The following is a 57671-nucleotide window of genomic DNA, read 5'->3' as shown; positions in this document are numbered from 1 at the left end:
CCGCTCAATAGCACTATAGCGCGCATGAAAATTATCCGAGATTTCCCCAGCCCAGAGTATCGAAATATCATCGGGCAGAAACGCATTAACGCCTCGCACCCAAGCATTCACGGGCCGGTGAACCAACGTATCAAAATGTATCACCTGATAAAACGCATGAACACCGGCATCTGTCCTTCCTGCCGTAATGACCCTGACATCTTCCTGCGCTATTGCAGACAAGGCACTTTCAACGACATCCTGAATTGCGCAAGACTCTAATTGACTTTGCCATCCACAATAGCGACTGCCATCATATTCCAAGACCAGTACTATTCGCACAACTAAAAGACAGCCATTACCAGTTGACCACGATTAATTATCTATCAGCCTTTTTGCTCATACCGCTACAGACTCTTCAGCATTTTCTTGGCAATCTTTTTCTGTTTCGCATCACCATCCCGGATGACTTCTTCCAGCATCTCTTTGGCGCCTTCCTTATCATCCATTTCTTGATAAGCCTTTGCCAAATCAAGTTTCGTTTCAACTTCCTGCCACTGTTCGCTATTCGTTTCCAAATCCGCCATCTCTTCAACCTGGTCGGTCTGATTGGATTCGTCAAGGTCCAAATTGATATCAGCCAAATCAATAGCCGGGGTCTCAGGCGAAGAATCGAGCTCTATCTCCTCAGATTGCTCAAATTCAATGGCATCGCTTATCGAATCAGATGCATCGCTCAATACGGAATCTTCTTTTTTGACCGAAGTTTCTTCGTCATCCAAATCTATACTTGCAGGATCAAAATCTAAAACAACTTCATCCTGATCCATTTCGGCTGCAACCCTTCCAGAAGTTCCGGAATCATCAGTCTCCGTCTCGTCAGCAGCAACTTCCAGAGGATAATCCAAGCTCTCGACGTCATGGCTCAACATGTCGATACCAGCATCATTGGATGATTGGGATAATTCCCGTTTTGTTTCTTTTTCATCGGATTCGGCATCGAGATCGAAATCGATTTGATTGGAAAAATCCATTTCTTGATCATTTGGAACGGAATCTACCGGCTGTTCAAGATTGTCTTCAGAATTCTCATCGATCAACGAAGAATCTATCGATTGCTCTTCCCGCTGCAATACCCTATCGGTTTCATCGTCAGTTGCTCCGGCTATCGATTTCGCTGCTTCATCATTTTCGATATTTTCCTCAAAATCCGGCTCATCATGACTAAACTCATCATCGCGATCAGTTGGTTCCGAATATGAATGGGTATTTTCGTAAGTCAGCTCTTCATCATTATCTTCAGAAGCGGCCGGATACCTATCATCATCAGCAGCAGTCGCTGCGGCAGCGGCTGATGCGCCTGTCATCGCAGCCATTCTGGAACGCATTGTGGAAGAAAAATCCTCTTTCCTGGACTCTTCTTCCTCGTCATCATCTTCTAATTGCTTTCTACGTCTTCGGATAATCAAAAATACGAGCAAAAGCACCAGAACCGATGCGCCCGCAATATATTCAAGATATTCGAATAATAACTCGATCAAACCCGGCCCTTGCTCATTTTCCGCTGGTAATGGCGCAGGACTCGCCACTATGGATGGTTCTTGCACTGGTTGTACGATTGGAACAGGTTCTGCTTCCGAAGGTGCCGCATGAACCTCTGGTTCAGCATTCGTTTCAACCGGCGAATCAATGATCGCAGGCGGCGGAGTTTCAGGTTTTAAATTACCGGCGGATAGCGATTCTGCGTTCACTTGAGCTTGCGCCAAAACCGAATCTTTCAACTCCAGCAAATGCTTAAGATTCGCAACACTCTTTTCAAGCATGGCCACGCGCTCGTTTGCTTCTTTTAAAGCCAGATTTCTTGCAATCGCGTCCTCTTCCATCATCCGCAAACGATCCACCAGGCTCGAATCAGCAACTTGACCATCGTTTTCCAACAATTGCGCACCGCTCGACAGCTTCAATACTTCTTTGGGAGTATCTGGAGCGGCGATCGATTTCTTATCGATGGTCGTTGTGATTTGCCCTTGATCCGATTGACTGATAGACGGAGACGAAGATGATTCTCTACTAACGGTTGCCAATTTTGCTTGATACTGACGCCAATCATTGGTCTGCATCTTGATTTCGGCACTTGCCGTTGTAGTATCGATCGCAGCAATTTCATTTTGATCAGGAATATTCAGAATTGCACCAGCCTTAAGCAAATTCATGTTGTTAGCAATGAAAGCTTCACGATTGGCGCGATGAAGCGCGACCAGCATCTGGTTAAGATTGACCCCTGGCGGTAATACACGGCGCGCTATGGACGACAGGGTATCTCCTCGACTTACCGGTCCATATGTTTTAGCGCCTTGCCTGTTGGAAGTATTGTCACGCGTTCTTGTCCGTGTATCGGACTTGCGATCCTCTTCGATTTCCGCCACGTTATCGGTTTCCAGTCGGGATGTCGTAATCTGCGGCGTGTGGCTCGCCGATGCAGCAGCGAAATTCTGTGTATTCGAATCAGCCGGATCGAGCAATACGGTATATTCCCGCAAAATCTTGCCGGAAGACCAGCTTAATTCGATGAGAACCATCAAAAATGGATCATTAACTGCTTGCGGAGAAGTTAACTTGACATAGGGACCGCCATTCACCCTCGATTCCACCGATACCTGAACGGTCGACAACACTGATTCATAGCTGATACCCGCTTGAGCAAATGCTTCCCGCGTCGCGACACTGGCTTTTAGAGTCGGGATTTCATCACTATTGGTAGTGACAATATCAATTTCAGCATTTAAAGGCTGCCCTAACGCTGAGTTAAGTATCAGCTTACCAAGTCCTGCGGCATAAATGGCAGCCGGTAACATCAGAATGATTACAAACAAGCTTACTCTAAAAGATGTTCTATACACTGAAGTACCCTCTCAAGTTTTCGAAAATAAATATCGGAAGGCTAGCATTGTGGCGTAATCATACAAGCCGGAATTATGCGTTAAATAATAGGCTAATTTCTTTTATGCAAACTCTAAAAATTATTTGGTATTCAAGAATTATCAAATGGCAACAGCAATTTAATGCTGAATCAGTATCCGCAACATTCTCCGCAACGGTTCGGCAGCACCCCACAACAATTGATCGCCAACCGTGAATACCGACAAATACTCACGACCCATCGCCAATTTACGCAACCGGCCGACGGGTATGGATAACGTGCCTGTTACCGCAGCGGGGGTTAAACTCGCAGTTGTTGCTTCACGTTCATTGGGTACCACCTGCACCCAGTCATTGGAGTGAGCGATAATACCTTCAATCTCATCCAAGGGAACATCCTGTTTCAGTTTAATCGTTAATGCTTGACTATGGCAGCGCATCGCACCGACCCGCACACAAATTCCATCGACAGGAATTTGCTGATCACCACTTCCAAGAATCTTGTTGGTTTCAGCTTGCCCTTTCCATTCTTCACGGCTTTGACCATTAGCAACTTCTTTATCAATCCAGGGTATCAAGCTTCCGGCTAACGGCACGCCGAAATTTTCTTTGGGAAAATTCTTGTCTCGCAAGGTACCGGCAACTTCGCGATCAATATCCAAAATACTGGATGAGGGATTTTCCAGCAAATCTTTAGCCACGCGATGCGCCTCTCCCATTTGCTGGAGCAACTCGCGCATGTTTTTCGCCCCGGCTCCGGAAGCTGCTTGGTACGTCATTGCGCTCATCCATTCCACCATGCCTTTTTCGAAGAGCCCGCCAACCGCCATCAGCATCAAACTGACCGTACAATTTCCGCCAATGTAATTTTTTACTCCGTCATGAAGCGCCTGCTCGATCACAGGTTTATTGACCGGATCCAAAATAATGACAGCGTCCTTTTCCATCCGCAAAGCCGAAGCCGCGTCGATCCAATAGCCTTGCCAACCTGCTTGACGCAATTGTTTAAATACTTGGTGAGTATAGTCGCCACCTTGGCAAGAAATAATGATATCCATCGCACTCAGTTGATCGATGTCAAATGCATCTTTCAGTGCGGGCACTTCCTTACCAATCTCGGGGCCCGTACCACCCTTCTGTGACGTTGTAAAAAATACGGGATCAATCAAGGAAAAATCCTCTTCTTCCCGCATTCTTTGCATTAATACCGAACCCACCATACCACGCCAACCGACAAAACCGACTTGTTTCATTGCAAATCTCTTATCCTAAAAAAGACAACTTAATAAATACAAAGCATCACATTAGCAATACTAGCCTACTTTGCTAATAGATAACAAATAATTAGCACACCTTTTTCATTTCAATTATTGAATTACCGCCAGAAAAACTCACATCGACTCCAATACCGCGTCACCCATCGCTTTTGTACCCACAGACCTCATTCCCGGCTCATCAATATCTTTTGTCCGATAGCCGGACGCCAGAACCTTCTTGATCGCATTTTCAATTCGCTGCGCAGCTTCTTCGTGATTGAATGTATAGCGCAACATCATTGCAACCGACAAGATGGTCGCCAATGGATTGGCTAAATCTTTTCCGGCAAGATCCGGCGCGGATCCATGAATCGGCTCATACAATCCCTTATTATTTTCATCGAGCGAAGCCGAAGGCAACATGCCGATCGACCCGGTCAACATGGAGGCTTCGTCAGACAGAATATCACCAAACATATTACCAGTGACGATCACATCAAATTGTTTGGGATTGCGCACCAGTTGCATGGCGGCATTGTCGACCAGCATATGCGATAAGGTCACTTGTGAATACTCCTTCGCCACTTCCGACACGACATCACGCCATAACTGTGTACATTCCAGTACGTTCATTTTATCCACCGAACACAATCGGCCTTGCCGTTTGGCCGCCGCCTGGAATGCGACATGTGCGATTCTTCTAATCTCCGATTCGCTATAAATCATCGTGTTAAAACCGACACGTTGCCCATCCCGCAGTTCAATACCCCGCGGTTCGCCAAAATAGATGTCTCCGGTCAGTTCACGCACAATCATGACATCGAGTCCGGCGACAACGTCATACTTCAAACTCGATGCATTGGCGAGTTCCGGATATAGGATCGCCGGACGTAAATTTGCAAACAGGTTGAGCGCCTTGCGGATTGCTAACAGCCCTCTCTCAGGACGCTGATGCCGCGGCAACGCATCGTATTGCGGACCACCCACAGCGCCTAGCAGCACTGCATCCGCTTCATTTGCCAAACGATGCGTCGCTTCAGGATAGGGTTCTCCGGTTGCATCTACGGCACAGCCGCCGATCAAACCATATTCCAACTCGATTTCAAGCCCGTCACTTTTAAGGCGATCCAGGATTCGTACCGCTTGCGCTACAATTTCAGGTCCGATCCCATCGCCAGCCAAAACTGCGATTTTCATCATATCTTAATTATTAGTCGTCATAACACTTATAAAAACAGCCAAGGCTGCTGTTCCCGCCGTTTCTGCTCAAATTGCTTTATTTTTTCAGCGTGCTCCAAGGTCAAGCCGATCTCATCCAATCCATTTAACAGGCAGTGCTTGCGAAACGGATCGATCTCAAACTGAAACGTTTCATTGCCGGACGTGGATACATGCTGTTTCTGCAAATCAATTGTCAGCCGATAACCGACGGTCGATTTAACTGCCTCAAACAGCCGGTCCAACACTGTCTCGTTCAAGATAATTGGCAACAAGCCTATCTTGAAGCAATTATTAAAGAAAATATCAGCAAAACTCGGCGCGATAATAACTCGAAACCCATAATCCTGCAGCGCCCAGGGCGCATGTTCGCGGCTCGACCCGCATCCGAAATTCGCCCGCGCCAGTAAAATCTGCGCACCCTGATAACGCGGCTGATTCAGCACGAAATCCGGATTAGGCTGACGCTTCGCCGGATCCATACCAGGTTCGCCATGATCGAAAAACCGCCATTCGTCAAACAAATTCTGGCCGAAACCGGAACGTTTGATCGATTTTAAAAATTGTTTAGGAATAATCGCGTCGGTATCGACATTGGCGCGATCCATCGGAGCAACCAAACCGGTCAACGTATGAAATTTTTCCATTGATCTTCTTATGAATAGAACAGGTTATTGTTTACTGCAGCTTGCGCACATCGACAAAGTGACCCGCCACAGCCGCAGCGGCTGCCATCGCCGGGCTCACCAAATGCGTCCGCCCGCCGGGGCCTTGCCGGCCCTCGAAATTTCGATTGGAAGTCGATGCACAGCGTTCGCCAGGCAAAAGCCGGTCGTCGTTCATGGCCAGACACATCGAACAACCGGGTTCCCGCCATTCAAAACCCGCAGCCTTGAAGATTTGATCCAAGCCTTCTTGTTCGGCTTGCTGCTTAACCAGGCCGGAACCAGGAACCACCAGCGCTTGCTTAATGTTTGCCGCAATTCGCTTGCCATTCACGATTTGTGCCGCAGCCCGCAAATCCTCGATGCGTGAATTGGTGCACGATCCAATAAAAACTTTATCAACCATAATTTGCTGAATCGGCGTATTGGCAACCAACCCCATATACTTGAGCGCTTGTTGCATATCATGACGTTTCACATCATCGCTGATCGACAGCGGATCAGGCACGGCGCCGTCGATGGTGGTTACCATCTCCGGAGATGTCCCCCAGGTTACTTGCGGTTTAATTTGCGCGGCGTCCAGCTTGACCGTCTTATCGAAATGAGCGCCTTCATCGCTCTGGAGCGTACGCCAATACTGGACGGCATTATTCCACAGCTCGCCTTGCGGCGCGAACGGCCGTCCTTTAATGTAATTGATGGTAGTATCGTCAACGGCCACCATTCCGGCGCGCGCGCCCGCCTCGATTGCCATATTACATAGCGTCATACGCCCTTCCATCGACAACGCACGGATCGCGCTGCCGCTGAACTCAATGGCATACCCGGTTCCACCGGCGGTGCCGATTTCTCCGATAATCGCCAACGCAATATCTTTTGCAGTCATTCCAAAACCCAAGACGCCTTCCACGGAAATACACATGGTTTTCGATTTTTTCATCAGCAAACACTGTGTCGCCAGCACGTGTTCAACCTCCGAAGTACCAATGCCGAACGCCAAGCAACCAAAAGCGCCATGCGTACTGGTGTGCGAATCTCCACACACGACGGTCATGCCGGGTAACGTTGCGCCTTGTTCCGGGCCGATCACATGAACAATACCCTGGCGCAGATCGTTCATCTTAAATTCGGTAATCCCCAAGTCATCGCAATTTTGATCCAGCGTTTCAACCTGCAAGCGGGAAACAGGATCGTGGATGCCTTGCGTGCGATCAGTCGTCGGTACATTGTGATCCGCCACAGCCAGAATCGAGTTAAGCCGCCAAGGTTTCCGCCCTGCCAATTTTAGACTTTCAAACGCCTGCGGGCTCGTCACTTCATGCACGAGATGGCGGTCGATATAAATCAATGCCATGCTATGCGGGTCGGCGGATTCGGTATGGACCACATGTTGGTTCCAAAGCTTGTCGTATAACGTTTGCATCGGGCAAAAATATAAAAACTGTAAAACGATAATTATCCCATAAAGTTTACTGATTCAACAAACTAAGCGATCTGTCCCTGCTTAATGATTAAATGAGTGCATCTTCCATGTAATTAATAGCATTCCCATCAGCGCCGTAGCAGCGCTGATAAAAAAAGTGATCTCCGCGCCCAGCCAATCCCAGGTATAACCGCTCGACACCGCTCCCAAGGCGCCACCCACGCCATAGGCGACACTGGTATAAAGCGCTTGTCCTTTCGCCTGGTTACGCCCTTTAAAGAAATAGTGGATCACCATCATAGCCGCTACGTGATGCGCGCCATATGTCGCTGCATGTAGCGCTTGCGCCAGAATTAACACGATCGGCCAATCAACCCAACTGCCTATCATCGCAAAACGAAGCACAGCGCAAGCAAAACTGAACATCAAAATATGCTTCAGGCGGAAATGCCGCATCAGCCAGGGCATAATGAAAAAAACCCCGATTTCACAGATTACGCCGATGGCCCATAACCACCCGACAAATCCTTTGTCATAGCCGTGCTCGACCAAATAAATCGAGAAGAAAGTGTAATAGGCACCGTGTGCAAATAACATCAACAAACTGGAAAATAAAAAAGCCATCACTTCAGGACGCCTGCAAATTTGCCGGATCGAATGAAATCCGCTGGCATGACTGATAATTTCCTTTTCCGGGATCTGATACGAAAAGAGTGCAATCCCCACCTTCAATCCCAGCACGATCCAAAGCAACCAAATGATTTCAACGATTTCCAGCAGATAACCAACGCCCACCACCGATACCACGAACCCAACCGAGCCCCAGGAACGAATCCGCCCGTATCGATCGGTGGAGTCCCCCAGATGCGACAGCGTAATGGCTTCCATCAAAGGCAGCGAAGCGCTCCAGAAGAAACTCATCAACAGCATAACGATAAAGATCCAGGTGAATGATTCCCCAAGGAAAAAACCACCATAGCTGATTAAACCGCTGACAGCGGCCAATTGAACCACGCGCACGCGTTTTCCGGTATGATCCGCCAACCATCCCCAGGCCGCTGGAGAAAATATCCGCGTTACCAATAATAGTGACATCAGCACACCGATTTGCAGCGCACTAAATTGCAACGATTGCAAATAAAGGCTCCAATACGGTGAAAATGCCCCGATAAAAGCGAAATAGAAAAAATAAAACCCGGATAAACGCCAATAGGGAAGTGTCGGCATAGTGTCAATAAAGACTGATTTAAGCGTAATTTAGATAAAATTCCCTGGCATGATGCCGGTTTTGAGAGCGCTGCCTGAAATTCGGGAAATCGAGCCAGCATTCTAGAACCCGTGGATTTTACAAGAATTCGAGATTCAAATGCGTGAATCTCAGAACCTACGAATCGCCGAACACCCCTGAAACACCACGGCTCACTTATACAACCGATTACTCAGCACTCCCCCAGCATTCACGCTGCATCCCGGCGTTAGTAGTTGACAATCCTTAAACCCTTCGATAGTCTCATCGCACAGATTGAATTTTGTATCCATACACGCTCGCCAACCTTGGATCAAATTGAAGAAACTTTGGTCAGGTACAAAAATTACCAGGTGCTGATGTCTCGCGATTAATTCCGTTGCAGCGTGAGTGATGGATACATTTCTTTCATTATTTCAACGATAACAACTCGTCAAACTACCAAGGAGAGAATGATGGAACTCAAAGGATCTAAAACTGAAGGAAATCTGAAAGCCGCGTTCGCCGGAGAATCTCAAGCCAACCGCCGGTATCTGTATTTCGCCGCAAAAGCTGATGTGGAAGGTCAAAATGATGTTGCTGCGGTTTTCCGTTCCACCGCAGAAGGCGAAACCGGTCATGCCCACGGTCATCTGGAATATTTGGAAAAATGCGGCGATCCGGCAACCGGCATGCCTTTTGGGGGATCTCGCGATAATCTGAAAACCGCGATTGCCGGTGAAACACACGAATACACCGACATGTACCCCGGTATGGCAAAAACCGCGCGCGATGAAGGTTTCGATGAAGTCGCCGACTGGTTCGAGACCCTCGCCAAGGCGGAACGCTCGCACGCCAATCGTTTCCAGCGCGCATTGGATGGCTTAGCCGATTAATCGCGTTCAATCACGTCCTGAAACACCGGGGTTTATTCAATTGCTGGATAAACCCCATCCAGTTACCCATTGTCTCGAATAAGCATATTGATCTATGGCCACTCGCGAAGGTAGTCTCGAAGCACCCACACGCCATCCCATCGACTGGAAAAACCCTGATTTTTATGATGAAACCAGCTTAAATCAGGAACTGGAACGGGTATTCGACGTCTGTCACGGTTGCCGTCGCTGTGTTAATTTGTGTACGGCTTTTCCGCGTTTATTTGATTTGATCGATGAAAGCACCACCGGCGAACTGGATGGTGTCGAAAAAAACCAATTTTGGGAAGTTGTTGATCGCTGCTACCTATGCGATATGTGTTTCATGACGAAGTGCCCCTACGTGCCGCCGCATGAGTGGAATATTGATTTTCCGCACCTCATGTTACGCGCCAAAGCGGTGAAATATAAACAACAGGGCGCCCGCTTCCGTGATGAATTGCTCTCCAGCACTGATTTAATGGGCAAGCTCGCGACCATCCCGGTGGTCGTGCAAACTGTCAACACGCTCACAAATACACCAGCCGCACGTAAATTGCTGGATAGCACGCTTGGAATTCATGCCGAGCGAAAATTGCCGGAATACACGACTACAAAATTCCGTTCGAACGCAAAACCCAACGACTCATTTCCGGTGCAAAACGGCGCCCGTACGCCCGGAAAGGTTGCCATTTATGCGACTTGTTACATTAATTACAACGAACCGGGTATTGGTCACGATTTGTTGCACATTCTGGAACACAATGAAATTCCGGTGCGCTTAGTAGAAAAAGAAGCTTGCTGCGGCATGCCAAAGCTGGAACTGGGAGATTTGGAAACAGTCGAGAAGCTAAAAAATCAAAATATTCCATATCTATTCCAGTTGGCTCAGGACGGTTACGCCATTCTGTCGGCAGTGCCATCCTGTACGCTGATGTATAAGCAGGAATTACCGCTGTTATTCCCGGATGATCCAGCGGTTCAAGCCGTTGCCGCCGCGACGTTCGATCCGTTCGAGTACTTGGCACTACGAAATCAGGATAATTTGCTCAAAATCGATTTCAAACGGTCCCTCGGCAAAATTTCCTACCATATTCCGTGCCATCAACGCGTCCAGAATTTTGGAAAAAAAACCAAAGATATCCTGCAATTAGTACCAGAAACCACCCTCAATGTCGTGGAACGCTGCTCCGGTCATGATGGCACTTGGGGCGTCAAAAGCGAACATTTTGCCGATTCGATGAAAATCGGCCGTCCGGTTTTCAAACAAATGGCAGCCGCCGAACCGGATTACATCAGCTCGGATTGCGCCATTGCAGCGCGTCATATCGCACAAGGCATCGGTGAAAACAAGGCGCAGAAGCTGCACCCGCTGACTCTGCTGCGTATGGCTTATGGCTCGGATACCGATTCGACGCCGGCATTGAACGCCGATCCGGCAGCAACCCAGTCAACACCCACGAAGGATCGATCGATGACGACCATTACCCCGGATAACCTATTGACACTGGAAGCTTATTCCAAAGTGCGCAACGATTTTCGCGCCAAAGTCATGATGCATAAAAAAACACGTAAAATTCATCTCGGCGATCACGTCACCTTGATATTTGAAGATGAACTGACCATTCGCTATCAGATTCAGGAAATGCTGCGCGTCGAGCGGATTTTCGAAGAAAAAGAGATTATCCACGAACTGGAAACCTATACGCCCTTGGTACCGGATGGACATAACTGGAAAGCAACGATGATGATCGAGTATCCGGACCCCGACGAACGTGCCATGCGATTGGCGACGATGATCGGTATCGAAGACAAAGTCTGGATCAAAGTGGCGAATCACCCGCCGGTTTATGCCATCGCCGATGAAGATCTGGAACGGGAAAACAGCGAAAAAACCGCTTCCGTTCATTTTTTGCGATTCGAACTGACTGTTGACATGATCCGCGCGCTCCAGCAAGGCGCGGTTCTGAGCATGGGAATCGATCACCCGGCTTATCAAGCGACGATTGACACCGTGGCTGCCGGGATTCGCGCATCGCTGCTAAATGACTTGACCGCCGAATGAAATTTTCCATTGTCGTTGCGACCGCTTGTGTGTTGGCGTTATCGGCCTGCGCCAAGCCCCCTTTTAAAGATGAGTTTGAGAGCGACAAGCCGTGGATTGAACAAGTAGCGCAATTACCCTCCTACCCGGGCATGAACAATCTACTGGAATTCAATGCCGGAGAAGCCAGTAGCAATCGTTATTTCGTCGATGCCACATCGATCAAAATCGGCGAAGACGGCGTCGTGCGATTTACATTAGTGATTAGATCATCAGCGGGCGTAAACAATGTCACCTTTGAAGGTATCCGCTGCACTACCAATGAAAGAAAATTATATGCGCTCGGCAGGGACGATAAAACCTGGGCGCAGCCTCGAATTGCAGAATGGCAGCAAATTAATCTGGTAAGGCAATTCTATGCGCAACGCGAACTATCCAGAAGCATCTTTTGCCCTTTCCGGCAAGCACCCGACAGCACCGAAGAAGCTATCCAAGCGCTGAAAGCAGGTGTGCACCCCAGTATTTATCGCTAAGAAGCTCCAGATAAAGGAGCAAGATAACCAAGGAAGACGGAACCGGGCGATCAAGCGCAGCTTACGAAAGACCAAGCGAACATTTAAATACTGACTTCAAAACGATAAACTGCACACAATACTCTCCCGAAGCTTTTCTAAGCCAATCCCTCCCCGGCTCTTCAAGCACCATTTCGCGCAGCAAATCGTTTATCCATAGGACCATTCGGCGTTTCCCTATTTTCCGTTGTCATCAACTCAAAATTCCCTATTGTATTTAGGGGAATTAAAGCTCACACTCCCGACAGGGATAATTGCCTTATCTGATTATCTCTACCAACAAAACTCGTCATCAATTAATCCGAATCATTAATAACTTAAGGAAAAGAACATGAATAAAAGTTTTCGCTTGACACTGCCATGCGCGGTGAGTCTGTTTCTCCTGGGTTTTAGCAGTTGGGTAAGCGCCGAAGCCCCCGCGGCTTTGAGCGAAGCTCGCGTAGTCGCGCAATATAATTACATCATCCATATTCTCGCCATGCTGTTGATTGGTTTTGGCTTTTTAATGGTATTCGTCCGCCGTTACGGATTTGGCGCGGTAACCGGAACCTACTTGGTTGTCGCCGTCGGCCTACCGCTTTATATCCTGCTTCGCGCCAATGGCATTTTCGGACATCAATTGTCGCCTCATACCCTCGATGCCTTGCTTTACGCGGAATTGTCCGTCGCCACCGCATTGATTGCGATGGGCGCGGTACTGGGACGTTTGCGCGTTTTTCAGTATGCCTTATTGGCGCTCCTGGTTGTGCCGCTCTATTTATTAAATGAGTGGCTGGTACTTGATGACGCCATCGGATACACCACGGGATTCCAGGATTCCGCGGGATCGATTGTCATTCATGCGTTTGGCGCGTATTTCGGACTTGCCATGTCGATCGTACTAACCACCGAATACCAACGCAGCAAACCGATTGAATCGGATCATACGTCCGATCGCTTCGCGATGCTCGGTTCCATGGTGCTGTGGTTATTCTGGCCGAGTTTTGCAACTGCATTGGTACCACTGGAAAACATGCCGCAAACCGTTGCCAATACCCTGCTAGCGCTTTCCGGCGCGACCATTGCCACCTATTTCCTAAGCTCCAAGCTGCACAACGGCAAAACATCCATGGTTGATATGGCGAATGCCGCACTGGCGGGCGGCGTCGCCATCGGCTCGGTATGCGATGTAGTTTCCCCCGGTGGCGCTTTCGGTATCGGTTTGTTGGCCGGAATCGTTTCCGTCCTGGGATATGTTTTCCTGCAACCCGCATTGGAATCCCGATTCAAGCTCGTAGATACTTGCGGGGTGCATAATCTGCATGGCATGCCAGGATTGCTGGGTGGAATGAGCGCTTTCTTAATTGTGCCGGATATTGCCATCGCGCAATTCAACGGCATAGCAATAACCCTGATTATCGCCATTACCGGCGGTCTGCTGGCCGGTTATATCATTAGAGCAACAGGTACAACGCGCGATCCCTATGAAGATAGCGTGGAATTCACGCATCTTGAGGGCCCCGAATCGGAAGATCTTCCACAGCGATTACAAGCCCGCGTGGAAGCTCTGGAAACACGCGGTTCAGCACCAAAACCGCAAGCTCCGGTTGAATCGCCGGACACAAGAGCATTGATTGCACAACTGGAATCCCGCATCATGATTTTGGAGAATACTGCATCCGCGACGCACAGTCAGCGCGTTGACAATAATCCTCAATCATCGCTTTAATTGCCTACAACTCAGCACCACGCAAAGCCGGGGTGCTGAGCGTTCGCGCTTCCCTGACTTCGTCTTGGCTAATCGATTACGGCTTAACAGCTTTAAATACCCTACTGCCCGGATAATGACTTTTTCCCCAAGTCACCAATGCCTGCAACACCGGTGCCAAATCCTCCCCTTTCTGAGTCAGCTTATATTCGTAGCGCACCGGATTCTGTTGATAAGCCTGCTGCACCACAAATCCATCCGCTTCCAATTTTTTCAACCGATCGGCCAAAATATTGGTGGCAATTTGCTCAGGTGACGCCAAGAATTCCTGATAGCGTTTTTTACCCAGTAACAGGTCACGAATAATCAGCAGCGTCCATTTATCGCCGAGCTGATCCAGCGCGCAAGCAATCGGGCAGCAGGATCGGTCAAACTTTGATTTATCGGGTTCGTCGGTCATCGGTCAACGCATCTCATAAAGTGATCGAATTTACTGTAAGCCATACACTTGCAATTCGCAAGTGTATGGGGTAGAGTAACTTGCATTAAGCAAGTAACTTACAAAAAGGATCTTAATCATGCTCAAACTCTATCAATTCAAACGCACCTGGAGTATTCCGAACTTAAGCCCGTTTTGCTGCAAAGTCGAAACCTACTTGCGCATGGCCGGAATTCCTTATGAACTCAAGCCGTCGCTGCCATTCGGCGCACCAAAAGGCAAGCTTCCTTATATCGAAGACAATGGTGCCGCCATCGCGGATTCGCGCTTTATCATCGATTATTTAAAAACCCATTACACCGATCTGGACCAGGGTTTAACCGCTACCGAACTGGCGACGTCAACCGCATTGCAACGTTTATTGGAAGAGCATTTATTTTGGGCGACGCTGTATTCACGCTGGCAATACACCGAAGAAAACTGGCAAATCAATAAACAAGCGATATTTGAACCATTACCGCCGATTATTCGCGACATCGCCGCCAACCGCACACGCAAAAAAATCCAGCGGCAGATTTACGGGCACGGCACCGGACGCCACCAGCCGGAAGAAATTTTCACACTCGGCAAACAGGATATCGACGCACTGACAGTATCGCTGGGCGATCAACCCTATTTCTTCGGTGATAAACCTACCACCCTCGATGCCTCGGCATTCGGCCTGCTGATCAACATCATCGGCTGCCCGATCGAATCACCGCTGAAAGAACACGGCCTTACCAAGCAAAATCTCGTTCAATATGTCGATAAAATCAAACAACGCTATTTTATAAGTGACATGAACCAATGAATCCCTATATTCCGGTTAAGAAAAAATTGACCTCATCAAGTAAAACCGGATAAATCAAGCTTATTCAATTGCAAGCAGCTTCCAGCGTCTCAATCGCTGCTTTCTCGAGCGGATCGACGGTTTTCTGAGAGGCGACAATGCGTTTTGCGCAATCGGTAATGTCACGCAATCGACTTATGTCACCAGCGGCTTTCATATCCGACACGATTCTTTTGAATTGGCGCGGATCAGGCATACCGAGTCTTTTGAGCAGGCGCTCAAGCTGTTCATCAGCCAGGACGATATCCGGACGGCGGCACTTCAGGTAATCGGCGATAATAGCGCGCTCCCTTTTGAGCATGCGCCGATCCGTGCAACAGATGAATCCCAAAAGATAAAGCCCCATCATTTCATTATCAATGGTATTCCATATTTCCTGAATGCCGATGTCATTAAAGTTGATCATGGCGGATTGTGCCAGGCAGTTCACGAATTGTCCGGTATCGAGGTCAACCGCGCGATTGATGCGGTAATAGAAAAAAGAGCGGCGGCTTGCATGCAGATGGCAATAAGCATCGACAACAAATTTTCCATTATTTTCATAAACGCGGCTGACGCTTATGTTGCGGTTGGTTGTTATACCATTCCGGTTGGTGTAGGTGATGTTGTAGTAACCGCATGCAGGTAGGATTTTTGCGCCGGCAAAGTCGAATTTTTCGATAAAATCGCTGCATTTGTAATCGGGTGTTATGACTTTAAAGGAGTTATGAAGGCAGGGCAAATGTGTATCCGAGTTTCCATAAAATGTTCTTTTAAGCGCTTTGGGTACTCTGATAAGCGCTTGATAGGTAAAAACAGCGATGACAATTATAAACGGAACCGCAACAAACATTTTCATAGTTATAAGTTAGGAGTTAATAACAAATCGCCTCGCTACGATAAACTTGAAGTATTTAATAATCATGACGATCCACATTATTCATTAGAAATAGAATTAAGTTTGTTGATTAAGGTCAACATTCCGGGAGATATGGCAGGAAATTGTTGTCGCTTCGACAGCTTGAAGTCATTCAATTATCCGCAGTTAAATTGCAACCATATCCTGCCCTGAAACACATAAGAAGATGTATTACTGAACGATGATCAACAATATTCTTGACACGATTTCGTCACGTATTACTTTTAAACAATGATAACCACTTCCGTATCCATCTCCAGAACTAGAGAGCTCCTTATCCGGTTATTGGCCACATCCGCATCATTGGCCGGATTTTGTGTTGCAGGAATCGGTTTGCTCCATAGTCAATCCAAAGCACATGAATTTGAAAGCTTCGGTGACGACATTCTTGCGTTAGCCGCCGTATTTTTTCTGCTGTGTACTTATCTTTCATTCTGGGCATTGCGCACTCAGCACAAAAGACGCTTATTCACTCTTGCTAAAATTATCGATACCCTGTTTCTCATCGGACTCACGCTGACAGTGATTAGCGGCGTAGGATTCGTTTATGCAATTTTGTAATTGAAGATCTGCTTAATGACGTTGATTTATCAGCCTGTCTGGCGCCGGTGCATCCATGCACACTTGCTTGTATAGACACATTAAGTGGGGGAGGATTACTATTTTAATTTGTCGACAGCCGGTTTTGATACACTGCGACGCCAGACTGATGATAACGTAGCAGCGCAAGAGCGGTTGACACGCACGAATGCGCTGCGGGCAATGCTGCTCCAGGTATTGGCTATCGGGCTACTCCCATCCGATCAGTAAAGCCAACCCGGCGAAATGCGAGAATGCCTGGTATGAAGAAAATATCGAAATTAAGCGCATCATGGTCCGTCGTATTTTTGCATGCAGGATGCACCATGCATTTTCGAACAGCCTGTAAATATTGTATAAAGTATCCTTGCCAAATTGACACAGGATCGATTCCTGAACGAAAGGACACACAATGATCGAGCTATTAGGATGGATCTGCCTGATCGTTTCGCTGACATTGATGATCTATCATCATTACATGCATTCAAACTACGACCGGGTTTATCAGTTTATTCGCAAAAAATATGGTCAACAGACTACCGACATAGAATTTCCATCGAAAGAAGACCACGCCAAGGATGCGCAAAAATTCACGTACTACACCATTTTTTTCGCGATCTTGCTGATCGTGCTGAATTTAGTTTCAAGATAATCTGCTGCAAATCAGCGAAAAAATTTTCGCGCGCAGGAGTGTGGTTGCTATTAATCATCGAGTAGCAATTGATTGGATTCAACCGGATTTTACGATACATTGCGGCACGCGATTATAAGCACCGTCAAATCGCCTCTCAGTATGTCAAAAGGATTGCGCACTTTTTATGGCCGCTAAAGAAGCCAAAGCACGAATCAAAATTAATAAACTGCTCGAAGAATCCGGCTGGCGTTTTTTTGATGATACCTGTGGCAAAGCCAATATTGCATTGGAATCCAACGTCAAGCTAACCCAAGTCAAATGCGATGACTTGGGAGAAAATTTTGAAACTTCCAGTCAGGGTTTTGTTGATTTCTTACTGCTGGATGAACACGGTCATCCCTTCGTTGTTCTCGAAGCAAAAGCCGAGGATAAAAATCCGCTGATCGGCAAAGAACAAGCACGCAGCTATGCTCAGTCGCAGCGTTGCCGCTTCGTGATTCTCTCTAATGGCAACCTGCATTATTTTTGGGATCTGGAGCAAGGCAATCCACATGTCATCACGCGCTTTCCCAGTCCGGATTCAATCAAAGGATGCCAGCGCTTCCAGCCGGATCCGCAGCGCCTGATGTCCGAAATAGTCTCAAAGGACTATATTACGCTGACGCAAATGCCGGGCTATGCGAATGAAGCGGGCTGGAAAAATGAAGGCGAACGGGCTGGTTTCATCGCCAAGAACCGGTTGCGGTTTCTGCGCGATTATCAAAAACGCGCTGTCCAGGCGCTACAAGATGCGGTGGCGGAAGGAAAGAGCCGCTTTCTGTTCGAGATGGCGACCGGTACCGGCAAAACGCTGACCGCCGCCGCAGTCATCAAGCTTTTCCTGCGTACCGGCAACGCGCACCGCGTGTTGTTTCTGGTGGACAGGCTGGAACTGGAAGATCAAGCCAACAAGGCATTCGTCGCCTATTTAAAGAACGATTACACCTCGGTCATATACAAAGAACGCCGGGATGAGTGGCGTAAAGCCGAGATCGTTGTCACTACCGTGCAATCCCTACTGTTTAACGGCAAATACCAGCGTCTATTTTCTCCGACGGACTTCGATCTGGTGATTTCCGACGAAGCACACCGCTCCATCGGCGGCAATGCCCGCGCGGTGTTCGAATATTTTGTCGGCTACAAGCTGGGACTGACCGCAACACCCAAGGATTATCTGAAACGATTCGACAGCAGCAAATCCAATACGCGCGATCCGCGCGAGTTGGAACGGCGTCTATTGCTCGATACCTACCGCACCTTCGGCTGCGAATCCGGAGAGCCGACTTTCCGCTACTCGCTGCTCGACGGCGTGCGCGAAGGATTTCTCATCAATCCGCTAGTCGTGGATGCGCGCAGCGACATTACCACCCAACTGTTGTCCGACAAAGGCTATGCCGCTGCCGTGGTGGACAACGATGGAAATGAAGCATCCGAAAATTTTTATCAAAAGGACTTCGAGAAAAAGTTTTTTTCCGAAGCCACCAATCGATTATTTTGTGAAACACTTATGCGCAATGCGCTGCGCGACCCCATCAGCGGCGAAATCGGCAAAAGCATCGTGTTTGCCGTCAGTCAGAATCATGCCGCCAAGCTGACGCAAATTCTCAACGAACTGGCCGATGCCTATTTCCCCGGCAAGTATCAATCCGACTTTGCCGTGCAAGTGACGTCGCTGATCCCCGAAGCGCAGCAATTTACCCTCAACTTCGCCAACAACAATTTGCTCGGTTCGGCTAATTTCGAGGAGAACTACCGCACCAGCAAAGCGCGCGTTTGCGTCACTGTCGGCATGATGACCACCGGCTACGATTGCCCGGATATTCTCAATCTGGCGATGATGCGCCCGATTTTCTCGCCGCAGGATTTCGTGCAGATCAAAGGGCGCGGCACACGCAAGCATGATTTCCTGGAACAGCTTTTCGATCCGGCACTGAAGCGACAACTTGGAACACGAGAAAAAACCCGCTTCAAGCTATTCGACTTCTTTGCGAATTGCGAATACTTTGAGGAAAAATTCGATTACGACGAAAAGCTGCAATTACCTCGGTTGCAGCAAAACGGCAGACAACCGGAAATATCGCCGCCACCGCCCCCGTCGCCACCGGGTTCGTTCCGATACGGCGGTGCGGATACCCTTACCGCGCTCGGGGAGCACCAAATCGGCGAGCACGGCATGAAAATCGACCGCATGTTTTTCAATAAATTCGAGGAACAAGCGCAAAGCGATAGCACGCTGAAAACCCTGGTTGAAAATGCGCAATGGGATCAAGCGGCCAATTACGTGCATCACCATTTATTCGACAAGCCAAAAGAATTCTTCTCGCTGGAAACCTTGCGCCGCGCGGCTGGCGTGGATCGGCACCTGGGTTTGCGGGAACTGCTGGAGAAAGTATTCGGTTTGATTCCCGGATTCAAATCGAAGGATGAATTATTGGAAGACGAATTTCAGAAACTCTTGCTCGATTTGTCACCGGAAGAACTGGAATTGCACGCGGATGCCATCGTCGCACTGAAGAGCTATTTCAAGGCGTATGCCACCGATGGCCATCTGCGCTACATCATCGAAAATGGCCGCCTGACTGAACTGAACGTAAACCCAAGTTTTAATATGGCTGATTTCACGGCTGTACCCGTGGCATGGCGCAACCGCATCCCGGAATACGTCAATCAATACCTTCCACTCGACCCATTCAAGTAACCCGATAACCCAATGCTGGATTCCGAAACCAAACGCCGCATCGATTCCTGTCGCGATATTTTAGTCGGCAAAGTGCCCGATCCCAAATCGCAGGTCGAGCAGATCACCATCGCGCTGATTTATAAGTTCATGGACGATATGGATGCCGAAGCCGAGGCACTGGGCGGCAAACGCAGCTTTTTCACCGGTGAATTTGCCAAATACGGCTGGTCCAACTTGATGGCACCGGGCATGGGCGGCTTCGATATGCTGAGCCTTTATTCCGAAGCCATCGGTAAAATGAACGAAAATCCGGGGGTACCCGCGCTGTTCCGCGATATTTTCAAGAACGCCTATTTGCCGTACCGCGATCCGGAAACGCTGCGCGGTTTTCTGAAGGAAATTAACGGTTTCACTTACGATCATTCCGAACGGCTGGGCGATGCCTTCGAATACCTGCTGTCGGTGCTGGGCAGCCAGGGCGATGCCGGGCAATTCCGCACGCCGCGTCACATCATCGACTTCATGGTGGAGCTCATCGATCCGAAAAAGGACGAATCGATTCTCGACCCGGCCTGCGGCACGGCAGGGTTTTTGATTTCGTCGTACAAACATATCCTCAAACACAATACGAAAGGCTACAAAGCGCAGCAAGACCGCGAAGCGTTTGACGAAACCGGCGTGTCGCTGGAAGCGCTGACGCTCGACAACCCGCTGCATTACAAGGGCGATTTGCTCACGCCGGATGATAAAAAGCGCCTCGCCGCCAATATCCGCGGCTACGATATTTCGCCGGACATGGTGCGTCTGTCGCTGGTGAATATGTATCTGCACGGCTTCGCCAGCCCGCATATCGACGAATACGACACCCTCACCAGCGATGAGAAATGGAACGAACTCGCCGACATTATCCTCGCCAATCCGCCGTTCATGTCGCCGAAAGGCGGCATCAAGCCGCATAAACGGTTTTCCGTAGCCGCGACACGCTCGGAAGTTTTGTTCGTCGACTACATCGCAGAACACCTGACGCCCAACGGTCGCGCCGCCGTGATCGTGCCCGAAGGCATCATTTTCCAGAGCGGCAATGCCTACAAACAACTGCGCGAAATGCTGGTGAAGCATTATCTGGTTGCGGTCATTTCGTTGCCCGCCGGAGTGTTCAATCCGTACAGTGGGGTAAAAACCTCGATCCTGGTCATGGACAAGCGACTGGCGAAAAAGACCGGCGCGATCCTGTTCGTCAAAATCGGCAGCGACGGCTACCACCTCGGTGCGCAACGCCGCCCGGTCGATCACAACGATTTACCGGCAGCGGTACACAATATCAAAGGCTGGTTGGAAAGCGTGCGTAATGGTGCGGTGTTGGATGCTGCGAATATCGCCAATTTGAGTCTCGTGGCTAAGGAAAGAATCGGCGAGAATGGTGAGTGGAATTTGAGTGGAGAACGGTATACAAACTCTCAGACTGCAACAACCATATTTGAAATGGTGAGCTTGACGAGCATTTGCGACATCAACCCAGAAACAATTGATCCGACCACTGTGTACGCAGGGAAGACATTTGAATATATCGATATTTCAGCGGTGGAAAATGAAACAGGAAAATTCGAGAGTGGAAATGTCATTCCGAGCGCGGAGGCACCAAGCCGTGCGCGAAGGAAAGTAAGATCAGGGGATGTGCTGATTTCTACAGTGAGACCAAATCTCAAAGCGTTTACTTTGTTAAAGAATCCATCAGCAACGGCTATCGCATCAACCGGCTTTGCGGTACTGCGAGTCAAGCCAAATTCTGCTTTACCTGAGTTTGTGCTTTTGATGTTGCGGAGCCAGTCATGTGTAGACCAAATGATTGGCATGATGGGTAAAGGAGCGTATCCAAGCATCAATCAGAAGGATGTGGAAAGTGTTAATTTCCCTCTCCCACCGCTGGAAGTGCAGAAGGAAATCGTGGCGGAGATCGAGGGGTATCAAAAAATCATCGACGGCGCCCGCCAAGTCGTCGAAAATTACCAGCCCCGTATCCCCATCAACCCCGACTGGCCGATGGTGGAATTAGGCACGCTTGCAAATATGAGTAGTGGCGGCACCCCATCGAAATCACAGTCTGAATATTGGCAAGGTGATATTCCTTGGGTATCTCCAAAAGATATGAAAACCGACCTTATAAAAGATACTGAAGATCATATTTCCCAGATCGCAATTACGAATAGTGCAACAAAGTTAGTCGATGCAGGTACAGTACTATGTGTTGTGCGCTCGGGCATCCTGCAACACACATTCCCAGTAGCAATTACTACACGTTCAATGTGTTTTAACCAAGACATAATAGCAATCAGCACCGATTCAACCCGACTTGATAGTAAATATCTGCTTTACATGTTCAAGACGATTGCACAACAAATTTTGTCTGAAGGCATAAAACCCGGTGTTACGGTACAAAGCGTCCATAGTGGATTCTTTAGATCTCTTAAGTTGCCACTGCCCGACCTCAACACCCAACGCACCATCGTCGCCAAAATCGAAGCCGAGCTGCGCCTGGTCAACGCCAACAAGGAATTGATCCGACTCTTCGAAGACAAAATCAAAGCCGTCATCAACCGTGTCTGGGGGGAAACCGCATGAGCAAAGACCTGACCAACTCACCCGTCGACCGGCAGAATATCCCGAGTAAGCTCTATACACTGCTTCCTGCTGTGCTGGATGAAGGATCGCGTATATGACAGTGCAGATTATTGAAGTGCTGCGCCGATCCGAACAAGGTATGACCCGGCCTTTTATCTGCCGCGGCGATGACGATGAAATTTATTTTGTCAAAGGGATCGGCGCGGGGCGGCGCAGTCAGATTTGTGAATGGATAGCAGGCAATTTGGGGCTTGCGCTTGGGTTACCCATTGCGCCTTTCGAGATCGTGGAAGTGCCGGAAGAGTTGCTGCAAATTCCGTCTGTATTAAGTCTTTCCGAACTAGGCTCAGGCGAGGCTTTTGGCTCAAAACGGCAAGATGATGCGATGGAGCTCAATATGACGGTGATTCATGCAATTCCCGAAGCGCTGCAACAAGATGTGCTGACTTTCGATTGGTGGATACGCAACAATGACAGATTGCTGACTCCAACAGGTGGAAATCCGAACTTGTTTTGGAATCCCCGAGATCGTGAATTGATCGTTATCGACCATAATCAAGCTTTTGATGCCGAATTCGATTCCAATAATTTCTTGGATTATCATATTTTCCATTCGCAAAAGCATCAGGTTTTTGGTGACATGCTCCGCCGCCAAGATTATACTCAGCGGTTCTTTTCAGCGCTCAATCACTGGCACGGCATTTGCGCTGGCATACCCAAAGCATGGTTTTTTACCGATATGGAAATGACAGTGCCCGTGAATTTTTCACTCGATGGTGCTTATGCCATGCTGGAAGCGTATAAAAAAGAAGACTTCTGGAACACACTATGACTCAGATTGCTTGCCAATACACCATTGTCCGCTTTTCTCCTTTCGTTGAAACCGGAGAATTTGCCAATGTGGGCATTGTAATGATGGCGCCAAAGCTGCGTTATTTTGGTTTTAAACTGGAAACACAACGCTATGGCCGCATTACCCGTTTTTTTGAAGAATTGGATAGAAAGCTATATACGCAGACAATCCATATCCTCCGGGAAGAGCTGGCGCGGATTCATGGTGTTTTGAACCTGCACGGCTTTGACAAAGACGCCAAGGCTAGCGATACCAGCTTAGCACAACTACTCTTTACCGAACTGATCCGCACGCGGGAACATATTATCCGCTTTAGCGAGCCACGGGTTTTATTGGCCGGAAATCCCGAGGAAAAAATCAACGAACTATTTTCGTTTTACGTTGAGCGGAACTTTGCTACTAAGGAATATATAGAAACTCGCCTTGAAAAAGGCATTCGCAATTGGCTCAATCAAGAACGCATTGCCGACCGGTTCCAACGCTTGCCGGTAGGCGATGAGGAATATCAGGCAATATTCCCTTTTGTTGAACACGCAAACAATAAGCCAGTGAAGATTATCAAACCGCTAAATCTCGCTCAGGAGAAACCCAGCAAAATCATCGATCACGGAAATCTTTGGCGCTCCCGGATTGAAGAACTCAAACGGCGTAAGAAATTACCCGAAAAAGTGCTATTCACCGTAACAGGGCCGGATGACGTTGGCACCAATCGGCATCATGCTTATGAAGAAACCGTTGGTAGATTGCACGAATGCGGCATAGAGATCGAGGATTACACTAATAAGGCGCAAATCATTAAATTTGCCCGTGCATAATCTAAAAAATACGCTACACCAGCAATCCCTACTCAAGCTTGCTTGATCTGTTGTTGATTCTACTAGTATTTGATTCCGCAGATTCCGCAACTTCAAAAGTGAATGGAGCGTTGCCTTGGTAAGCTCTGCTTATAAGACCCGCCTAAACTGCGCGAGCCGGGCTATTTCTATTGGCGTCCCCAAGGGGATTCGAACCCCTGTTACCGCCGTGAAAGGGCGATGTCCTAGGCCTCTAGACGATGGGGACAATGTGATATGTCGTTATAGCGTCGCTTAAACCTCAGTAGAAACTGGTGGAGATAAGCGGGATCGAACCGCTGACCTCTTGCATGCCATGCAAGCGCTCTCCCAGCTGAGCTATACCCCCTGATCAAAGGAACGTGGATTATACTGATGCGATGATAGCTTGTAAAGCAAAGATCAACCGGGGAAATTGCCAAGTTGATTGTTCATGCGGGTCAGCGTTTCCTCGCGTCCAAGCAATGCCAGCACCGCGTCGATCGACGGCGTATGCACTTCGCCGGTGACCATCACCCGTAATGGCATGGCGATTTTCGGCAATTTGACGTCGTGCGTTTTGGCGGCGTTTTTTATTTCCTGATGGATGACTTCGCGCGTCCATTCGATTTGCTGGAAAGTTTCCATCAAACCGGTCACGATCGGTTTGGCGTCCGCGGTCAAATGCTGCGCTTTCAGCTCTTCGGCGGGTTCCAGCGGGCGATAAAAATACACGGCGGCATCGGCCAGTTCTTCGATGGTATTGACGCGTTCTTTGAGCAAATCGACCACCTGCGCCAGATCGGGGCCGCCATTCAGCGGACAATTATCCTTCGCGAGAAAAGGCACCACCAGCTCGGCCAGACGCGCGTTATCGGCGGTTTTGAGATATTGCTGGTTGATCCAGTGCAGTTTCTCCGGATTGAACTTGGCCGGAGAGCGGCTGATTGCGGACAAATCGAACCACTCGACCAATTGCTCGCGGCTGAAAATCTCTTCATCGCCGTGCGACCAACCGAGCCGCGCCAGATAATTCAATAATGCTTCGGGCAAATAGCCATCGTCGCGATACTGCGTCACCGACACCGCGCCATGCCGTTTCGATAAGCGCTCGCCGTTGGCGCCGAGGATCATCGGCACGTGCGCGTATTCCGGCAAGGAGGCACCCAGGGCTTTAAGGATATTGATCTGGCGCGGCGTATTGTTGACATGATCGTCGCCGCGGATCACGTGGGTGATATTCATATCGAGATCGTCGATGACGACGCTGAAGTTGTACGTTGGTACGCCATCGCCGCGCAATAGCACCAGATCGTCCAGTTCATTATTGGCAACAGTGATTTTCCCTTTGATCTGATCGTTGAACGATACATAGCCATCCAGCGGATTTTTGAAACGGAGCACCGGTTTCACCCCGGCAGGCGGTGTTTTTTTGCTATCGCGCCAGCGGCCATCGTAGCGCGGCTTCAGACCGGCGGCCAATTGCTGTTCGCGCATTTGTTCCAATTCCTCTTTGCTGGCATAACAATGATAAGCCTGATTATTTCGCAATAATTGCTCAGCAACTTCATGATAGCGCGTCAACCGCTGCATCTGGTAAAACGGCCCTTCGTCGTAATTCAACCCTAACCATACCATCCCATCCAGAATCGCTTGTATGGATTGTTGCGTGGAACGCTCCAAATCGGTGTCTTCAATACGTAAAATAAATTCTCCACCATGTTTGCGGGCGTAAGCCCAGGAAAAAAGTGCGGTGCGTGCGCCGCCGATGTGGAGATAACCGGTGGGACTGGGGGCAAAACGTGTGCGTACCTTCATGATTGTTGAATCGACTGTTTAATAGCGAATAAATACGGGAGGTATAGTTTACGCGATTCTATAAAAACCGTGTTCCCTTTGCCCGACTTTGCACCGCTTGCGATACGTTATTCGAAGCAGACACCAAACATGATTATAATGCGAGCAATTTAACCCAATGTTCATTTCCGAACATCACGATGAAACATTCGATCGATGACCGATTTAATCCATGATTTGATTTTTTCAGCCGCCGAACGCTCGCCGGATGCTGCTGCATTGTTCTATCAAAATCAATGGATGCGCTACGAAGCTTTGGCCACCGAGGTCGCAACCAAAGCAAACGGATTCCAAGCGCTCGGCTTGGCGCGCGGTGAGCGAGTCGCCATCTATCTTGAAAAGCGTTTCGAGTCGGTGGTTGCTTTATTTGCAGCATCCGCTGCGGGAGGTGTTTTCGTACCGGTCAATCCGGTATTGAAACCGGAGCAAGTCCGTTATATTTTGACCGATTGTAATGTGCGGATTCTGGTCACTTCATTGGAACGGCTTAAGCTACTGCAAAAGGAACTGGTGTCATGTCGCGATTTGCATACCATTGTGGTGATCGATAGCAAAGGCGAACCCCCGGTCATTCCAGGCATCGCTGTTGTAAACTGGCATGAAGTCGATGGCGCTCACTCTGCCTTGACAGCCATTGATAGCGACATGGCTGCGATCATTTATACCTCCGGCAGCACCGGCAAACCCAAAGGCGTCGTGCTATCGCACCGCAATCTGATTGCCGGCGCCCAAAGCGTCACGCAGTACCTGAAAAACCGGCCCGGCGACCGGATCTTAACGGTATTGCCATTAAGCTTCGATTACGGCTTAAGTCAGTTGACAACCGCATTTTATGTCGGCGCGACCAACATTTTGATGAATTATCTGTTGCCACGGGACATCATCCGCAGCGTCCATGAACTCCAGATTACCGGTATCGCGGCTGTTCCATCCTTATGGATGCAACTGGCGCAATTGGATTGGGGCAATGTATCTTCGCTACGCTACATCACCAATTCCGGCGGTGCCATCCCGCGTGCAGTATTGGATCGATTGCGCACCATTTTACCGGATACGAAAATCTTCTTGATGTACGGCTTCACCGAAGCTTTCCGTTCCACCTATCTGGCGCCGGAACAACTCGACCGGCGCCCTGATTCGATTGGCAAAGCAATCCCGAATGCCGAAGTATTGGTACTGCGCGAAGACGGATCTCATTGCGCGCCCGGCGAACCTGGCGAGCTGGTTCATCGTGGCGCGCTGGTAGCAATGGGTTACTGGAATAACGCCGAAAAAACGGCTGCCTGTTTTAAACCGATCATTCCCCGTCAAAACGGTTTGACGATTCCGGAAATTGCCGCCTGGTCGGGCGATACCGTGCGCATGGATCAGGAAGGCTATCTATATTTCATTGAGCGCCGCGATGAAATGATCAAGACATCCGGTTACCGCGTCAGTCCGACGGAAATCGAAGAAGTGATTTATGCCACCGGATACGTCGCGGAAGCAATCGCCTTCGGTATACCCCATCCCATTCTGGGTCAAGCAATCGCGGCGATTGTCACTCTCGAGGAAGATTCCCGAATCGGTGCGGATGCGCTGTTAAATGCCTGCAAACAACACTTGCCCGCCTACATGGTGCCCAGTCACATTGAAATCCGCGAGAGCAATCTGCCAAAAAATCCAAACGGCAAGGTCGATCGCAACTATCTGTCCCAACAATTGCAACGGCTTTTTGACGATCACCAATAATGAACCATCAACCTCCGGAACATGCACCACTGACGCAATTTGCCGTGCACAATGACTGCCTGCAGATCGGCGGCATGCCATTGACCCACTTAGCGCAGCGAGTCGGCACCACGCCGTTTTATGCGTATGATCGGCAAGCAATCACCGACCGGGTGAAATTACTGCGCCAACATCTGCCGCCGGAGATTCTGCTGCATTATGCCGTCAAAGCAAACCCGATGCCGGCAGTTGTACAACATTTGGCAGGCTTGGTCGACGGTCTGGATATCGCATCGATCGGGGAAATGAACATTGCGCTGGATACGGTGATCGACCCCGGAAAAATCAGTTTTGCCGGACCCGGGAAAAAAGAATACGAGCTCCGGTGCGCTATCGCCGCAGGCGTTGTAATTAATATTGAATCCCAACAAGAATTGGAAACCGTTGCGCGGCAAGGAATGGAGATTGGCAGTACGCCTCGAATAGCTATTCGTGTTAATCCGGATTTTGAGCTCAAAGCCGCAGGTATGAAGATGGGCGGCGGCCCCAAGCCCTTTGGAATCGATGCCGAGCAAGTCCCAAGCATACTCGCGCAACTCGGCTCGCTGAACCTGGATTTCGTTGGATTCCATATTTTCAGCGGTTCACAAAATCTAAACACCGAGGCGATTCAACAGGCACAGCAGAAAACCTTCGAGCTTGCCAGGCATTTGGCCGACTATGCGCCAGTGCCGGTAAAATCGCTGAATATCGGCGGCGGTTTCGGCGTGCCTTATTTTCCGGGAGAACAGCCGCTGGACATCGCCGTCATCGGCGCTCACTTGCACGCACTGATGGCGCAAGTCAAATGGCAATTACCGGAAGCTACGGTCGCATTGGAGTTGGGGCGCTACCTGGTTGCCGAGGCAGGAATCTATGTGTGTCAGGTACTGGAAAGAAAAATATCCCGAGGACAAATTTTTCTGATTACCGACGGTGGATTGCATCATCATTTGGCAGCCTCCGGTAACTTCGGTCAAGTCATCCGAAAAAACTACCCTGTCCTGATCGGCAACAAAGTCCGCGAAACCGAAAGCGAAATCGTATCAGTGGTTGGTCCATTATGCACACCGCTGGATTTATTAGCAGACCGGATGCAAATGGCCAAAGCTGTTCCGGGTGATTTGGTGGTTGTTCTACAATCCGGCGCTTATGGATTGAGTGCCAGTCCCACCGCTTTCCTGGGACATCCCAAACCGGTCGAAGTATTGGTTTAATTCCCTACGTTTCATCAATCACTGTGCAAATGTTGTTTATTGTGCACAAGTCTTTAAGATTGTTGCAATTTTCTAGTCAAATTATAAAGATCAGTTGAATATTCGCTTTAAATATACTTAAATGATTGATAGATTCAGCGAGTGTTACTTATTGAATGGAAAAGCTTTGTTTCGCATAACCGGAAAATGGAAAATGCACCGTAGATTCTGTGCTTTTCCGCTGATGCTATAGCGTAGCGGCAGTTTACTATTATTACTCTGGCTTCCGATCGACACGGATCAATCTTCTTCTTGAATAGAACAGTATGACAGACTTACTTACCAGTTTAATTAGGTGATTTCATGAACGACTTGTATCAAAATTTCCAGAAATTCTTTGAGATCGTAATTGCAGATACAGCCGAATTACTTGAGCATGTTTACAGAATCCGCTATCAGGTATTGTGTATAGAACAACGTTTACCCGGGTTTGATCCCGCGCATTGTCCGGACGAAAAGGAAAAAGACAACTACGATAGCCATTCCTGCCATGTATTGTTGCGCTACCGACCTAGCGGAGACTTTATCGGTACAGCACGGTTAATTCTGCCTGCTTTGTCAAAACCTGAAAAACTTCTACCTGTCGAATTATACAGTCAGACAGATCCCATGCTGTGCGATATCAAGGCATTGCCGCGCCAGCATACCGCAGAAATTTCCCGTTTCCTGATTACAAGCCAATTTGATCGCCGTAGAGACGAGCGGCGCAGGGAAGATCGCCGCAAAGAAACAGCCGAAACCGATAGCGAAAAAAGGAGTACGCAAGATCGCCGGGCGTCGGACCGCCGCTCCGGGTTAAGCATTGGATTGGTACTGATGTCCGGCGTGATGCGCATGTCAGTCAAATATGATATCCGGCATTGGTTAATCGTTACTGATCCTGCATTGAATAAACTAATGGGATTTTATGGGTTGAATTTTAACCCGATCGGTCCGCCGGTCAATTATCATGGTATCCGTCGGCCTTATTACGCAAAAGTAGAGGATATCCTCAAGAAAATGTACAACGAGCATCGTGATGCTTGGGAAGTCGTAACCGATTGCGGCACTTATCGCTTGATGCAAGCTAACTGATTAATGAAATAACTCTGAATCGGGAATCTGTTTCTTGAATTTATTTCATTCATCGATACGAAACCAATTATCCAGTAATTATCGGTTAAAAGTTAAAGCAGGCTTATGCTTGGCTTTGACTTTATACCTTTGGTGCATGGATACCGGAGTCAGGGCGGAAAGCCCATACGAAATTGTCACCAATCCCGGTGTAGACGAAAAAACCCTCACGGTCAATTCACTGCGCTCCATCTTCAGCATGCGCTTAAAAACCTGGCCGGACGGCACTAAGATTCGGGTTTTTGTGTTATCCGATGACGATGAATTGCACCAGATCTTTTCCAAGGAAAAATTAAACGTTTTCCCTTATCAATTGAGGTCCACTTGGGATCGATTGGTTTTCTCAGGCACTGGTCAAGCTCCAACAAAAGTCAACTCAAACGAGGAAATGCTTGCAAAGATTTCCAGCACCCCCGGGGCAATCGGTTATTTATGGAAAGCAAATATCAATGAAAATGTTAATGTGCTCGAAATTAAGTAACCGTCTTATCGGTTCAGGATTACGGTTAATCGTGCGAGTGGCAACGTTGTCGTTGCTTTTCAGTTTTTCTGCGCACGCACAGGAAAATACGAATTCGAAACCGCAACCTGACGCAGATAATCCATCCATCAAAAGACCCCTTGCGACGGAGTTGCCTGCGCCGGCCAACCAGCCGGATACGCCGGAGAAAAAACCCGGATTCGTCAGGTCAGTCATCGACCGTTTCCGTAACAATGATCTCCCTGGCGATTTGCAGATTCACGGCTTTGTCACTCAGGCATACATTGCGACTTCGGATAACAATGTTTTCGGAGGTAGCGATAATGGCGGCAGCTTCGGTCTTACCGAAGCAGGTTTGAATGCTTCCATCAGGCCATTGCCGCGTCTTCAGTTATCGGCGCAAGTGCTGTCCCGGCGTGCTGGTGCAGGCAATAGCGGCACGCCGCGGCTCGATTATGCGGTGTTGGATTATCGTCTATATTCCCAAGAGACCAATCAGCTCGGAATCCGTGTTGGCCGGATCAAAAATCCATTCGGTTTTTACAATGAAACCCGGGATGTTGCATTTACACGACCTAGTATTCTGCTGCCACAGTCGATCTATTTTGATCGCACTCGTAATTTGGGGCTTTCCAGCGATTCCGTGCAGCTATACAGCGATACAGCAGTATTCGATTGGGGCACGCTGTCTACACAATTCGGCGTCTCACTACCAATTGTCAACGACAAAGATACCGAAAGTTCGTTACTCGGTGGAGTGCGACCAGGCAAACTGGAAAGAGAAGTGGGGTACATTGGCCGGGGAATTTTTGAAACAAATGACAAGCGGCTACGTTTAGGCGTCAGCGGTATATGGTTGAATACCAGTTATGATCCCAATCACCGGCTCGGCGATCCGATTGGTCCAGGAGCACTCCGATTTACACCTGTCATTTTTTCGGCCCAATACAACGCGGAACGATGGACATTGACTTCCGAATATGCGATCCGACCATTTAAATATAACAACAATTTTAGAGTCCCAGCGTTGAATGGCTTGGATTTCATCGGTGAAAGCTATTATTTCCAGGGCGAGTATCGTTTTACTCCGAAAATTGAAGGAATTTTGCGGTATGATGCACTCTTTATCGATAGATCGGATCGTGACGGCAGCCGGTGGGCGGCTCAAAATCCAGCGCGCCACGGTCTTGAGCATAGCCGTTTTGCCAGAGACATTACCGTCGGTTTACGCTGGAATGTCACGCCGGAATTCATGCTGCGGGCTGAATTTCATCATGTGAACGGAACCGGATGGCTGTCGCGACTGGATAATCCGGTTGCAAAAGACACCGAAGAGAACTGGAATCTTTACGGGATTCAAGCGTCTTATCGCTTCTAGAAAAACACTGAATAATTCGTCGAGCACAACAAGAAACACGGTTGGCGGCAGTCAGAAAATGAAACATAGCTTAACATTGATCGGAATTCCGGGTACTTTTCAACACAACCGTTCACCGGCAAAGATAAATTTTCCGAGTTTTACGGATTGAGTAAACGTTCTGTTGTACAACAGTTCCGGGGTTAAATTGAATAATATACCTGTCGACTCTCAACCGAAGGGACGTAAATTCCGCAGCTTACGATGGAAAATCTCGTTCGGAAGCAGTTTGATTTTGCTCGCGGTCGTTTCTTTGTTTTGTTTTGTCAGCTACCTCGGCTTAATGACCAACTTTGCCAATCAGCAAGAAGTCGAATACCGGCGATACTCGCTTGAGATCAACAGTCTGATCACCACTACCACACGGAACTTGCATCAGCTTGCTGAAATGATCCCATTCCTGGATGGAATGAAAAAAGCTTTGTTGACGAGCGATGGTGAAAACATCAGTCATGTTTTCGATGCGCATTGGGCATTATTACAGTTCCATAATGACGTTGAGTTCATTCACTTCTATAACGCCTCGAATCAATTAAACGCGAGCTGGGACAGCCTCGATGTAACCATTGATGACGATCAATTGCTTTCTAAATGGGTCCGCCATGTCAATCAATCGGAACATCCCATCAATCCTCTGCTTTGCCGCGAAAGCTGCATACAATATCTGATCGCTCCCATCCTGGTGGGAGGCAGGAAAGTGGGCGTAGTGGCGATGGGAATTTCCCTGGTGGATGTATTTCTGGCCTTCAAACGAATTTCCGGAGCGGATATCGGTTTATTGATCTCAACCAAGGATAATCCACTGTCTCAACAGGATATCGAAATTTCAAACTGGGGTGTTCAAATTTCCGCTCTCACCAATAAAGAGCGCAATCACGATATTCTGAAACGAGTCAATCAATTGTATCCGGAAATGCACACGCTCAAAGACAGCATTCAGCTTCACTGGAATAACCGATATGTGCAAATGAAATTATTTCCTCTGGATTCTTACGAACCGGGCAAAGCACACCTGATTATCATCACCGATGTAACCGCCGCAGTAAAAAACATTCACGACTCCATATGGAAAATCGCTCTGATCGGCTTGCTGGGGCTTATTTTCTCGGAGATATTGTTATTTTTCATATTTACCCGATTACTGGCAAAGCTGCGAGATGTCATTTTTGTACTGCCGCTCCTCGCCAACGGACAGTTTGAGAAGTTTCGTTTATCACTCGCTTCAGCAGACCAGAAGCAACACGTCAGAGACGAGGTCGATACGCTATCGGAAGCAGCCGTATCCTTATCGCTCCAATTGGAAAAACTGGAGCAGGAGGTATCGACTCGGACAAAAATGTTGATTGAGCAAAAAAACGCGCTCAGTAAAGAACGGGATTTCGTTCAAAACCTGTTGGATACCGCGCAGGCTATCGTGCTAACACAAAGCTCCGAAGGCCGGATAATGTCCTTAAACACCTACGGTGAAATGCTCATCCACTATACGGAAGTGGAATTAAAGGACAAATCTTTTTTGCAAACGCTGATTCCGGAGTACGAATCACAAGATCTGCTTTTTCGCTTTAAAGAAATTCACCTTGGCGAAAGAATGCAATTGCGCCATGAAGCCATTACCCACTGCAAAGATGGAACAACCCGGCACGTGGCTTGGCTGCATTCGCATCTGGATAAGCAAGCCGAAAACGATCCATCCATATTGTCAGTGGGGCTCGACGTAACGGAATACAAGCGCGTCGAAGGCCATCTCGCCTGGCTAGCCGATCACGACCCTTTAACCAATATGTTTAACCGGCGGCGATTCAGCGAAGAATTGGAGCAAGTATTGAGTCGCGCGGAACGCTATCAACATCCCGGAGCGTTGTTATTTTTCGACTTGGATCGTTTTAAATACATCAACGACACCAGTGGTCATCAAGCGGGTGATTCGCTACTAAAAATGGTCGCCAGCATGCTTTCCCAAACCATTCGCACCGATGATATCACCGGCCGTCTGGGAGGCGATGAGTTCGCAATCATCCTGCCGGAAATCAACGCCAGCGGCGCCATAGAAGTCGCAAAAAAAGTTTTGTCGCAACTGGGTCAAGCACAGTTAACGATTAATAATCGTACCCATAAAATTTCAGCCAGTATCGGAATTGCATTATTTCCGGAACACGGCGCCAATATCCATGATCTGCTCGCAGCAGCCGATCTCGCGATGTACCAGGCAAAAGCAAAAGGAAGAAATGCCTGGTACCTGTTTTCGGACCAGGACCGCAGCCGGGAACGGATACACACATTGGTTTATTGGAAGGAAAAGATCGAATACTCGCATTTACATGATAATTTCGTGCTTTATCTGCAACCCATCATGCATGTCAAAACGAAAGAAACCTCGCATTACGAGGTATTACTGCGCATGAAAGATAATGACGGCTCCATGCTTTCGCCCGCCGACTTCATCCCCGCTGCGGAACATACCGGATTGATCCATGCCATCGATCACATGGTATTGCGCAAAGCAATTACACAAATCGCCCATATTTACAAGAACGGTTTTCACGCTACGTTTTCGATCAATTTATCGGCGCATGCGTTTAATGACCCGGAATTATTACCTATACTCAAACAAGAACTGGTGTCGAATCAGATGAATCCGGCCAGCTTGATGTTCGAAATTACCGAAACCGCCGCCTTGGAGGATTTACCCGGTGCACGTGGACTAATGATAGAAATCAAAGAACTTGGTTGCGGTTTTGTATTGGATGATTTCGGCGTCGGCTTTTCGTCTTTTTATTACTTAAGAGAGCTGCCGGTGGATGTCGTCAAGATTGACGGTTCGTTTATCCGCAACCTTTCCGCAAACAGTGACGATCTGATCCTGGTCAATGCATTATGCAGCGTCGCCAGAGGATTCGGTAAACGCACCACCGCTGAATTCGTGGAGAATGCGGAAGTCTTGGCATTAATCGAAAAGCTCGATATCGATTATGCGCAGGGTTATTACATCGGCAAACCGGCGCCGGCTACCACTTTTTTCCAAACATAAGAATCCCCGGTTGCTCACAATTCAACAGTCGATAAATAGTCCGGAATACTGGCCGCCCATTTCAGGTCAGTCAGCATCACAGCGGTCAGCGCAGCGGAATTACTATATTCACCATGCACAACAAAAATCTTTTCCGGCTTTTTCTCGAAGTGGCGCAGCCAGTTAAGCAAACCGGCCTGATCAGCATGCGCGGAGAGCCCGCCGATGGTGTAAATCGCAGCCCGGACGCGAATATCCTGCCCAAAGATCTTGACTTGTTTGACGCCGTCCACCAATCGCCGACCCAAAGTCCTTTCGGCTTGAAAACCGGTGATCACGATGCTGCATTCCGGTCTGCCGAGATTGTATTTGAGATGATGCTTGATCCGTCCGGCATCGCACATGCCGCTGGCGGAAATAATAATATTTCCCTTTTTCATTTCATTAAGTTGCATGGATTCCTGAATGTCCTGCACAAAATGAATGCGAGGTTTTTTGCTATGGTCATTCATCCATTTCAATGCATCGGCGGATTCCTGGTCGAGCAGCGCGATATGCTTCAGAGTAATCTCGGTTGCGGCTTGCGCCATCGGGGAATCCACATAAATATCCATTTCCCCCAATTTTCCTTTGCGGTACAAATCGATCAGTAAAAACAGCAAATCCTGCGTGCGGCCAACGGTAAATGCCGGAATGATAACGTTCCCGCCTTTGCGGATCAGCGTATCGTTAATAGCCAATACCAGTTCATCGAGTGTGTCCGCCATATTGCGGTGCAGACGGTTACCATAAGTGGATTCGATCAACAGTACATCCGCTTGCCGGATAAAAGTCGGATCACGCACTACCGGATGCCCCGGTTGCCCCAGATCTCCGGAAAATACGATTTTTTTGCTGACCGAACGCTGCTTAATCCACAATTCAATAATCGCGGACCCCAGAATATGCCCGGCGTCACGAAAACAACAGCGCACCGTCGGATGCGGATTAATCTCGGTGTCGTAATTCACCCGCACCAATTGCTTCAGCAACGCTTCCGCCTGCGCAACGGTATAGAGCGGCGCCAGTTCCTGAGTGGAACGGCCACGGCGGCGCGATTGGTTGCGCCATTCAACCTCCTTCTCTTGAATATAGGCGCTATCTTTGAGCATCACGTGCAGAAGATCCGCGGTCGCATCCGTGCAATAAACCGGCCCGCGGAATCCCCAGGTACTAAGCCGCGGCAGTAGCCCGGAATGATCGATATGCGCATGTGTCAGCAATACAAAATCAATCGCCCGCGGATCGAATTTAAAAGCGGTGCGATTTTTCCGGTCAGCTTCGCGTCCGCCTTGAAACATGCCGCAATCCACCAGAAACCGTACCGTTCCGGTTTCAATCAAATAACTGGAGCCCGTCACTTCACCGGCGGCTCCCAGGAAAGTCAGTTGCATGGCAATCATTTCCTCGCAGAAAGTTATATCGTACTCAGCACACGTACTGTACCATCAATCAAATGATCGATTTCCTCGTTTGTGATGATATACGGCGGCATAAAATAAATCGTGTTCCCCAAAGGCCGTAGCAATAACTGTTGCTGCAATCCGGCCTGAAAGCATTGTGCTGCAAAATCGCGATCTCCGGTATCCACTTCAAACGCCCAAATCATGCCGCAATTACGGAAATTCCTGATCTTCGGGTGTTCAACCAGCGCTGCCGCGCGTGTGTTGAGATAGGCTGTTTTACTTTGATTCGTTGCGATGACTGAATCCTGCTCAAAGATGTCCAGTGCCGCCAACGCCGCGCGGCACGCCAGCGCGTTGCCGGTATGCGAATGCGAGTGCAAAAACGCGCGTGCAGCGGTATCGTCATAAAACGCCTGATAAACCGTATCGGTTGTTAAAACCACTGACAACGGCAGATAGCCGCCGCTTAATCCTTTGGAGAGACACATAAAATCCGGCGTGATATTCGCTTGATCGCAAGCAAATAGGGTTCCGGTACGGCCAAAGCCGACGGCAATTTCATCGGCGATTAAATGCACCTGGTAGCGATCGCAGATTTCACGAGCACGTTGCAGATACACCGGATGATACATTCCCATGCCGGTGGCGCCCTGCACCAGCGGCTCCAGGATCAACGCGGCGGTCTCTTCATGATGTTTCGCCAAATGGTTTTCCAGCGCGGCGGCCGCACGCAGCGCATAATCCTGCGCCGACTCGCCTTTTTCCGCGTAACGCCAATCCGGTGTCGGCACATGCGTGCATGGTCGCAACAGTGGCGCATAGGTTTCTTTGAAGATGGCGACATCGGTCACTGACAAGGCGCCCAGTGTTTCACCGTGATAATCGTTTTGTAAACTGACAAAACGGTTTTTGCGCGGCTGCCCGCACAGCAGCCAATAGTGAAAACTCATTTTTAATGCGATTTCAATCGCTGATGCGCCATCGCTGGCATAAAAACAATGACCGAGCGAACCAGGGGTTATTTTCTTGAGCCGCTCCGACAACGAAACGACCGGCTCATGCGTAAAACCCGCCAGCATGACATGTTCTATTTTCTCGAGTTGATCGCGGATCGCGTTATTAATGACAGGATTTGCATGCCCGAATAAATTGACCCACCAGGAACTGATCGCGTCTAAATAACGTTTCCCTTCGGCGTCATAAAGCCACACGCCTTTCCCCCGTACGATCGGTACCAGCGGATAGGTTTCGTGTTGTTTCATTTGCGTACATGGGTGCCACACGGCTTTCAAACTTCTTTGCTGCATTGTAGTGAGATTTCGATCGGTATTAGCGTGGTTGTTCGACATGAGTAATTTTTTATCGTGGAAATAGTGGGTTCTTAGACATCGATGAACTGCCAAGCACGGTTGCGATTAAAACACATCGCATCCATAAGCAACCGCATAACCGCATTAAGGATTCCGGTTTGATTGATTTACCCTGCCGGGTTGATGCGATTATACGCGCTCCGTACAAACAGCAACGCGCCTTTGTCGGATGCTATCAAACGCGACTGCGTTCCTGCCGGTGCGAGCTGCCAATCACCGGCGCACAGTAAGGTATCACCGACAAATGCATCGCCTTCAAGCAGCAAGCATTCCTCACTTCGTATCAGCGATTGTTGCGCTGCCGGCCAGGCAGCATCCGCGTCGATACGGATCATTGAGGAGCACATATCGCCATCTTCGAACAACGGCTTGCTTGCAACGCCCGGCGCCAGATCCGTCCATTCACCCTCTTGCGCGCGCACCGTTATTAATTCGCGGCCATCTCCGGGTAAAAAAGCAGTGATCAGATCGCGCGCCACTTCCGTGGCGTGACCCACCGGTATTCCCCGCAAATAGAGCAACGCTCCGGTTTCAGAGAAAATGCGGCCATGACGGCTCCCGGAACGCGCCAAATGATAATCACCGGCACTGACGTTCAGCTCGCCTAAACTCGCAGAACCTCGCAATACGACACATTCTTCGTCTTCATGGTGGCGATGCGCCGGGAGACTGGCGCCTGGGTCAATATCCAACAGAAAAGCGCGACTGTTTTGGTCCAGCAGCTTAGCCCGGACACCGGAACGAATCTTGCGCCATCGGCCTTGATCACGGCGAACCGTAATACGCATAGACTCTGCCGCTGCACTGGCATGAATACGCTTAAACAATTGCTCACGAATATTCGACCGTTGCTGCGTCGTTGGTTGCAATGGCTCCAGCCCTTCCAGTAAAGTCGACTCAATCGCCCCGGCTCGCTGCGGATCTTGCGGATCTAATGAGTAGCGTTTCTTCATCATTCAAAGCCTTTGATCAAATCGTCCTCGAGCACATCATGCAGTTGTTTGAGTGCACGCCGAATATGCGATTTTACGGTTCCTAATGCCATGCCTGTAAAAACGGTAATTTCTTCGTGTGTCAAACCACGAAAAAATGCCATTGCCACCAGTTGCCGCTGCACCGGTTCCAATTGCAGCAACGCTTGATTCAGTTTATGTTTCTTTTGCGTCGCCGCCAGCAAGCCTTCAGGATCACCATCGCGAGAAGGCTCATTCATCAATAGCAACTCCGGTTCTTCACAAAGTTCAGCGTCATCTTGTTTACGCAAATAATCAAGCGCTCTGCTGCGTGCAATGGTCAATAACCACGCCGTGACATTCCCGCGCTTCGCATCAAAACGCGGCGCTTCACGCCAGACCTGCCAATAAACATCTTCAGCGACTTCTTCCGCTGCTTGCACGTTGCGTGTAATGCGTAACGCGATACCATAGACACGCGCCAATGTCGCCTCGTACAGATTGGCCAGCGCCTGCTCATCCTGCATCCCGATTGCGATCACCCAGGAATGCATTTGCCCATCTTCGGCATGGCTAACACGGCAATTGCTATCGCTTGTTGACACCGTTCATCAAACCCCAACCATCGTGGACAATCCTATAGTTCCCTTTTCGTGGAATATATCATCAGATGCACCGTACAGCACATTTCCTCAATGCTGACGCAAAAACCATCACACCAGGAACTGCTGATAATAAGGCGAGGTAAAACGCTCGCGCGCCAGCTTCCGCGGAATACTGACATCCCCCGGTTGCAGCCATTGCGTTTGGATAGGCGAAGCGTTGCCTCCCAAGGTATCAATCGCAACACGATTGTATTCTTTCGCAAACCGCTGCCATAACGGTTCGTTAGGATTACAGTAAATCGGATCGAACGAACACGAAATACCGCTACCTCCGGAGTAAATGCCAAAAGGTTTCCGTTCTTTTTCCGGACGATACACAAAGTAAGTCGCCCAACCGGTCGGCACAAACCCGGTATTTTTTTCGAACGATTTTGTGAAGCGATAGGATTCGCCGATTACACGTCCGAACATCCCAATATCGTGCTCATAGTATTGAAAATCCAAGCGATTCTCGGCTTCCTCGGGCTGCCAATATTCATTAACAAAATCGCTTCGCGGAAAAACAATGCCCTGTGGTTGCGGCAAATGGCTGCCATCGAATCCATGCTGTATTGCCTGCCGCTTAGCGAGACGATACTGCTCGCATTGCAGCGGCGAGCTGTTCAGCGCCGCGTCAGTTACGTCGGTCCGGTATCGCTGTTCCGAAAAACATGCCAGTTGGTGCAATATCACGACCGCCAGCAAGGCGTCGCATTGCTCGCGTAATTGCAAAATACCGTCGGACAAAGCCTGAGGACTGCTATAGGCATGTAAGGTAACATTCGCCCGGCATAAACTGGCCGGACGAACTTCTATCAAACACTCCACGACGATACCGCTTAACCCGAAACTACATGTAAATTCATAGAAAGCTGCATCATCCTGCTTATCCGAAAGAATACGCAAGCTTCCATATTCATCAATATAGAGGATTGCAACGACATGGCTGGAAAAATAACCCGGTCCATCAAGCGATGATTCCTTGGTGTCCCCAACCGATACCGAACCGACCGTCGCCTCACCGATTTCCGCCTGAAAAGGAATCTCCCACCCCTGCTGTTGCAACCAGATATTCAATTTTTTCAATCGGCACCCGGCTTGGACTCGAACGACCTGCCGTCCGCAGTCATCGACTTCCAAACCAAGGATAGCGTCCAGTTTGCGTGTACATAACAGTGTACCCCCGTCATTGATGACGGTTTCAGTGACCGACAGCATGGAGCCGATTGGACGCACCGGCGTGGGAAATTGCGCGGTATTGCGGACAACCGCTTGTACGTCGGCATAGCTGATCGGTTCAACGTATACTGCCGGTTGTGTCGAACGGCTCAATCCCCAGTTCGAAAATTTCCGCCCATCATTGATACAGAGACCATGCACAAATTGTGTCATGATTTCAAGTTCTTCCGCATTGATATTCATTGCTCGCTCCCTGTCGTATTCGGATTCATAGCTCGCACTAAGCAAGCCACGTATATTTTTGAATATTAGGCGCTTTGGCCAGAAGCGGTGTCACTTGATTTAAGGCTTCCTGTAGATGCGGTGTTTTGAAATGTGCATCGACAGCCTTTTCGTCCGTCCATTCTTCAATAAACAAGAATTCCGCCGTATGATTTCTCCTCCTGAACAACTGATAACTCAAGCAACCATTTTCTTGCCGTGTCGGTACGATAATTTTCTTCAGAATGGCTTCCACTGCGGCAACTTTATCAACACGTGCCGTTATTTCAGCGATGACTCGAATAGTTTCCTTTGACATCCTGTTCTCTCCTTTTTTGCAAATTAATAGTCAAGTGGCATCCCGCTTTCTCGACAAACCACTCGCGAAGCAGAGGCTTCTATTAATTCATACGCAATAATGATCGATTCGGATGCAACCCGGCGCTATGTTTGTAGCTTTGGATTAAAATTCAAAGATCTGGGAAAGGATAAGAGAACCGGTTTCGTAGTTTTCATGAAGCCGCAGGGGCAATGTCCGGTACAAGACATTGTTTGCCGTTATAGAGAAATGCTACGTCCACCATCCACGGCGATGACTTGCCCGGTAATATAGGGCGCATCCGCGATTAAAAACTGTACCGTCTTGGCGATGTCGTCGGGCTCTCCGCAACGTTGGAGCAAGGTGCTGGCAATAATTTGTTGACGTGCCGCTGTATCGGACCATTCGCCTGCTTCCGGCCATAAGATCGGCCCCGGTGAAACACCATTCACACGTACTTCGGGCGCCATTTCCACAGCCAGCGATTTAGTCAATGCCAATAATCCCCCTTTCGCGGCATTGTAGATCACATAGTTTTTCAGCGGCCGTTCGGTATGAATGTCAATAATATTAACAACGCATCCATGGCGCTCTTTAAGATAGGCTGCAGCCGCTTTCGTCAGGAAGAGTGGCGCTTGCAGATTGCTGCCGACAAGATCCTTCCAGTCCTCTAATGTACATTGCTGGAGCAGCGTCGGGAAAAAACTGGATGCATTGTTGATAAGCACGTCCAAATGTCCGAAACGATTGATCGCCTTCTCGATCAAGCACGGCAATAAATCCATATCGAGCAAATCGGCTTGCGCCAATGCCACCGATTCCGGCCGTTGCCGATTTAATTCGTCGGATAGCATCTTCGCTTCACCGAGTGATGATCGATAATGTATTATCAGAGAAGCACCTCGCGCATGCAGTCGCCGGCATATCGCCGCCCCGACCCGCTTTGCCCCTCCGGTAACCAGTATTACTTTTCCTTGCACAGACACCTCTCTCAAAGAACTGATACACTATGGCCCAATCGTAGCAAAAACTTTATAATTCACTTTAATATTACCTGCCACCCTATTGATCATAAACATGCTATTACCCAATGAATCAGCTCTAGCACACAGCCAACTGGTTCAAGCAATGATTCAAAAACAGATTCATGCAGCCAGCCACTGGATCTCATTTGAGCAGTATATGAATCTTGCATTGTACGCACCTGGATTGGGTTATTACAGTAGTGGCGCCACCAAATTGGGCAGCGCAGGCGATTTTGTCACAGCTCCGGAGCTTTCTCCGTTATTCGGCCGCACGTTGGCTCATCAGCTAAAACAAATTCTCCCATTATTGGCGCAGCCCAATATTCTTGAATTTGGAGCCGGCACAGGAAAATTGGCTCGCGATATTTTACTGGAGCTGGAAAAATTCAATGTTTTACCGGAGAAATATTTTATTCTGGAGGTTAGCGCCGAACTACGCCAACGCCAACAGATACTGATCGCCAATGAAATTCCCCAATTAATGCAGAAAGTCGAATGGCTTGATCAATTGCCCGAGCAACTGACCGGCGTCGTCATCGCCAATGAAGTGCTGGATGCAATGCCAGTGCACATCATTAAATGGCAAAACAGCATTGCGTTGGAACGCGGAGTTTCCGCGGAAAATAATCGGTTTTTCTGGCAAGACCGTCCGATCCGGAGTCCGCAGTTGAATACCATTGCTGAGGAATTGATTCACGAGATTAATCCCAATAATCTTCCGGATTTTGAGTACCTCAGCGAAATTAATCTTGCCGCCCCAGGTTTCGTATGCAGCTTGGCGGAACGGCTTCGGGAAGGCGTAATCTTGCTGATCGACTATGGTTTTGGCCGAAGCGAATATTATCACCCGCAACGCAATCAAGGTACGTTCATGTGCCATTATCGCCATCACGCTCATGACGATCCTTTCTATCTCCCGGGTTTGCAGGATATAACCAGTCATGTTGAATTCAGCGCCATCGCAATCGCAGCGATTAATGCCGGGCTACAGTTAATGGGATATACGACACAGGCTCATTTCCTAATTAATTGCGGCATCACAACCATTTTGTCTCAAACTGCCGCTGAGGATACAATTCGTTACTTACCTCAATCCAATCAACTGCAAAAACTAGTCAGCCCTGCTGAAATGGGAGAGCTATTTAAAGTCATCGCTTTCGGAAAGAATTTTAATGAACCCCTTATTGGTTTCCGCTCTGGTGACATGACCCGCCTGCTATAAGTAAACATAAAGAAAAGATAAAGCATGTCGCTAACACATGGGGATTTTTTTATTCATTTATGACCCTGTTTCATAACAACAACTCCAAAGAAATACCAACAACTGACGGCACTCGTCATGAGCGAGTGCCCACCCCGACATCGAGACACTGAGACGGAATTCATGCTGTTTATTAATAAATTGGAATTTAGCCAGAACTTCCGCAGCATCTTACAGCAGGCCGGACAGATACCGCCGCTCCCTGAATCAGCACATTCGCTTTTAAAGCTCCGCAATAACCCTGATGCAAATCTTGATCAGCTTACAGAGTTGATCGAACAAGATCTCGGTCTATCCGCCTTTATTATGAGATATGCAAGAATGTCCGTATTCGGCTACGGCAACCGGATCAACTCGGTACATCACGCCATATCCTTGGTTATAGGATTCAATACTGCGCTTAACTTATCGATGAGTATCGTCTCTTCCGGTTGTCTAAAAATGTCCAATAATGGCGTACTGGGTCGCAATCGTATCTGGAATCAAACCCTGGAATGCGCCATACTCTGTCGCGAATTATGCCAGATAATTCCAAATAAACACTTAATCAATAGTGACTTAATGTATTTAGGCGGATTATTTCATAATTTTGGATATTTTTTATTCGCCCATCTCTATCCCAGAGAGTTCGCCTATTTGAATGATTTAATCACGCGTTATCCAAATCAGGATATCCGTTCCATTCAACTGCAGGTTTTCGGTATCACGCATGATACGATCGGAATGTATTTGATTAAAGCATGGAATTTACCGGAAGAAGTTGCTATCACCGTTGCCGAGCAACATTTTCCCGATTATTCCGGGAAACATGCTCACTATGTAAAACTGATCGCCATTGCTAATCGATTACTCCAAAATCACATAACCGTTGATGGATGCCCTTATCTGGGAACATCCATATTAATGGAATCATTAGGAATCAATGAAGCGGAAGCTATCGCGGCATGTGAGAGGGTACGAAGCTGCCAGCATGAAATTCACTTACTTACTGAAGAGCTGGCAGCGTAAAAAATTACGCTCCTGCAGTTGTATGTTACCCAGTATTAGATTCTTAACAACAAATTAAACTTCAAACATCGTATTGAGTTAGAATACGCGCCTATGTCAAGCGCCATTCATCCAGAACAAATTTTCCGGCCTGAGATTCTTGGGCTGTCCGCTTATCATGTCCCTCCCGCAACCGGCATGATCAAGTTGGATGCAATGGAAAACCCCTATCCGTTACCGCCTGTATTACGTGAAGAAATTGCCAATCTGATGATGCAAGCGCCGATCAATCGGTATCCTGATGCCAGTGCGGCTTCACTTAAAACATCATTACGCCGCGCGCTCACCATTCCGGATGACATGAGCATTCTACTTGGCAATGGATCCGATGAAATCATACAGATCATCGCCATGGCGGCAGCCAAGCCCGATGCAGTGTTGATGAGTGTCGAACCTGCTTTTGTGATGTTCCGGATGATTGCCACTTTTACGCATATCCGGTATGTCGGAGTACCCTTAAAGAATGATTTTTCACTGAATCTGGAATTGATGCTGAATGCGATAGCTGAACATCAACCGGCAGTCATTTTTCTGGCGTATCCTAATAATCCAACCGGCAATCTGTTCGATCCCGAGGCGATAAAAAAAATAATCGCAGCGGCTCCTGGTATCGTGGTTGTCGATGAAGCTTATCAAGCATTTGCCGATACCAGTTTTATGGATGAATTGTCCGAGTATCCCAATCTGTTATTAATGCGCACACTCTCGAAATCCGGGTTAGCCGGCTTACGATTGGGATTATTAATCGGGCAGCCAAAATGGTTGGAGCAACTCGAAAAATTGCGTTTACCGTATAATATTGGCATTATGACGCAATTAATTGCAGAAAAAGTATTACATCATACAGCGGTTTTATCGGAGCAAGCCGAAGCTATTAAATCAGAGCGCGCAAAAATGAGTACTTTTTTTGCTACAATGAAAAATGTTGAGGCATATCCTTCAAAAGCCAATTTTATTTTGTTTCGTGTTAATAAAGCCAGTCAGATCTTTCAGGCGCTCAAACAACGAAGAATATTAATCAAAAACCTTGATGGCACGCATCCATTGTTAGAGAATTGTTTGCGTGTAACGGTTGGAACACCGGAAGAAAATTCACAATTTTGCACGGCATTGCAATCCCTATTGAATGAAATAGCTTAAAACCACTAAAACTTGTTCAATCCATCCAAGCTTCTCTATGCGTCACGCACAAATCATTCGAAATACACTGGAAACCCAAATCAATGTCCATCTTGATTTAGACGGAACGGGTAAGTCAGTCCTGAAAACCGGTGTACCATTCCTTGATCATATGCTCGATCAAATCGCACGGCATGGCATGATCGATATAGAAATAGCTGCAAAAGGAGATCTTCATATCGATGCTCATCATACGGTCGAAGATATCGGCATTACCTTGGGTCAAGCGCTGATTCAAGCAGCGGGAGATAAAAAAGGCCTGCGCCGCTACGGACACGCTTATGTTCCACTGGATGAAGCATTATCACGAGTTGTCATAGATCTATCCGGACGTCCTGGTTTGGTCTTTAACGTCGAATTTACCAGAGCCCGGATCGGTGATTTTGATGTAGATCTTATTCACGAGTTCTTTCAGGGACTTACTAATCACGCATTGATAACCTTGCATATCGACAATTTATCCGGAAGAAATGCCCATCATCAAGCGGAAACCATATTCAAAGCGTTTGGACGCGCGTTGCGCATGGCAATAGAACATGATCCGGCGGCTGCCGGCATTATTCCATCCACCAAAGGCTCTTTATAAGCGACTGAGTTCGACTACACCATATTGTATGATTGATATTGCAATTGTAGATTACGGAATGGGAAATTTACGCTCCGTGCAAAAAGCCTTTGAGCATGTTGCTCCGACAGCTTCGATCGCGGTTACCAGTGATCCGAATCTTGTATCAAAAGCAAAGCGAATCGTCGTTCCGGGACAAGGTGCAATGCGTAATTGTATCCACGAACTGGAAACTCGCGGACTGCGTGAAACCGTGATAGAAGCGGCCACCCACAAACCTTACCTTGGTATTTGCCTGGGTTTGCAAATGCTGTTTGAAGAAAGTGAAGAAGGAAACGTCAAAGGTCTCAATATTCTGCCCGGAAAAGTCGTACATTTCCCTATTTCACAGATGAAAACCGCAGATGGGCAAAAACTTAAAGTACCGCATATGGGATGGAACCAAGTTCATCAAGTCAATCAACATCCGTTATGGCAAGGCATTGACGAAGATTCTCGCTTTTATTTCGTGCATAGCTATTACGTCGAAACTGCCGATTCTCTATCAATTGCAGCACAAAGCCAGTACCCTTTCCCATTTACTTGCGCCGTTGCAAAAGATAATATCTTCGCGGTACAGTTTCATCCAGAAAAAAGCCAAATAGCAGGATTAACTTTATTAAGTAATTTTGCCAAATGGATGCCGCACAGCTAAGAAAAAAACAGCCAACTGATTTTTATCACTTAACTTTCAATCAATTATTAATTATGATTAAGCTATGCTGATTATTCCTGCGATAGATCTTAAAGACGGGCATTGTGTACGTCTAAAACAAGGCGTCATGGAGGACGCTACCGTATTTTCTAAAGAGCCTGGTGAAATGGCCGCTCATTGGCTTAGCCAAGGCGCGCGCAGACTGCATCTGGTTGATTTGAATGGTGCATTTGCCGGAAAACCAAAGAATGAGGCTGCGATTCTTGAAATTGTGGAAGCCTTGAATGGTCAGATTCCAATCCAATTAGGCGGAGGAATCCGTGATCTCGATACCATCGAACGTTACCTTGATGACGGCATTTCCTACATTATCATCGGTACTGCCGCCATTAAAATTCCTGGCTTCCTGCAAGATGCTTGTAATGCTTTCCCTGGACAGATCATCGTCGGGTTAGATGCAAAAGAAGGAAAAGTGGCTGTTGATGGCTGGTCCAAAATAACCGGTCATGACGTTGTTGATCTGGCCAAAAAGTTTGAGGGCTATGGTGTGGAAGCTATCATTTATACAGACATCGGCAGAGATGGCATGCTCAGCGGTATCAACATCAAGGCGACTGTCGAATTAGCCAGAAAGCTCACCATTCCTGTTATTGCCAGCGGTGGCATCACTAACATCCAAGATGTTCATAAATTATGTGAAATCGAATCAGAGGGTATTATTGGCGCTATCACCGGGCGTGCAATTTATGAAGGCTCCCTGGATTATAAAGAAGCTCAGGAATTGGCTGACCAACTCAGCAACGAAAATAGTATTCCTTAACCGGAAGCCTACATCTCAATCCTACTCACCGTATCTCTTCTTATTTTCAAAACCGGCTTTAAAATCAAATGAGCCTCGCTAAACGTATTATCCCTTGCCTTGATGTAACCAACGGGCGTGTTGTCAAAGGCATTAATTTTGTAGAGCTGCGCGACGCGGGCGATCCCGTGGAAATTTCCCGCCGCTATGATGAACAAGGTGCGGATGAGCTTACTTTTCTTGATATCACCGCCAGCTCCGATAACCGCGACCTGATTCTTCATATTATTGAAGAGGTGGCAGCGCAAGTCTTTATTCCGCTTACGGTCGGCGGTGGTGTGCGCCAAGTGGAGGATGTCAGGCGCTTGCTGAATGCCGGCGCCGATAAAGTAAGCATCAACACATCGGCGATACTGAATCCGCAATTGGTAGCCGACGCATCCGATCACTACGGTTCGCAATGTATTGTAGTGGCAATTGACGCCAAACAAGTAAACTCATCGGATGGCTCACCGCGCTGGGAAGTCTTTACACATGGCGGACGCAAGGCAACAGGAATTGATGCGATTGAATGGGCGATTAAAATGCAATCATTGGGCGCCGGTGAAATATTGCTCACCAGCATGGACCGGGATGGCACGCGGAATGGTTTTGATATCGCTTTGACACACGCGATCGCTGATGCTATCGATATTCCAGTCATCGCCAGCGGCGGGGTCGGCAATTTGGATCATCTCGTTAATGGCATCTTACAAGGCCATGCCGATGCTGTTTTAGCCGCCAGTATCTTCCACTATGGCGAGTTCACCATCCATCAAGCCAAGCAGTATATGGCACAACACGGCATTGAAGTACGTTTATAATGCTAAAATGATCGAACTGATTTTGTTTCTCAATACCCGAAACTGACGAAACCATGCACGCTGATAGCTGGCTCAACAAAATTAACTGGTCGGAAGATGGATTAATACCTGTAATCACTCAAGAAGTTAATAGCGGTAAAATTCTCATGTTTGCCTGGATGAATCGGGACGCGCTTAAAATGACTGTTGAGAAAGGCGAAGCGGTGTATTGGTCGCGTTCGCGTAAAAAACTTTGGCACAAAGGTGAAGAATCCGGGCATACTCAAAAAGTCAAAGAGATTTACCTGGATTGCGACGAAGATGTTTTACTTCTGGTGGTCGAACAAATCGGCGGCATCGCCTGCCATACGGGGCGGCATAACTGTTTCTTCCAGAAGCTCGAGGGTGCCGAATGGATTATCGCAGCGCCTGTCATCAAAGACCCAGAAAAAATTTATTCGAAATGACCGACACAACCATCCTTCATCGTCTGGCAGAAACGATCGAGTCACGTAAATCCGCCGATGCCGATAGTTCTTATGTAGCCAAGCTACTCCATGGCGGGCGCGATAAAATCCTTAAGAAAATTGCAGAAGAATCCGCCGAGACATTGATGGCATCAAAAGATGGCAATCCGGACCAGGTCATCTATGAAACCGCCGATCTCTGGTTTCATTGCCTTATTTTGCTCGCTCACCACGGACTCACACCGAATGATGTGTTGAAAGAACTCGAAAGACGGGAAGGTGTCTCCGGAATCACCGAGAAAGCATCACGTACAAAGGAGTAATGCATGGATCATTGTATTTTCTGCAAAATTGCACGGAGAGAAATTCCCTCGAACAAGATCTACGAAGATGAAGACATCCTCGCTTTCAATGATATTCATCCGGTCGCTCCCGTTCATTTTCTATTGATTCCCAAACTTCATATCGAATCTCTTGCTGACGTCCAAGAGTGTCACCAAGCGCTATTAGGAAAAATGCTACTATTGGCACCTAAGTTAGCCAAAGAACAAGGTTGCGATGGGGGTTTTCGCACGATTATTAATACCGGTCGTGTCGGTGGACAAGAAGTATTTCATTTACATTTTCATATCATCGGCGGTCGCGAACGATTACCTGGTATGATTCATCATGGCTGATCGATCGCCCCTTCGAGTTAAAGGAGAAAATAATGGGGACATTCAGTATTTGGCATTGGATTATTGTACTAATCATTGTTGCTCTGGTATTCGGTACAAAAAAATTACGAAATCTTGGCAGTGATCTCGGAAGCGCCATCAAAGGCTTCAAGGATGGTATAAAAGAATCGGAAACCGAGAAAACTTCCCAATCGGAACAAGCGGTCATTGACGTTCCAACAAATAGGGATGCGGCATTTCGTACCCCTAAAGACGATAAACCTGATGCAGCGTTTGGAAGTCATTCATCGCAATCAGCCCCTATTAATAACCCAGTAACAGACACCGAAATCAAGGAAAAGACTCATTCCAAATCCTAGCGGCTCACCGGAATTGAAGATATATTTCGCAACACTCGGAACAGCCGCTTTATCTGCCATCGCCCTGTTTAAGAAAAAACATGTTTGACATCAGTTTCATGGAGTTACTGGTTATTTCGATGGTGGCATTGATCGTGATCGGTCCGGAACGATTACCTTCCGTTGCTCGAACAATCGGCCATTTGTATGGCCGTTGCCGAAGCTTTGTTTACAGTATCAGAACGGATATCCATAATGAAATGCGCATGGAAGAATTAAAAAAAATGCACGATTCCATGCAGGATACTGTCCATTCCATTGAAGATTCCGTTCAGCAACATACGGAACACCTGAAAACGGCCATCGCTGATGATGCAGTCGAAGAGAAATCATCCGGCGATCAGGCAATCCCGCCGGCGGATAACGAGCCCTCCCGGTCACACACAGCCCATACCGCTCAACCTTCAATCAATTCCAGCGAAAATAACGAAAACAATTTGAAATCATCCGATCGCAATCACCATGCTTGAAGGCTCATTCCTATCGCACTTAGTCGAATTACGCGCCAGAATAATACGTATCTTGGGTGTGTTGCTGATCGGTTTTTTGCCGTGCGCTTTTTTTGCACGCGAACTTTATACTTTACTGGCGCAACCATTACTCGAGAAACTACCCCAAGGCGGCCAAATGATCGCCACCGACGTAGCAACCCCTTTCTTTGTGCCCATGCAAGTTGCGATGATGCTGGCATTTGTCATCACCTTACCGCATACCTTATTCCAAATCTGGGCTTTCGTGGCGCCCGGGCTCTATGTTCATGAAAAACGTTTGGCACTGCCGCTGGTAATCGGCAGCAGCTTGCTGTTTTTTCTTGGAATGGCATTTGCATACTTTGCCGCACTACCGGTGGTATTTGAATTTATCACTTATTTTGCACCAGACGGCGTTGCCGTCATGACGGATATCAGTAAATATCTGAGCTTTGTTTTATCAATGTTTATAGCGTTCGGCGTCACTTTTGAAGTTCCAATCTTTGTCATTATACTTGTCAGAACAGGCGTCATCACAGTTGAGAAACTGAAGGAAATACGTCCCTATGTGATTGTCGGCGCATTCGTCATCGCCGCTATTTTCACACCACCGGATGTCATTTCACAATTCATGTTGGCTGTGCCGCTATGTCTCCTTTATGAATTGGGCATCATAATCGCCGCCATGACGATTCAGCAACAATCTCAAAAGATACCGGCAGAATCAGAGCCTCAATCACAAAAGCATTTCTCTGAACACGAAGATACTCCTCAGAAAAAAGATTGATATTCAATCCATCAAAGTTGTCAACAACAAGAACCGGTAGATGTCGTTATAATGAAACCATCGTACTGATACTGAATCCAATCGATAATGCTATAACGTACAACAGAGTGGTGATTAATAATGCCGATTAATCATAATGTAATTGTTCTTACAAAACAAACGGTCGTAGTCCTGCTATTAAAGATCGCGGTTACCGCCACTGCAATGGCGCAACAACCGGGTGTTGAATCGAGCCAGCCACTGCGCTCCAAGCCACAGAGTCTGGCGACGGAATCTGTACCAATACCGCCATCCGGCGTCGATAGCCCTCCCTCCAAAACAATCCATCGCATTGGAACAGCCATTAGTGCACCAAAAAACAACATTAGCATTAAAAGTACCGATGCCGGCATCATCTACCGGCAACCTTCGTCATCCGGATGCAGCAACTGCGGCATCGTCGATTTTGTAAATAAAATCGGACAAGGCCCGGGATTCAATGCCATCGTAGGCGGAATCGTAGCCGGTACCATTGCGCGTGAAGTTTTACATCAATCTCAGCACCATCCGGGAACAAATCGCCCGGAAATCAGCGATCCTAATTATAATAATCCCAGCGGAAATACCGCCCGCTCCGATGGTGTGTATCAAGTCGGAATCACCATGAACGATGGTAGACAAACAATTATCAATCTACCGGACGCAACCAATTTTCACCAAGGTGACCGGGTCAAATGGATTGATGGCGGCTTGGTTCTTGACCGCTAATTAATCCTTTCGATCCGGTGCTTACTATGGAGAATCCGTGAACTCACCGACCCTCAAACGCATTGAATTACCCATCGAAGGCATGACGTGCGCCGCTTGTGCCTCGCGTATCGAAAAGAATTTGAACAAACTTTCAAGTGTCCAAGCCGCTGTTAATTTCGCCAATGAAAAAGCGCTTGTTAATTATGATGAGAATCAGGTAAACGCCAGCGCGCTGATTCAGGCGATCGAAAAAGCCGGCTTTCATGTCACGCCACGGTCGGTACAACTGCAAATCCACAACATGACCTGCGCTGCCTGCGCCGATCATATTGAAAAAGCGCTTAATAAGCTGCCAGGAGTCACCGCCGTGGTCAATGTCGCCACAGAAATTGCCAGAATCAATTTCATGCCAGGTAACGTGACGATCCAGCAATTAATCGATACGATTGTGCATGCCGGTTACGGCGCCAGCGAAATCAGTGAGAATACCCATGCTGAACAAAAAGCAAGACGCCAAGCTGCTTATCAAACAGAACTTCGTTTATTCCAAATCTCGGCAATCCTCACATTGCCGTTGGTATTGCAAATGGGTGCAATGTTTACCGGTCACGAGATGGATTTATTGCCACGGTGGTTGCAATGGCTATTGGCCACTCCCGTGCAATTCTGGATCGGTCGCCGTTTTTATATCGGTGGTTGGCATGCTCTTCGAGGTGGCGGCGCCAATATGGATGTACTGGTCGCATTGGGCACCAGTATGGCTTATTTCTTTAGTGCCGCAGTCACAGCATTCGGATTGAATCAGCATATTTACTTCGAAGCCAGTGCTGCCATCATCACTTTGGTATTGCTGGGTAAGTTGATGGAAGCACGCGCTAAAGGTAAAACTTCCGAAGCCATTGAAGCTTTAATCAGATTGCAACCCAAAACCGCCCGTATCGAACGCCACGGAGAAATTATCGAAGTATCCGCCAGTAGCCTACAAGTCAATGATATTTTCTTAGTGCGGCCCGGAGAAAATTTTCCAGTCGATGGCGTTGTTGTCGAAGGATCGTCCAATGTCAACGAATCAATGCTCACAGGTGAAAGTCTACCCGTCAGCAAACAAATTGACTCAAAAGTTTTCGCCGCTACGCAAAATCAGCAGGGATTTCTTAAATGCCGCGCGACCAGTGTCGGTACGCAAACACAACTGGCAGCCATTATCCATTTAGTTGAAGAAGCACAAGGCTCCAAAGCACCTATTCAGCGCATGGCGGATACCATTTCGGGAATATTTGTACCGATTGTGGTGTTCATCAGCTTTCTGACCTTCGTAATTACCGGATGGTTAACCGAAGATTTCGTCAATGCCCTCGTTAATGCGGTTTCAGTCCTGGTAATCGCTTGTCCTTGCGCGCTTGGGCTAGCCACGCCGACCGCTATCATGGTAGGCACAGGGCGTGGTGCACAAATTGGTGTATTGGTAAAAAATGCCGCAGCTTTGGAGCACGCAGAAAAAATCCAAACGGTCATTGTCGACAAAACCGGCACGTTGACCGAAGGTAAACCGGAAGTAACGGATATTATTCCTGCCGATTCTCACGATTCGCTGGATTTACTGCGCATTACAGCCTCTCTCGAACAGGGCTCGGAACACCCTTTGGCGCGCGCAATTCTGGATCATGCTAAAAAAATGCAGGTAACATTGCAACCGATTCAAGATTTTGCAGCAATCACAGGGAGCGGTATTACTGCCCTTATGGAAGGCGCTCACTATTTGGTGGGTTCGCCCAAATTACTTAAGCAGCATGGAATCAATAATTTGGATGAGCAGCAAATCAATCGTTTGCAAGCTGAAGGAAAAACCGTTATCGGCATCGCCGATATTTCGAATAACACCGGTAAAGTCCTCGGTTTTCTGGCCATAGCCGACCGCCTACGCGCCACTTCCCGCAAGGCTGTGGAACAACTGCAATCTCTGGGAATCGAGATCATCATGTTAACCGGTGACAACGCCGTGACTGCAGCGGCGATCGCTCAGCAAGCCGGTATTACGCAATTTCAGGCAGAAGTCTTGCCATCGGACAAAGCCTCAGCCGTAAAAAATATCAAAGCCGGCGGACGGTTCACCGCCATGGTGGGCGACGGCATTAACGACGCACCTGCATTAGCCGCCGCTGATGTCAGTTTTGCTATCGGCGCCGGCTCCGATGTTGCGATTGAAGCTGCCGACATCACGCTGGTGCGCAATGACCTGATGAGCGTGGCTGACGCTATTTCCTTGTCGCGCGCTACGTTGAGAAAAATCCGCCAGAATCTTTTCTTCGCATTTGTATACAATTCGTTGGGAATTCCTCTGGCGGCGGCAGGCATGCTCAATCCCGTTATTGCCGGTGCCGCCATGGCCATGAGCTCGGTGTCGGTAGTCAGCAATTCATTACTTTTGAAACGCTGGCAAAAGCAACTTTAGGAAAATTTTAAGGAAATCATTACAATGGAAATAGCCACTATCAAAATCAAAGGTATGACGTGTATGGGCTGCGTCAACAGTATTAGAAACGTTCTTTCAAACGTGCCGGGTGTAGCTCAGATCGAAGCAACCCTTGAGCCTCCTCAAGCAATTGTTCATTTTGATTCAGCGACCACGAATCTTAATCAACTCAAAGACGCAATTATTGATGCCGGATTCGACGTCGTTGAATGATTAGCAATCATCTTCATTGTTAATAAATAACGTACATCGGACAATAAACTCATTCAGAAATACCTGAACGCTTTACTGAGAGGAATTTTTAGACTTCGTTTCGCCGATCAATTCAACTTAATGAAATTATCGGTGAATAGAAAATGAAATGCCCATCTGTCAGAAAAAATAAAATTACTGATAGATGGGCATTTTAATTATTATTTTTGAAAACATTTGACTGATTCAGCCCTGTTTTTTGATTTATGTCAGCGGCAATTGTTTTTAGCTATGTTACAGCCTAAAACTTAAGCCACTTAAGGGCGCTGAAAGGTATTTCAGTCTATAAAACGAAGTAAACTGCTGCACCAATAGCGATAAAAGCCGCTGTTGAAATGAAGAACAATCTCAGAACTTGTGCATCTGTTTCTCTTCTATTAATTTCGGCCATTCTAATCTCCTTATCTAACCTATTTCATTAATCATAACTAATGCCGATGAGTTCATCGGCTCCCTGCTTGCACGATCATAAAAATATGATTGTGAATTCAATCTCTGTTCTCCAGATGTGCTTTAGTAAGCAAACTCTGTTTTAGAACTGAGCAATATATCCGCAATCATCCAGCTTTCCAGATCACTGCGCCCAGTGATTCTAACTCACATTCGGCAACAATGAAAGTGTTGAAATTATGGTTATTGCCTTTTACAGTAAAAAAATCCCGCTCATCCCTGTTTTATCCTTGGATTTATTTGATAGTTACCGGCTAAAACCGGAACGGCTTCTAACACACTTCATCTACATCTCTAAAGATTTCGCATAACCCGTCAGTTCCAGATAACCACGTCCCGCAGGCTGCCGATCCTTGGTTAACGTAACCGCCCCTTCCCAATACACGGTTGCGGTTGATTGGCGGGAATCCAGTTCTTGGTCATCCATCAGCGGCGTTAAATGCCATTCGATATTGCCGGTACGGATTCGCATCTCAACCGGATATACTGCTTCGGTATGTGGCGATTGCCAGGTTCGGACTGGCATGAATTCAACTTGATCGGGATCGAACAGCGTCATATCGCCGGATGCATCGCGCAATGCCGCATACGCCCAGACTTTGCCGCCTTCCTTAGCGCGAATCTGAAATGCCATCAACGCCGAGCCATCGTCAAGATTCGCACCGACCCAATCCCAGCCATCGGCATCCGGGTCGAGATATGCGGTCGACCACTCGTGATCCAGCCAAGCACTGCCTTTGACCAATACCGGCTTGCCATCGCGAAACACGGTACCGCTCACCTTCAAATGCGGTTCACTGTAGTAATAGCTGGCTTGCTCCGGCTTCGGTCCTTTACGCGAAAAACCGTTTTGGTCTTGCAACAACGGACTTTGCGCCGGCGTCAAGGTCAACTGCAAACCGAAATCGCTGTCCTGCATATCGACGATGTATGCGCCGTCGGTCTGGCGCACCAGCGTCCAATCATCCAATTTCACATCGGTATCGCCTTGCTTGCTGTAAGCAAAACCGAATCCTTCACGCACTGTCCGTTCGCGATGCATCAGCTTGCCTACGGCCGGATCGGATAACGCCAAATGCGCGATGATCAAATGCTTGGCTGCAAAACGGCTGGGATTGTCATGGTTCATATCCGTCGCGTAACGGAAAAAAGTCACCTGAAACCCGAGCGACTTGCGATCCTCCGTTTCCAGCCAGCCGGTGATATACCACCATTCGATGCGAAAATCTTCATGCGCACCGTAATCGAGCGGAAATGTAAGTTGATAATCAGGTGTAACCGACTTCAATCGGCCGGAATCGGCTAATCCATCGAGCCCGATTACGTTAAGTATCAGCAGCAACACTGCCGCCCAAGGATTAATCCATTTTTTTCGTAGCATTACCAATCCTCCCGTACCGCACGGATCACTTGCGCGGAAACCGCCCGGCGTCCGGATAATACCGCTGTCAAGGCCGCAGAAACCAGCAACACCGCAGCAACCGACACCAGCCAAGGCCACGGCATATGAATCGCCATGGTCCAATGGAAAGATTGCGGATTGACTATGAACACCAAAATTAAACTGATCGCCCACCCCAGCAAAAAACCCAATACGATACCGAGTACCGTCAGCAAACCACCTTCCATCGCCAGCAACATCAATACCTGCCGCCGTAGCACGCCGATATGCCGCAGCATGCCGAATTCCTTGATTCGCGCGAGGATCTGCGCGGAAAAGCTCGCCGCCACACCCATCAAACCAATTACCACTGCGATTATTTCCAGCAAATACGTCACTGCAAAACTACGATCGAAAATTTCCAAGCTCAAAGCACGCATATCGCTCGAATTGGAAATTTCCAAGGCCGAACCGAATGGCAGTTGCCGCAACGCTGCAATGGCCTGATCGGCAGTAACGCCGGACTGCAGCCAAGCCGCAACGGTATTGACGCTGATGTCGCCCGTCAAAGCTTGATAATCCGTCAACAGCATTTGTATCGCCCCAAATTGACGGCCATAATCGCGCCAAACCCCGGCAACGAGAAATTCGTTCGGCGCCGTTCCTACCGGTAGCCGGATGCGATCGCCGGTCTTATAACCGTATAAATCCACCATCGCTTCTGAAATCCACACCGGCATGACATCTTCCGGGATCGTTCCCGGCATCAGCATGTCATCG

Annotated in this window: 52 protein-coding genes, 2 tRNA genes and 2 pseudogenes (2 of these 56 running past the window's edge); 35 read left to right on the top strand and 21 right to left on the bottom strand. The window is 48.1% G+C overall.

The window, feature by feature from the left end; all coding sequences use genetic code 11:
• The 7 genes from truA to KF839_RS02335 all read right to left on the bottom strand — a co-directional run.
• A protein-coding gene (gene truA / locus KF839_RS02365) for a tRNA pseudouridine(38-40) synthase TruA (RefSeq protein ID WP_292916215.1) crosses the window boundary here: on the bottom strand, positions 1 to 321 show its beginning. Its footprint begins 480 nt before the window's first position; the window shows 321 of its 801 coding nt (coding positions 1-321); it begins with the start codon at positions 319 to 321; the stop codon falls past the left edge of the window.
• A gap of 65 nt (positions 322 to 386) precedes the next feature.
• A complete protein-coding gene (locus KF839_RS02360; RefSeq protein ID WP_292916214.1) occupies positions 387 to 2852 on the bottom strand; it encodes a motility hub landmark protein FimV in 2466 nt (821 codons plus the stop codon).
• A gap of 186 nt (positions 2853 to 3038) precedes the next feature.
• Positions 3039 to 4151, bottom strand: coding sequence for an aspartate-semialdehyde dehydrogenase (gene asd / locus KF839_RS02355; RefSeq protein WP_292916213.1), 1113 nt, complete (start codon positions 4149 to 4151; stop codon positions 3039 to 3041).
• 138 nt (positions 4152 to 4289) lie between these two features.
• Positions 4290 to 5351 carry a 3-isopropylmalate dehydrogenase gene (gene leuB / locus KF839_RS02350; RefSeq protein WP_292916329.1) on the bottom strand — a complete coding sequence of 354 codons (1062 nt, stop codon included), beginning with the start codon at positions 5349 to 5351 and terminating at the stop codon, positions 4290 to 4292.
• 29 nt (positions 5352 to 5380) lie between these two features.
• Positions 5381 to 6019, bottom strand: coding sequence for a 3-isopropylmalate dehydratase small subunit (gene leuD / locus KF839_RS02345; RefSeq protein WP_292916212.1), 639 nt, complete (start codon positions 6017 to 6019; stop codon positions 5381 to 5383).
• A 31-nt stretch (positions 6020 to 6050) separates the two neighbouring features.
• Positions 6051 to 7460 (bottom strand): 3-isopropylmalate dehydratase large subunit, encoded by a 1410-nt coding sequence (leuC, locus tag KF839_RS02340; RefSeq protein WP_292916211.1) that lies wholly within the window; start codon positions 7458 to 7460, stop codon positions 6051 to 6053.
• An 81-nt stretch (positions 7461 to 7541) separates the two neighbouring features.
• A complete protein-coding gene (locus KF839_RS02335; RefSeq protein ID WP_292916210.1) occupies positions 7542 to 8687 on the bottom strand; it encodes an MFS transporter in 1146 nt (381 codons plus the stop codon).
• Between the two features lie 474 nt (positions 8688 to 9161).
• Here KF839_RS02335 and KF839_RS02330 point away from each other — a divergent pair, with 474 nt between their 5' ends.
• The 4 genes from KF839_RS02330 to KF839_RS02310 all read left to right on the top strand — a co-directional run bounded on the left by KF839_RS02330 (position 9162) and on the right by KF839_RS02310 (position 13923).
• Complete coding sequence (locus KF839_RS02330; protein ID WP_292916209.1) at positions 9162 to 9581, top strand: rubrerythrin family protein; 420 nt, start codon at positions 9162 to 9164, stop codon at positions 9579 to 9581.
• Between the two features lie 94 nt (positions 9582 to 9675).
• The gene (locus KF839_RS14795) at positions 9676 to 11664 is read left to right on the top strand and encodes a DUF3501 family protein (RefSeq protein ID WP_323802042.1); all 1989 of its coding nucleotides are present in this window, start codon (positions 9676 to 9678) and stop codon (positions 11662 to 11664) included.
• A complete protein-coding gene (locus KF839_RS02315; RefSeq protein ID WP_292916208.1) occupies positions 11661 to 12176 on the top strand; it encodes a CNP1-like family protein in 516 nt (171 codons plus the stop codon). Before KF839_RS14795 ends, KF839_RS02315 begins: the two co-directional genes overlap by 4 nt.
• Before the next feature lie 370 nt (positions 12177 to 12546).
• Complete coding sequence (locus KF839_RS02310; protein WP_292916207.1) at positions 12547 to 13923, top strand: ammonium transporter family protein; 1377 nt, start codon at positions 12547 to 12549, stop codon at positions 13921 to 13923.
• A gap of 76 nt (positions 13924 to 13999) precedes the next feature.
• On the opposite strand, the gene KF839_RS02305 is transcribed toward KF839_RS02310, so the two are convergent.
• Complete coding sequence (locus KF839_RS02305; protein ID WP_292916206.1) at positions 14000 to 14362, bottom strand: winged helix-turn-helix transcriptional regulator; 363 nt, start codon at positions 14360 to 14362, stop codon at positions 14000 to 14002.
• A gap of 118 nt (positions 14363 to 14480) precedes the next feature.
• Between KF839_RS02305 and KF839_RS02300 the strand changes: the two genes are divergently transcribed.
• On the top strand, positions 14481 to 15191 hold the full coding sequence (locus KF839_RS02300; protein WP_292916205.1) for a glutathione S-transferase family protein: 711 nt from the start codon (positions 14481 to 14483) through the stop codon (positions 15189 to 15191).
• Positions 15192 to 15255: 64 nt separating this feature from the next.
• Here KF839_RS02300 and KF839_RS02295 read toward each other — a convergent pair whose 3' ends face one another.
• Complete coding sequence (locus tag KF839_RS02295; RefSeq protein WP_292916204.1) at positions 15256 to 16068, bottom strand: hypothetical protein; 813 nt, start codon at positions 16066 to 16068, stop codon at positions 15256 to 15258.
• 291 nt (positions 16069 to 16359) lie between these two features.
• Here KF839_RS02295 and KF839_RS02290 point away from each other — a divergent pair, with 291 nt between their 5' ends.
• From KF839_RS02290 to KF839_RS02260, 8 genes and pseudogenes are all read left to right on the top strand, one after another.
• Positions 16360 to 16689 carry a hypothetical protein gene (locus KF839_RS02290; RefSeq protein WP_292916203.1) on the top strand — a complete coding sequence of 110 codons (330 nt, stop codon included), beginning with the start codon at positions 16360 to 16362 and terminating at the stop codon, positions 16687 to 16689.
• Between the two features lie 84 nt (positions 16690 to 16773).
• Positions 16774 to 16938 (top strand): hypothetical protein, encoded by a 165-nt coding sequence (locus tag KF839_RS02285; protein ID WP_292916202.1) that lies wholly within the window; start codon positions 16774 to 16776, stop codon positions 16936 to 16938.
• Positions 16939 to 17119: 181 nt separating this feature from the next.
• On the top strand, positions 17120 to 17359 hold the full coding sequence (locus KF839_RS02280) for a hypothetical protein (protein ID WP_292916201.1): 240 nt from the start codon (positions 17120 to 17122) through the stop codon (positions 17357 to 17359).
• A gap of 166 nt (positions 17360 to 17525) precedes the next feature.
• Positions 17526 to 17873, top strand: a pseudogene (locus tag KF839_RS14845) (type I restriction enzyme HsdR N-terminal domain-containing protein); the annotation flags it as partial.
• A gap of 93 nt (positions 17874 to 17966) precedes the next feature.
• The gene (locus tag KF839_RS02275) at positions 17967 to 20078 is read left to right on the top strand and encodes a DEAD/DEAH box helicase family protein (RefSeq protein WP_416362342.1); all 2112 of its coding nucleotides are present in this window, start codon (positions 17967 to 17969) and stop codon (positions 20076 to 20078) included.
• Between the two features lie 12 nt (positions 20079 to 20090).
• Entirely contained in the window at positions 20091 to 22679 is a 2589-nt protein-coding gene (locus tag KF839_RS02270; RefSeq protein WP_292916199.1) for an N-6 DNA methylase, read from the top strand.
• 94 nt (positions 22680 to 22773) lie between these two features.
• Complete coding sequence (locus KF839_RS02265) at positions 22774 to 23511, top strand: HipA family kinase (protein ID WP_292916198.1); 738 nt, start codon at positions 22774 to 22776, stop codon at positions 23509 to 23511.
• Positions 23508 to 24347 carry a DUF3037 domain-containing protein gene (locus tag KF839_RS02260; RefSeq protein ID WP_292916197.1) on the top strand — a complete coding sequence of 280 codons (840 nt, stop codon included), beginning with the start codon at positions 23508 to 23510 and terminating at the stop codon, positions 24345 to 24347. The genes KF839_RS02265 and KF839_RS02260 overlap by 4 nt, the downstream gene beginning before the upstream one ends.
• Before the next feature lie 171 nt (positions 24348 to 24518).
• Here the strand turns inward: KF839_RS02260 and KF839_RS02255 are convergent.
• The 3 genes from KF839_RS02255 to gltX all read right to left on the bottom strand — a co-directional run bounded on the left by KF839_RS02255 (position 24519) and on the right by gltX (position 26162).
• Positions 24519 to 24594, bottom strand: a tRNA-Glu gene (locus KF839_RS02255).
• A gap of 44 nt (positions 24595 to 24638) precedes the next feature.
• A tRNA-Ala gene (locus KF839_RS02250) sits at positions 24639 to 24714 on the bottom strand.
• A gap of 53 nt (positions 24715 to 24767) precedes the next feature.
• Positions 24768 to 26162, bottom strand: a complete 1395-nt coding sequence (gene gltX / locus KF839_RS02245; protein WP_292916196.1) for a glutamate--tRNA ligase — start codon at positions 26160 to 26162, stop codon at positions 24768 to 24770.
• A 195-nt stretch (positions 26163 to 26357) separates the two neighbouring features.
• On the opposite strand from gltX, the gene KF839_RS02240 reads away from it, so the two are divergent.
• From KF839_RS02240 to KF839_RS02215, 6 genes are all read left to right on the top strand, one after another.
• Entirely contained in the window at positions 26358 to 27932 is a 1575-nt protein-coding gene (locus KF839_RS02240; RefSeq protein ID WP_292916195.1) for an acyl-CoA ligase (AMP-forming), exosortase A system-associated, read from the top strand.
• Positions 27932 to 29167, top strand: a complete 1236-nt coding sequence (locus KF839_RS02235) for a pyridoxal-dependent decarboxylase, exosortase A system-associated (protein ID WP_292916194.1) — start codon at positions 27932 to 27934, stop codon at positions 29165 to 29167. Before KF839_RS02240 ends, KF839_RS02235 begins: the two co-directional genes overlap by 1 nt.
• A 342-nt stretch (positions 29168 to 29509) precedes the next feature.
• A complete protein-coding gene (locus tag KF839_RS02230; protein WP_292916193.1) occupies positions 29510 to 30280 on the top strand; it encodes a PEP-CTERM/exosortase system-associated acyltransferase in 771 nt (256 codons plus the stop codon).
• A gap of 136 nt (positions 30281 to 30416) precedes the next feature.
• Positions 30417 to 30800, top strand: coding sequence for a substrate-binding domain-containing protein (locus KF839_RS02225; RefSeq protein WP_292916192.1), 384 nt, complete (start codon positions 30417 to 30419; stop codon positions 30798 to 30800).
• On the top strand, positions 30769 to 32178 hold the full coding sequence (locus tag KF839_RS02220; RefSeq protein ID WP_292916191.1) for a porin family protein: 1410 nt from the start codon (positions 30769 to 30771) through the stop codon (positions 32176 to 32178). Before KF839_RS02225 ends, KF839_RS02220 begins: the two co-directional genes overlap by 32 nt.
• A gap of 187 nt (positions 32179 to 32365) precedes the next feature.
• Complete coding sequence (locus KF839_RS02215) at positions 32366 to 35245, top strand: bifunctional diguanylate cyclase/phosphodiesterase (RefSeq protein ID WP_292916190.1); 2880 nt, start codon at positions 32366 to 32368, stop codon at positions 35243 to 35245.
• A gap of 14 nt (positions 35246 to 35259) precedes the next feature.
• On the opposite strand, the gene KF839_RS02210 is transcribed toward KF839_RS02215, so the two are convergent.
• From KF839_RS02210 to KF839_RS02180, 7 genes are all read right to left on the bottom strand, one after another.
• Positions 35260 to 36657 (bottom strand): MBL fold metallo-hydrolase RNA specificity domain-containing protein, encoded by a 1398-nt coding sequence (locus KF839_RS02210; protein ID WP_292916189.1) that lies wholly within the window; start codon positions 36655 to 36657, stop codon positions 35260 to 35262.
• Positions 36658 to 36680: 23 nt separating this feature from the next.
• Positions 36681 to 37976 (bottom strand): adenosylmethionine--8-amino-7-oxononanoate transaminase, encoded by a 1296-nt coding sequence (locus KF839_RS02205; protein WP_292916188.1) that lies wholly within the window; start codon positions 37974 to 37976, stop codon positions 36681 to 36683.
• A 170-nt stretch (positions 37977 to 38146) separates the two neighbouring features.
• Positions 38147 to 38992 carry a cupin domain-containing protein gene (locus tag KF839_RS02200; protein ID WP_292916187.1) on the bottom strand — a complete coding sequence of 282 codons (846 nt, stop codon included), beginning with the start codon at positions 38990 to 38992 and terminating at the stop codon, positions 38147 to 38149.
• Entirely contained in the window at positions 38992 to 39597 is a 606-nt protein-coding gene (locus KF839_RS02195; RefSeq protein ID WP_292916186.1) for an RNA polymerase sigma factor, read from the bottom strand. The genes KF839_RS02200 and KF839_RS02195 overlap by 1 nt, the downstream gene beginning before the upstream one ends.
• Before the next feature lie 108 nt (positions 39598 to 39705).
• On the bottom strand, positions 39706 to 41058 hold the full coding sequence (locus KF839_RS02190; protein ID WP_292916185.1) for an FAD-binding oxidoreductase: 1353 nt from the start codon (positions 41056 to 41058) through the stop codon (positions 39706 to 39708).
• 37 nt (positions 41059 to 41095) lie between these two features.
• Positions 41096 to 41395 (bottom strand): putative quinol monooxygenase, encoded by a 300-nt coding sequence (locus tag KF839_RS02185; RefSeq protein ID WP_292916184.1) that lies wholly within the window; start codon positions 41393 to 41395, stop codon positions 41096 to 41098.
• A gap of 239 nt (positions 41396 to 41634) precedes the next feature.
• Positions 41635 to 42375, bottom strand: coding sequence for a pteridine reductase (locus KF839_RS02180; RefSeq protein ID WP_292916183.1), 741 nt, complete (start codon positions 42373 to 42375; stop codon positions 41635 to 41637).
• A gap of 148 nt (positions 42376 to 42523) precedes the next feature.
• On the opposite strand from KF839_RS02180, the gene KF839_RS02175 reads away from it, so the two are divergent.
• The 16 genes and pseudogenes from KF839_RS02175 (at position 42524) to KF839_RS02100 (ending at position 55021) form a co-directional block, all read left to right on the top strand.
• The gene (locus KF839_RS02175; protein WP_292916182.1) at positions 42524 to 43642 is read left to right on the top strand and encodes a class I SAM-dependent methyltransferase; all 1119 of its coding nucleotides are present in this window, start codon (positions 42524 to 42526) and stop codon (positions 43640 to 43642) included.
• Between the two features lie 162 nt (positions 43643 to 43804).
• Positions 43805 to 44689 carry an HDOD domain-containing protein gene (locus KF839_RS02170; RefSeq protein ID WP_292916181.1) on the top strand — a complete coding sequence of 295 codons (885 nt, stop codon included), beginning with the start codon at positions 43805 to 43807 and terminating at the stop codon, positions 44687 to 44689.
• 93 nt (positions 44690 to 44782) lie between these two features.
• Positions 44783 to 45868 carry a histidinol-phosphate transaminase gene (hisC, locus tag KF839_RS02165; RefSeq protein ID WP_292916180.1) on the top strand — a complete coding sequence of 362 codons (1086 nt, stop codon included), beginning with the start codon at positions 44783 to 44785 and terminating at the stop codon, positions 45866 to 45868.
• A gap of 37 nt (positions 45869 to 45905) precedes the next feature.
• The gene (gene hisB, locus KF839_RS02160; protein WP_292916179.1) at positions 45906 to 46493 is read left to right on the top strand and encodes an imidazoleglycerol-phosphate dehydratase HisB; all 588 of its coding nucleotides are present in this window, start codon (positions 45906 to 45908) and stop codon (positions 46491 to 46493) included.
• Positions 46494 to 46521: 28 nt separating this feature from the next.
• Positions 46522 to 47166: an imidazole glycerol phosphate synthase subunit HisH gene (gene hisH, locus KF839_RS02155; RefSeq protein WP_292916178.1), complete on the top strand. Its 645-nt coding sequence runs from the start codon at positions 46522 to 46524 to the stop codon at positions 47164 to 47166.
• Between the two features lie 64 nt (positions 47167 to 47230).
• Positions 47231 to 47986, top strand: a complete 756-nt coding sequence (gene hisA, locus KF839_RS02150) for a 1-(5-phosphoribosyl)-5-[(5-phosphoribosylamino)methylideneamino]imidazole-4-carboxamide isomerase (RefSeq protein WP_292916177.1) — start codon at positions 47231 to 47233, stop codon at positions 47984 to 47986.
• Positions 47987 to 48054: 68 nt separating this feature from the next.
• The gene (gene hisF / locus KF839_RS02145; protein ID WP_292916176.1) at positions 48055 to 48828 is read left to right on the top strand and encodes an imidazole glycerol phosphate synthase subunit HisF; all 774 of its coding nucleotides are present in this window, start codon (positions 48055 to 48057) and stop codon (positions 48826 to 48828) included.
• A 53-nt stretch (positions 48829 to 48881) separates the two neighbouring features.
• Positions 48882 to 49274, top strand: a complete 393-nt coding sequence (gene hisI / locus KF839_RS02140) for a phosphoribosyl-AMP cyclohydrolase (RefSeq protein ID WP_292916175.1) — start codon at positions 48882 to 48884, stop codon at positions 49272 to 49274.
• Complete coding sequence (locus KF839_RS02135) at positions 49271 to 49597, top strand: phosphoribosyl-ATP diphosphatase (RefSeq protein WP_292916174.1); 327 nt, start codon at positions 49271 to 49273, stop codon at positions 49595 to 49597. Before hisI ends, KF839_RS02135 begins: the two co-directional genes overlap by 4 nt.
• 3 nt (positions 49598 to 49600) lie before the next feature.
• Positions 49601 to 49951: a histidine triad nucleotide-binding protein gene (locus KF839_RS02130; RefSeq protein WP_292916173.1), complete on the top strand. Its 351-nt coding sequence runs from the start codon at positions 49601 to 49603 to the stop codon at positions 49949 to 49951.
• A gap of 32 nt (positions 49952 to 49983) precedes the next feature.
• Positions 49984 to 50154: pseudogene (gene tatA, locus KF839_RS02125) on the top strand (Sec-independent protein translocase subunit TatA); the annotation flags it as partial.
• Positions 50155 to 50390: 236 nt separating this feature from the next.
• On the top strand, positions 50391 to 50819 hold the full coding sequence (gene tatB / locus KF839_RS02120; RefSeq protein ID WP_292916172.1) for a Sec-independent protein translocase protein TatB: 429 nt from the start codon (positions 50391 to 50393) through the stop codon (positions 50817 to 50819).
• Complete coding sequence (tatC, locus tag KF839_RS02115; protein WP_292916171.1) at positions 50812 to 51606, top strand: twin-arginine translocase subunit TatC; 795 nt, start codon at positions 50812 to 50814, stop codon at positions 51604 to 51606. The genes tatB and tatC overlap by 8 nt, the downstream gene beginning before the upstream one ends.
• 120 nt (positions 51607 to 51726) lie before the next feature.
• Positions 51727 to 52353 (top strand): hypothetical protein, encoded by a 627-nt coding sequence (locus tag KF839_RS02110; protein WP_292916170.1) that lies wholly within the window; start codon positions 51727 to 51729, stop codon positions 52351 to 52353.
• A gap of 37 nt (positions 52354 to 52390) precedes the next feature.
• The gene (locus KF839_RS02105; RefSeq protein WP_292916169.1) at positions 52391 to 54787 is read left to right on the top strand and encodes a heavy metal translocating P-type ATPase; all 2397 of its coding nucleotides are present in this window, start codon (positions 52391 to 52393) and stop codon (positions 54785 to 54787) included.
• 24 nt (positions 54788 to 54811) lie between these two features.
• Positions 54812 to 55021 carry a heavy-metal-associated domain-containing protein gene (locus KF839_RS02100; RefSeq protein WP_292916168.1) on the top strand — a complete coding sequence of 70 codons (210 nt, stop codon included), beginning with the start codon at positions 54812 to 54814 and terminating at the stop codon, positions 55019 to 55021.
• Between the two features lie 775 nt (positions 55022 to 55796).
• On the opposite strand, the gene KF839_RS02095 is transcribed toward KF839_RS02100, so the two are convergent.
• Together KF839_RS02095 and KF839_RS02090 are read right to left on the bottom strand one after the other, a co-directional pair.
• On the bottom strand, positions 55797 to 56891 hold the full coding sequence (locus tag KF839_RS02095) for a lipocalin-like domain-containing protein (protein ID WP_292916167.1): 1095 nt from the start codon (positions 56889 to 56891) through the stop codon (positions 55797 to 55799).
• A protein-coding gene (locus KF839_RS02090) for an FtsX-like permease family protein (protein ID WP_292916166.1) crosses the window boundary here: on the bottom strand, positions 56891 to 57671 show its 3' end. 1766 nt of this gene lie beyond the right edge of the window; only the last 781 of its 2547 coding nucleotides appear in the window; its start codon lies beyond the right edge, outside the window — the gene reads right to left on this strand; it ends in the stop codon at positions 56891 to 56893. The genes KF839_RS02095 and KF839_RS02090 overlap by 1 nt, the downstream gene beginning before the upstream one ends.

The organism is Nitrosomonas sp. (assembly GCF_019635155.1).
Classification (GTDB): Bacteria; Pseudomonadota; Gammaproteobacteria; order Burkholderiales; family Nitrosomonadaceae; genus Nitrosomonas.
The sequence above is the reverse complement of the archived record's forward strand: the minus strand, read 5'-3'. Positions and strand labels throughout refer to the sequence as shown.

Coding starts and splice junctions, on each gene's coding strand:
- asd (WP_292916213.1), bottom strand. CDS start 4,151: ATGAAACAAGTCGGTTTTGTCGGTTGGCGTGGTATGGTGGGTTCGGTA.
- leuB (WP_292916329.1), bottom strand. CDS start 5,351: ATGAAAATCGCAGTTTTGGCTGGCGATGGGATCGGACCTGAAATTGTA.
- leuD (WP_292916212.1), bottom strand. CDS start 6,019: ATGGAAAAATTTCATACGTTGACCGGTTTGGTTGCTCCGATGGATCGC.
- leuC (WP_292916211.1), bottom strand. CDS start 7,460: ATGCAAACGTTATACGACAAGCTTTGGAACCAACATGTGGTCCATACC.
- KF839_RS02335 (WP_292916210.1), bottom strand. CDS start 8,687: ATGCCGACACTTCCCTATTGGCGTTTATCCGGGTTTTATTTTTTCTAT.
- KF839_RS02330 (WP_292916209.1), top strand. CDS start 9,162: ATGGAACTCAAAGGATCTAAAACTGAAGGAAATCTGAAAGCCGCGTTC.
- KF839_RS14795 (WP_323802042.1), top strand. CDS start 9,676: ATGGCCACTCGCGAAGGTAGTCTCGAAGCACCCACACGCCATCCCATC.
- KF839_RS02315 (WP_292916208.1), top strand. CDS start 11,661: ATGAAATTTTCCATTGTCGTTGCGACCGCTTGTGTGTTGGCGTTATCG.
- KF839_RS02310 (WP_292916207.1), top strand. CDS start 12,547: ATGAATAAAAGTTTTCGCTTGACACTGCCATGCGCGGTGAGTCTGTTT.
- KF839_RS02305 (WP_292916206.1), bottom strand. CDS start 14,362: ATGACCGACGAACCCGATAAATCAAAGTTTGACCGATCCTGCTGCCCG.
- KF839_RS02300 (WP_292916205.1), top strand. CDS start 14,481: ATGCTCAAACTCTATCAATTCAAACGCACCTGGAGTATTCCGAACTTA.
- KF839_RS02295 (WP_292916204.1), bottom strand. CDS start 16,068: ATGAAAATGTTTGTTGCGGTTCCGTTTATAATTGTCATCGCTGTTTTT.
- KF839_RS02290 (WP_292916203.1), top strand. CDS start 16,360: ATGATAACCACTTCCGTATCCATCTCCAGAACTAGAGAGCTCCTTATC.
- KF839_RS02280 (WP_292916201.1), top strand. CDS start 17,120: ATGATCGAGCTATTAGGATGGATCTGCCTGATCGTTTCGCTGACATTG.
- KF839_RS02275 (WP_416362342.1), top strand. CDS start 17,967: ATGTCCGAAATAGTCTCAAAGGACTATATTACGCTGACGCAAATGCCG.
- KF839_RS02270 (WP_292916199.1), top strand. CDS start 20,091: ATGCTGGATTCCGAAACCAAACGCCGCATCGATTCCTGTCGCGATATT.
- KF839_RS02265 (WP_292916198.1), top strand. CDS start 22,774: ATGACAGTGCAGATTATTGAAGTGCTGCGCCGATCCGAACAAGGTATG.
- KF839_RS02260 (WP_292916197.1), top strand. CDS start 23,508: ATGACTCAGATTGCTTGCCAATACACCATTGTCCGCTTTTCTCCTTTC.
- gltX (WP_292916196.1), bottom strand. CDS start 26,162: ATGAAGGTACGCACACGTTTTGCCCCCAGTCCCACCGGTTATCTCCAC.
- KF839_RS02240 (WP_292916195.1), top strand. CDS start 26,358: ATGACCGATTTAATCCATGATTTGATTTTTTCAGCCGCCGAACGCTCG.
- KF839_RS02235 (WP_292916194.1), top strand. CDS start 27,932: ATGAACCATCAACCTCCGGAACATGCACCACTGACGCAATTTGCCGTG.
- KF839_RS02230 (WP_292916193.1), top strand. CDS start 29,510: ATGAACGACTTGTATCAAAATTTCCAGAAATTCTTTGAGATCGTAATT.
- KF839_RS02225 (WP_292916192.1), top strand. CDS start 30,417: ATGGATACCGGAGTCAGGGCGGAAAGCCCATACGAAATTGTCACCAAT.
- KF839_RS02220 (WP_292916191.1), top strand. CDS start 30,769: ATGAAAATGTTAATGTGCTCGAAATTAAGTAACCGTCTTATCGGTTCA.
- KF839_RS02210 (WP_292916189.1), bottom strand. CDS start 36,657: ATGCAACTGACTTTCCTGGGAGCCGCCGGTGAAGTGACGGGCTCCAGT.
- KF839_RS02205 (WP_292916188.1), bottom strand. CDS start 37,976: ATGCAGCAAAGAAGTTTGAAAGCCGTGTGGCACCCATGTACGCAAATG.
- KF839_RS02200 (WP_292916187.1), bottom strand. CDS start 38,992: ATGAAGAAACGCTACTCATTAGATCCGCAAGATCCGCAGCGAGCCGGG.
- KF839_RS02190 (WP_292916185.1), bottom strand. CDS start 41,058: ATGAATATCAATGCGGAAGAACTTGAAATCATGACACAATTTGTGCAT.
- KF839_RS02185 (WP_292916184.1), bottom strand. CDS start 41,395: ATGTCAAAGGAAACTATTCGAGTCATCGCTGAAATAACGGCACGTGTT.
- KF839_RS02175 (WP_292916182.1), top strand. CDS start 42,524: ATGATTCAAAAACAGATTCATGCAGCCAGCCACTGGATCTCATTTGAG.
- KF839_RS02170 (WP_292916181.1), top strand. CDS start 43,805: ATGCTGTTTATTAATAAATTGGAATTTAGCCAGAACTTCCGCAGCATC.
- hisC (WP_292916180.1), top strand. CDS start 44,783: ATGTCAAGCGCCATTCATCCAGAACAAATTTTCCGGCCTGAGATTCTT.
- hisB (WP_292916179.1), top strand. CDS start 45,906: ATGCGTCACGCACAAATCATTCGAAATACACTGGAAACCCAAATCAAT.
- hisH (WP_292916178.1), top strand. CDS start 46,522: ATGATTGATATTGCAATTGTAGATTACGGAATGGGAAATTTACGCTCC.
- hisA (WP_292916177.1), top strand. CDS start 47,231: ATGCTGATTATTCCTGCGATAGATCTTAAAGACGGGCATTGTGTACGT.
- hisF (WP_292916176.1), top strand. CDS start 48,055: ATGAGCCTCGCTAAACGTATTATCCCTTGCCTTGATGTAACCAACGGG.
- hisI (WP_292916175.1), top strand. CDS start 48,882: ATGCACGCTGATAGCTGGCTCAACAAAATTAACTGGTCGGAAGATGGA.
- KF839_RS02135 (WP_292916174.1), top strand. CDS start 49,271: ATGACCGACACAACCATCCTTCATCGTCTGGCAGAAACGATCGAGTCA.
- KF839_RS02130 (WP_292916173.1), top strand. CDS start 49,601: ATGGATCATTGTATTTTCTGCAAAATTGCACGGAGAGAAATTCCCTCG.
- tatB (WP_292916172.1), top strand. CDS start 50,391: ATGTTTGACATCAGTTTCATGGAGTTACTGGTTATTTCGATGGTGGCA.
- tatC (WP_292916171.1), top strand. CDS start 50,812: ATGCTTGAAGGCTCATTCCTATCGCACTTAGTCGAATTACGCGCCAGA.
- KF839_RS02110 (WP_292916170.1), top strand. CDS start 51,727: ATGCCGATTAATCATAATGTAATTGTTCTTACAAAACAAACGGTCGTA.
- KF839_RS02100 (WP_292916168.1), top strand. CDS start 54,812: ATGGAAATAGCCACTATCAAAATCAAAGGTATGACGTGTATGGGCTGC.
- KF839_RS02095 (WP_292916167.1), bottom strand. CDS start 56,891: ATGCTACGAAAAAAATGGATTAATCCTTGGGCGGCAGTGTTGCTGCTG.